Raw genomic sequence first — 57,671 nt, forward strand, 5'->3', positions numbered from 1 at the left:
CGGTATGCGGCTATGCACAGAAGTGCTGGTAGAAGCGGTTATCAAGGCACTGGCCGTACAAGCTATAGATAATCAGCCAAATCAGTTACAGATGCAGGTATTGTTTGATGGCAATCGCTGTCCTGAATTGAACCAATCGATATTTGATGCATTGGGTATAGAGACCAGTGCTATTGATTGCCAAGCGTGGGTAAAGGGCGATGCCCGTCATACCAGTATCGCTGCCGCCAGTATATTGGCAAAGGTGAGCCGTGATAAAGCCATGTATACACTCGATGCCGAGCATCCAGAGTATGGCATTGCCAAACATAAAGGCTATCCGACGCGTGCGCATATGGAGGCGATTGAAAAATATGGTGTCTTGTCTGAACATAGACGCAGTTTTGCACCAGTGAAAAGAGCACTCGAGCATGCATCAGCAAGTGAATAAATTAAATAGCCTAAGCAAAATGAAGCTATTATCTGGAATAAAAACCTGCTACTCATTGATAACGAGTAGCAGGTTTTTTATTTGTAAGTTAGAAAGCAAAAGCCTGTGGTTTATAATACAATAAAGATTGTATCGAAATAGCAAAAGGTGAACCGACTACCAATACTCACATAAAGGATTTCCATTTTCATCGCAATTTATATAGGTTGTTTTTTATAAGTTATTTTTTAAGGATAAGAGATAATGGCCAACACTTCCCAAAAAAATCTAGCGGCACTGCTGTTTTTGACAGTGTTCCTAACGGCTTGTGGTGGCAGCGGCGAAGACTCTGATAGTACGCCTGTATCTAATGACCCATCACCAGCTACTCAAGCAGAGAACACTCCTAAACCAACAACCTCAGAACCCATACTATCAGCACCAATCATCGAAACACCTGATAATGATGGAAATATCCCGAGCGTACCAGTTGATAAGGATAATAATCCCGTCAATAACGCACAGGCAGCGCTCAGTGCCAACAATCAATTCAGTATTGCCAGAACGAGCTGCGGCCTAAAAGGTCTGTCTGTTGATACGGATCTCGATGACATTGCTATTCAGCATGCCAACTATATCAAGCACGTGTTTGCAAACAGCACACCGACCAGCTTTAACTCTCACTTTGAAAATGAAATTGCCGATATCGCAAATGTGACAGGCTCAAACAATCCTTTTTTTAATGGATTAGACCTAGCAGATCGTTTAATAAACGCAAACTATCTCAATTCACAATATGGTGTCACCGAAAACATCGCGCAATCTGTCTATTATAGTTCAGCAGGCGATTTTTTAAGCTCAGAGATGGTGGCAGGCTCGATGGCAAAATCGTTGCTATCAGCGCCTTATCACTTGCGTTCGCTCATGATGCCAGCCTCTATTTTAGTGGGGACGGGGATGCTCACTTATAACCCCAATGGTAAGAACGCTGCTAACAATCGGGGCTACGTACTGGTGAGCAATGCGTCAGCGACAAAAGCGTCAGCAGACAATACGTTCTCAGGAGTGTTTACGTACCCATGTCAGAATGTGACAGGTACAGTGACTGCACTATATAATGAGACGCCAAATCCAGTGAGAGGTACTGGGCGCAATTTACGTACTGACCCTATCGGGCAGCCTATTTATATCAGTATGCCAACTGCCAAGAGCATTAAGGTCAGTAATGTCAAATTTCGAGATTTGCAACGGGCGACAGATGTACCGAGTCAGCTCATTGACGTCGACAATGATCCTTATCTCAATACCAACTATGCACTACCCGCGAACGAAGCGTTTATATTACCGATGACCGATGCCCTCAAAAGCTGTGAGGTAGGTAGTAAAAAAGGCGGGAATTGTGGACTCTATGGCAATACTCAATATCAAGTGAGTTTTGATGTCCTAGTTGACAATAAAACGTTAAAGCAGCAAGCATTTACCTTTACCACAGGTAATGTCAATTACTAGGGAAATTTGCTATTTAGATTGCATCGCTGAAATCACACAAAAAATGGCTGAATCAGATCACTGGTTCAGCCGTTTTTTTGAGTCATTTTAGAGAGTTTTTAATTGAACTGGGAATCTTTTAGAATGATGAGTTTGGTTGTCTGAGGAAGTTTTTCTCATCCTCTGTTGACTCGCGATGCAGTGTGTCATTACGATGCGGATAACGACCAAATTGATCAATAATTGCTTTGTGACGATGTTCAAAATCTAAGGTGTTGGCGTCGTCTAACTGCTCGAACAATGGCAAGTAACGTGTATGGATCAGCGCTGATTCAGAGTGCATAAATGGGATAAGAATGAATCTGCGCCACTGCATCGGTAATGTATTAAAATAGGGTTGCTGAATGGCTTCTTGGGCCAGTACCAATGCCATACTGTCTTGGGCAAAGGCACTGGCTTGTCCGCGGCATAGGTTACGTGAAAACTGATCCAATACGATAATCTCGGCCAGTCGTCCTGCCAAAGCGGTGATTGAGCTATTACCATCCAATGAGGACATCGCCGTACGCCACGTGACGCATTCTCCTTGTATCGCTGCCTGCCAAATACTGCCGAACTTATCCTTTATCTGCTGATCAAAGCGAGCATCTTGTACAAACCAATAAGGCTCACTGTCTTTATAGAACCAAAAATCCAAGACAGCACATGCGTCAGCGTTAAGATGCGTCAGATTTATACTTTTTGAATCGAGCTGCGGTGAATGAGATCGACTAGCAGGAGTAGAATAATCCGTTGATAGTGACATAAAATATTCTAATTATGATGAGTTTAGTCTACTATAGCGCAAATATTTATGTCTGTCTGTCAAGATACCAACAGCAGAGTTTCTATTAGGTAATCTATTATGAATGCAAAAAATTTAGAACAATTCGTCGGCGTATCATTGCCACCAACGCCTTACTATGTATTGGATGAAGCCGCGATCGTGGCCAACATGAAAATCATCGCGCGGCTCTGTGAGTTGTCTGGTGCCAAGGCATTATTGGCACTAAAATGCTTCGCTACGTGGGGCGTGTTTGATGTCATGCAGCCGTATCTGCATGGTACAACTTCATCATCACTCAATGAAGTCAGACTGGGGTATGAAACTTTTGGCAACAATGACGATGCTGATAGCCAAGGCAAAAAAGAGACTCATGCCTATAGCGTGGCCTATAGTGCAGATGAGATGCCTGAAGTATTAAAATACGCGGATAAAATCATCTTTAACTCTATCTCGCAGCTCAATGCTTTTGGGGCGCAAGCACGTTCGAAAAACATTCCTGTAGGACTACGACTTAACCCGAAAACCAGCAACTCGTCTTTTATCATTGCGGATCCTGCGCGCCCATTTAGTCGTTTGGGCGAGCATGATAAAGACAAAATTGCAGCGGTGCTTGGCGACATTACGGGCGTTATGATTCATAACAACTGTGAGAACGACAGTTTTGAGGATTTTAGCGAAAGTTTGGCTGATATCGAAGTACGATTCGGTGATATTTTGCAGCAGCTTGAGTGGGTCAGTTTGGGCGGCGGTATTCATTTCATCGCTCCTAACTATCCGCTAGAGAAGCTGGCTGAACGCTTAAAATCGTTTAGCGAAACCTATGGCGTTCAAGTCTACCTTGAGCCAGGTGAGGCGAGCATTCATGGCGCTGGCACATTGGTGACCACCGTTTTAGACACCATGCACAATGAAAAAAACCTTGCCGTGGTTGATTCCTCTATCGAGGCGCATATGCTTGATTTACTGATTTATCGTGAGTCAGCACCCATTGCCGCTATCAATCACACGGCGATGGATATCGCTCCTATTGGTCATTCAGTCATTGAGACGTCAGAACCGATGCTCGAAAACGATACAGACAGTACGCTTATTTATGGCCGTTCTTGCCTAGCAGGGGATATCTTTGGTGAGTATGACTTGCCAAGTGATTTACAGATAGGCGATCAGATTGCCTTTGGTAATGCCGCAGGCTATACGATGGTTAAGAAAAACTGGTTCAATGGTGTCAACATGCCTGCCATTGTGATTCGTCGCCTTGATGGATCGATTGATGTGCAGCGTGAGTTTGACTATCAGGATTACAAAGCCAGCCTATCTTAATGCTCAACACCAGTGCTTGATCTTTATTACCATGCTATTGTCGAGTTTTTATAATTTTAAGTAATAAAAAACAAAGGCTTAGCTTATATTGGTGAATATTTTAGTATCTGTGTTTTTTATACATTTTTTTTACCGATGATGTTATAAAAATTGTTATAATCGCGTCGGGCAAATACTAGAGTGGTATTTGCCCGACGGGTGCGTGGGTTTTCCTCGGTCTTCCTTTTTAATTCACGCATATCATTCACTCGTTTCTGTTTTGCATAGCCACAATCAATGGTATCGACAGGGACACAAAGGAGGATTGTTCATTGAACACAAACCAACCAGTTAAGCCCAACAAAAAAGACGTACTCATCATCGGAGCAGGCGGTGTCGCTCAAGTGGTCGCGCATAAATGTGCGATGCATAATGATGTGCTTGGTGAGATTCATATCGCCTCACGTACCAAAGACAAATGCGATGATATCGCGCAAAGCGTAAAAGAAAAAGACAGCTTTAAACAAGCTGCGGTTTTGCACACGCATCAAGTCGATGCGATGGACAGCCAAGCGCTGGTGCAATTGATCAAAGAAATAGAAATTCAAATCGTCATTAATGTCGGCTCGGCATTTATCAATATGACGGTATTAGAAGCCTGTATTGAGACAGGTGTTGCTTATATTGATACGGCGATACATGAAGATCCACGTAAGATTTGTGAGACGCCACCGTGGTACAACAACTACGAATGGCAACGTAAAGAGCGCTGTGCAGACAACAATGTCACTGCCATTTTAGGTGCAGGGTTCGATCCTGGTATGGTCAATGCTTATGCGCGTCTTGGCTATGACATGATGGATGCAGGTTCAGTTACCGATATCGATATCATTGATATCAATGCAGGTAGCCATGGCAAATACTTTGCGACCAACTTTGACCCAGAGATTAACTTCCGTGAGTTCACTGGTACCGTTTACTCTTGGCAGGATAGCAAGTGGCAGTCTAACAAAATGTTTGAAGTCAAACGTACTGATGACTTGCCAGTGGTTGGCGTACAGAATAGTTACCTGAGTGGTCATGATGAAGTTCATTCATTGTCAGCCAACTTAGATGTGCCAAACATTCGCTTTTGGATGGGCTTTGGTGAGCATTACATCAATGTCTTCACCGTCCTACAGAGCTTAGGATTGCTATCTGAGCAGCCAGTGATGACTGCTGAAGGTCAAGAAGTTGTGCCACTTAAAGTAGTCAAAGCAGTATTACCAGACCCAAGCTCGCTTGCACCGAACTATACAGGCAAGACCTGCATTGGTGATAAGGTCAAAGGCAAGATCAACGGTGTTGATAGCGAAGTGTTTATCTATAACGTCTCAGATCACAAAGATGCTTATAACGAAGTTGGTAGCCAAGGTATCTCTTATACCGCAGGCGTGCCACCCGTTGCTGCTGCCATACTGGTCGCGACTGGTGAATGGGATGCGGGCAAGATGGTCAATGTCGAAGAGCTAGATGCCAAGCCGTTTATCAATCTACTAAACAAGATTGGTTTGCCAACGCGTATCAAGGATAGCGAAGGTGATAGAGCACTTGAGTTTGATATTTAAATAACGAGTTTGATTTAGAAAAGCCTGTCTTCTATAGATAGGCTTTTTTTATGTCTGGGTTTCTACTTAAGTTTTATAATGAGACATGAGGACTGATACTGTCAGGACTAGCAGCGATATTGTGTTCTTGCTACTATCTATTGTAATTGAGGCTTCTTTGAATAAGCTTCAATTGGAATGCTTGAAAGTCAGCTTATCAACTCATACTTATATCTACTTTATCGGTGCATTGGACGCATCCTACGTCACTCATATTAAGGATGCTGATCTATTTAACTAGGAGGCATACAAATTGATCTCAGAATCTTACTACTGGAAAGAGTCTCTTCTAGAGTGTGCAAATCGTTTAGCAAGCTATTCAAAATTAAAAGATATAAACTTAAGAGATTTAGTTCAAATTGAAAAAGACATATTCATCAGTTTCTATTCTATTAGAAAACTAATGGACACCGCTAAAATAAGTGATTCTACTAGGGAGCTAGAAGTTAATCTTGGCTGGAGTCCTAATCTGAAAAACGTGACTATGCTCAACAGTCATAAGCTGAACGAACTATACGACTTAAATGATACAAGATGTGAAACAAAAAATCTCAGATTTTTATGCAACCAGTTTGTGCATAGCTATATATTTGAAGTTGTAATAGAAGATAGCAAAGGGCTTTCTTATTGTTACTTTACCTCTGATCGAGATAAAAATAAAAAATTATTTTTTATAACAGTAGAAGTACTTGTACATATACTCAATTTAGTTGGCAATGATTATCCATCTAAATTGAAAATCGCGAGAAATTCAAAGACTGGAGAACTTCTTACGGAAATATCATAATTCCTGTTATCGATACTATGGCGTAATTTATAGACCATTAAATCGACCTATAAATTACGCCCAGAACTCATCATAGAACAGCAACCCAAGTTAGTTTTGATTAGGATTATATTCTCTCAACGCCGCAATACGGTCATCAAGAGTGGGGTGTGAGCGGAATAGGTTTGCAATACTAAAACCTTGTGTTTGCCCTGATGAGATCGCAAAGGCTTTCATGCTCTCAGGCATCTGGTCTGGTCGCTGTGCAGAAGGACGTAACGCATCAAGCGCACTGATCATTTTTTCGCGGCTGGCAAGTTTTGCCCCCATTTGATCCGCACGGAATTCACGTAAGCGTGAAAACCACATCACGATGGCAGACGCCAAAAACCCAAGTAAGATATCCATCACAATACTGGTGATAAAGTAACCGATACCTGGGCGATCACTGGTGTTTTTGAACACAGTACGGTCAACGAAACTGCCGACAATGCGTGCAAAGAACATCACAAAAGCATTGACCACGCCTTGAATAAGGGCAAGGGTTACCATATCACCATTGGCCACATGACCAATCTCATGTGCCAATACCGCTTCGACTTCATCGGCTGTCATATTCTGTAGTAGACCAGACGATACCGCCACCAGCGCCTTGTTCTTATTCCAACCAGTCGCAAAAGCATTTGGCTGCGAATTATTGAATATACCAACCTCTGGCATACCGATGTTTACGGCTCGCGCTTGTTTGGCTACTGTATCAACTAGCCATTGCTCAGTCGAGTTACGAGGGGATTCTATCACCACTGTACCCGTTGATCTTTTAGCCATCCACTTTGATATAAATAGCGACACCATCGAGCCAACCATACCGTAGATGCCACACATAAAGGCAAGACTGACATAGTTAAGACCACCTGCACTGTGCACACCGCCAATCCCAAAAAATCTGGATAGTATGCCAAATACAATGCTAAACACCACAATCACGGCTAAGTTGGTCAACAAAAACAAGCCAATACGCATCATTATGTTAAATTCCTATTCAATAGATCGGTAGTGCCTCAACAGAGCGTTATCTCAGAGGGTTATTTGATATGATAGATTTTACTTTGGTTTTATATCAATAGTGTCAGTTTAATGAGGGCATATTGTATAGTCAGTTCAATATAATTTCGATACAAGGAAACCGAGTGCAAGTTATACATTAGTATGCTTAGCGAGGATGACGATGTAGCGGATTTATATAGACTTGACTATTAGTCAATAATGGCGTTAATGGCAATAGGAATGAGTATTATGGCAAACCGTAGCTATCTGTATTCGACCAACATTATCCCCGAACCTAATCAAAATGAGAGCAGCCGTGTGCTAACTGGTATCTCAGAATATAATTACGACATTCCGATCGTTTTTAAAGTGTTACTCTCTGGCAATCCGCAGGCCTGTATATCAGTGATTTGGGACAGCGCGGAAAAAATCGCATTGATTGGTGATTACCAAACCGGCGTGCAAAATCTTGAGGAATTCTTAGCCAAAATTGTCTTGCCTGAGGCACAAGTCCCTATTGCTGAGGCGCTTGAGTTCTTAAAAGACCCAAAAAATCAAAGCCAGTATTTTATTTTAGAATGTGGTGAGATCTTTGAGATGAGTGAAACGCCAGTAGAGGTACAAAATCTGTCACTTCTCAATCAAATAAAAAACCTTCAGCCAGAGATAGCTGCAGCCTACCAGTTACTGTTGCCACCTACACCAGTAGTAAGCAAGCAGCCTAAACCTATTGGCTTCTTGGCAAAACTGTTTGGTCGTCGTCCAACATCGCCAAAAGCACTGCCCGTGCATCACTCAGAACAAGCTATCTATGATTTGGGTCTTGGACTCTGGTCAAATATTCTGTATTTTGATTTCTCGGAATCAGACGATGACCAAAACTAACCTTTAAAAAATGTATAAAAACGAGAATATAAAATGCAAATAGAAATGAATGTCATCGATGCTTTTACTGATCACGTTTTTAAGGGCAATTCAGCCGCGGTTATTATCACAGACAGTTGGTTGTCCGATGCGCTGATGCAATCTATCGCGATGGAGAACAATCTATCCGAGACGGCATTTTTAGTTTTAGATAAGACTGATGAAGATAAAAACAAGTATCATATTCGCTGGTTTTCGCCTTTCACTGAGATTGCATTTTGCGGGCATGCTACCTTGGCTTCGGCCTTTGTGTTGTTTAAGAAAAATCCGACTTTCAAATCGATTAAACTCTCAGCCAAAGCGGTGGGGGTGCTAACCGTTGTGCAGATGGACTCTGGCAAAATACAAATGGATTTTCCAAACAGAAAGCCTGAAAAGGTGATTGATATTCCTGATGATTTATTGGCGGGTCTCTCTATTACGCCTGTTGAAGTTTATCGCAATGCTCAAGCGTATTTTGTGATTTATAATTCTGAAGCTGACGTCTTAACAGTAGAACGTGATAATGACGCCTTAAAGCAGCTAGCACCTTATGATGTGGCTGTGACTTGTCAGGCAAAGTCAGAAAACTATCATAATTACGATTTTATATCGAGGTACTTTTGGCCAGCAAATGGTGGTGATGAAGACCCAGTGACAGGGTCTGCGCATACAGGTTTAGCACCATTATGGGCTGAGCGTTTGGAGAAAAATGAATTGCTTGCTTACCAAGCCTCTAGTCGCGGTGGGATACTCGATTGTGTAGTAACAGGCGATAGGGTATATATCTCTGGCCATGCTATACAGTATCTGACTGGGTTTATCATGATTGAGGAGTCGTAAGTTTTGACAGAATTAAAGACGGTTGGCCTTTTTGCGCTGACAGCATTGGCTGAGATTGCAGGGTGTTATTTGCCTTATTTATGGCTGCGAGAAGGTAAGTCGATTTGGTTGCTGATTCCGGGTGCACTTAGCTTAGCAGCGTTTGTCTGGTTATTGTCACTACATCCGACTGCTGCAGGTAGAGTCTATGCAGCCTACGGCGGCGTCTATATTTGTATGGCGATTTTATGGTTGTGGACGGTCAATGGTATTCGCCCAACCGTCTGGGATATAGTAGGTTCAGTAGTTGCGCTACTAGGCATGGTGATTATCATGTTTGCACCGCGCAGTGGCTAAGGCGTGTCCTCAATTCAATCAATAGTCATCTAAATGGGTTAAAAATGGCTAAATCTTGCCAAATGGCGTCAAATAGCTGACTAATATCTCGATATTATCTGCGCTATTTTCCTTGTTTGACTGCAATTTATCTCATTTTTATCACCATTTTTAAAATGAGGACACGTCCTAGTCAAAAAAACGGCTCATCAAATCTAATGATGAGCCGTTCTATAAGATTAATATTTATTGACCTAATAGCTATTTACTTAATATTTATATACGTAAAATATTAGTGATTACCTAAAATACTGCTGTTGCCATCTTTCTTTGATTGTTTGGCGGCTTTTTTCTCTTTCGCAGTCAAAAGTGGCTTCTTTTTGACATTCTTTTTACTGTCTTGACCTTTACTCATGATGGTTTCCTCTTTAGACAACGCATATGATTCTCTAAGCCAAACTGAGCTGGCTTGAGGAGATATGGTTACGACTAACATAGTCGTTTACTGAATTGAGTATAGGCTTAAGCATTAATAATAGATAGCACTCGCACAATTTACCTACGATTTAATCGTCTAGGTTGTTGGTTAAGTCGTATGAATAAGTGATTCTGGTTAAGTGGTTTGGGCTAAGTGATTTTTTTATCAAAATAATGTGGCTTATATAAATGGACGTAGCGATGAAGGAGCAATAGATTCGTTCAATCAATCATTGTATTAATAAGTGCTTACTTACGGATACCTGACGATTTGCTATAATGAATGATAAACCGATTAATAAATGCGGCAAACTCTTACTTATTCACATCTAGCACTATGCTGCTCACTGTTTTGGTCAAATTATTATGCGTATTCGTAAACTATTTAAATTTGAAAATGCTCACATCGTTCGTAACTGTAGCTCTGAGCGCTGCAAGCACTCCATTCATGGTCACAGCTACCAGATTGAGCTGATTTTAGAGGCCAATCGTTTAGACCATGGACAAATGGTCTATGATTTTGGTTTGCTAAAATCCTCTATCAAAGACATCATTGATAGCTTCGATCACGCCATTTGTTTTTGGAACAAAGATGATCCAGAGTACGTTGCAGCTTGTAAGAAATTCAGTGCCCGCTGGATAAGTTTGCCAGTGTCACCATCAGCCGAGCAATTTTCGCGAGTGATATTCTTTTGGGCACAAGAGATACTGCGTCAGACACAAATGCAAAACGGTGAAGCTGATGTCAGTGTTTACTCAGTGATTGCCCATGAGACAGCAACAGGTTACGCGCAGTGTTTCGCTGAAGATGTCGCAAACGATCAAATGGGCAAGCTGGTTTTAGAAGACTTTGAATTTAGCGAACAAGTTAGTGCTGAATGGAGTGACTCGGATCTATACGCCAAGCTAATCCGCGGTGAGAGCTTTACCAACCCGACTGTAACCATGCAGGTACAGACAGAGCAAGTACAAGCAGGTTCAGTCTGATGTGTGATGATCAATCTATAGAAAATGGCAAATACCTAAAGACTCTGATATTAAACTCTGAGCAAGACACTCAATCATTGGCTGAGCAATTAGCGACATTGCCACTTACAGGCAGCGTCTGGCTAGCAGGTGACTTGGGTGCAGGAAAGACCACATTGACACGCTACTGGCTGCAAGCATTAGGTCACACAGGCGCGGTAAAAAGCCCGACGTATACTTTGGTCGAGCCCTATAGTATCGAGCAAAATGACGGTTTGATTAAACCAGTCTATCATGCAGATTTATATCGTCTCCAAGATCCAGAAGAGTTATCTTTCATCGGCTTTGATGAGTATCTAGACGAGCCTAATGCACTGGTCATCATCGAATGGGCCAGTCGCGCAGATGGCTATTTACCCTTGCCTACATTATTCATCGATATGACGCAAAATGAGCTCGATGATGCAGAGACCAGTGGTACAAGTAATGAATCTCGTCAAGTGGTGCTGCGACTATCGACAGCAGGACAAGCACAAGGTATAGATTTATCAAGCCTCACCCTCTGAATAGGGTCAACTACTAACTTCCAAACCAGCTAAAAATATGACAGTCATTCATGCCAGATAATCACGCCCATACCCGTATCAAAAAACTATCGCCGCTGCTTATTAATCAATTAGCAGCAGGTGAGGTCGTGACACGTCCAGCAGCCGTGGTCAAGGAGCTGCTCGAAAATGCGATCGATGCTGGCGCGACCAATATTGAAGTGCGCATCACCCAAGGCGGCATGGGCATGATCGAAGTGATCGATGATGGTATGGGAATTTATCCTGATGATATGGTCATGGCAATTACCCGTCATGCGACCAGTAAAGTCGCTGATGTTGCCAATTTACATGGCATCACGACGTTGGGTTTTCGCGGTGAAGCATTGGCCGCGATGGCAGCGGTCTCCCGTCTGACCCTGACCAGTAGTCATGATGATAGCGGTGTGGGTCGTCAGTTACAGGTTGCTGGCGTATTGGATGACACACCAAAACTGACACCAGTGGTGCATGGTCGTGGCACCACGATTATGGTGAAAGACCTATATTTCAATGTGCCAGCACGCCGTGGTAATTTGAAGTCTATCGCCACTGAGTTCGGTCATATCGAAGCCATCGTTCGTGATGTGGCGCTTGCACGAGCTGATGTTGCCCTTACGCTGTTTCATGATAATAAAAAACGCTTGTCATTATCTGCCAGCACTACAAGTAATAGTCATGATACTGTCAACCGTTTGCCATTGCCGCGTCTAGAACAAGCCACTGGAATACCATTAACGGACAGTGCATTGGAGATCTCCATAGATTTATCGAGTCTGATACAGCAGTCTATAGAGTATGATAATGACAGTGTTATTAGGCAAGCAGCGATTAGCGGTTGGTTATGGCCCATGCACGATGAGCAAACGGCACTACCAAGACTGATTTATGTCAATGGTAGGCTCGTGAAAGAGCTCTTAATTAGTAATCAACTGCGTCAACTGGCACAGGGTGCACAGCTAGCAGGGATGGGTTACGCCCTTTATTTCGATTTACCAACGCAGTGGTTGAACATCAATGTACATCCATCCAAACAGCGCATCAAGATCAGTCCGCTAAACAATGTCATGGCGCACTTAAATCATTCGATTCGTTCACAGTTAAAAATGCTCAATGCAAATACAGTAAAAGTGACTAGCTCCGACATTTTAGACACATCAAAAGAGGATGGTTCTGTAAGCACGCTGTCTGACACGCATCTATCAAAACCCTTGGCTATAGACCGTTCAAGACAAAATCAGCAAGTACAAGCGCCTAGTCAGTCCTATCAAACAGCTTCAAGTAAGCCATTTTCAGGAAAATCCTCATTCCAACAGTCAATAACCTCTGGTGTTGAAGAGATTTTGGATGATAAAAGCACGCTTCTAAATACTCTTGTTCTAAATAACGCGCCTAAAGCCACGACATCCTTACCTATATGCTTAGATGTTATCAGCAGTTTAAATGCTAATACAATGGGCGTTGTGATTGATCAAAATCTCAATGATAAAATGCTGCCTTGGCTACTGTTTTATCATCAGGGGCAGTGCATACTAATTGCTGAAAATGACTGGTATAAAAAGGTAGGCCAACTTTTTGAATCACAGGTTTTTGGTCGTGACGTGCTAGGTAAAGCCCAAGCCCCAAATAGTGCCAACGAAATTAATCAGCAACTTATCATGGTCAATACCCAGATGTCTGACCAAGACTCGGTGGTTTTTACTACAGATATGACAGCATTGCTGACAAAACATGCCATCAAAGTAATAGATAGTGAGCGTTTGGTGATGTCAATGCTCTCATCTACGTCCGAACCCTTTATAAACTAACCTATACTTTAAAGGTTATAATCAATCCTCTATAAAAGAGCTATGGCGTTAACCTCACTTGAAGTATCCCATATACATCTGCACTCGGTTGCCTTGTATCTCTTTTAAACTGAATCAACTATAGTCACTTTTTATAAACAATGATTAAAGGCAATCCTATGGGACAGTCGTCTGAGGGTTTATCTCATAAGCTAACAGATAATAGTGTGGTGTGCTTGATGGCACCCACGGCCAGCGGAAAAACAGCACTGGTATATGAGCTATATGATACAGGGCGCTATGAGCTGATTTCGGTAGATTCAGCACTGGTATATCGTGATATGAATATAGGTACCGCCAAACCAACAGCAGCAGAATTGTCACGTTATCCGCACCATCTGGTCGATATCATTGATCCCATGCAAAGCTATAGCGTGGCTGAGTTTGTCAATGATGTGGCGCGCCTGATTGATGAGTGTCATCAAAACGGGAAAATTCCATTGTTAGTCGGTGGGACCATGATGTATTACATGGCGCTGCTTGATGGACTATCGCCTGTGCCTGATAGTGATGATAGCGTACGCGCGCGCGTAGAGCAGTGGCGACAAGATAAAGGCATCAATGCCTTGTATGATTATTTGGGTAGCGTTGATCCAGTTAGCCATCAGCGTTTGAATGCGACAGATACTCAGCGTATCACGCGAGCCGTTGAAGTGTATCTGCAAACAGACATACCGATAAGTGACTGGCAGCGTCAGCCAAAGCAGGCGCTGGCACACAATCCAAATCAGCAATGGCATGCATTGGCAGTCATGCCGGATCGTCCGTGGCTGCATCAGCGTATCGAGCAACGTTTAGATATGATGTGGCATGAAGGGCTGGTTACTGAGGTAATTGAGCTGCTTGAGCAATATCCATTGACCCCTAACTTGGCGTCTATGCGCTGTGTCGGCTACCGTCAGGTATTAGAATATCTTGTGCATATTGCGCACCCCGTATTTGAGCTGTCGCATTTAGATAAAGCACAGTTTTACGATGCTTTTGCAGTGAGTCAAGATGCAAGTGATGAGCGAGAAAACCCAATCAGTGACTTTCAACGATCAGCGGTGCCTGATAATGAGACCAAGGCGCTTGCTTGTCAGCAAATGCAAAATAAGGCATTATATGCTACAAGACAGCTGGCAAAGCGCCAGTATACTTGGCTACGCAAAGTTGTGCAGCTTCCTAGCGTATCAACAGATAGCATTGCTGGATCTGAACATATTGATAATGACACGGCAAATCTGACGATTAAAACCTTTACCACGATGCAACAGGCCAGAGATTATCTGTCGTAAAGTGTCATAAAAATTTCTGTCATAAGTGCTTTGTAGATACCTATAGAAGGTCTGAAAACAGTAATCACAATTAGTTTCAAAATATCGCATAGATAACTGCTATAATTTAAAACTGCTGAAATAGTAGGCTTAATACTGCAAGAGAGTATCTATATAGAATAGATAGACATTGATATAGTGATTTTCTCAACAAGTATTGATTTATTTTGTTAAATAACAATCAATGAAACAAGTAGTTACTTAATTATTTACAATAATAATGTATTCGCGATAAAGTGGAATCACTTAACATCAGCGAATATCCGTTTAGATACGTTTTATAAATAAAACATATTATTGTATCTACCTTTTAGCCATTATAATTAAATTAACACGTAAAATAATTGGCACTTAAAACATAATTATATAATATTTAGGAGAGATTTCATGTCGAAAGGACAAACTTTACAAGATCCGTTCTTGAACTCGCTGCGCAAAGATCGCATTCCTGTCTCTATTTTCTTGGTCAATGGTATTAAACTACAAGGCCAAATTGAATCATTTGATCAGTATGTGGTACTTCTCAAAAATACCGTTAGTCAAATGGTTTACAAACATGCCATCTCAACTGTAGTGCCAGCTCGTAATCCACGTAGTAGCACAACAGCGACTGGCAGTACGCCTCAATCTCAAAGCACTCCGCCAACTGGTTACCAAGGTGGCGGTTTTGAACGTGGTGGCAACCCAGCAGCTGCTGGCGGGTTTGAAGAACGTGGTTTTGCCTCTAATCGTAGTGGCTTCAATCGCGGCGGCTTTAGCCAAGGTCAAGAGCGTCAAGATCGCGGGTTTGAACGTGGTAGCTTTGGCCAAGGTCAAGATCGTGGTTTTGAGCGTGGTGGTTTCGGTCAAGATCGCGGTTTTGATATGCCAGCAGATGGAGCAGGTTTCGAAGCTAAGCCGAATGATGGGTCTAATGACGGTGACAACTAGATAATGGCATGTGGCAACTGTATTGTCTAAGATGATAGCATTGATATATTTGATTAAGACCTACTGATACAGTGGGTTTTTTTTGTATAGATTCATATATATTGTCAGCAATAAGCGTATCGAACAGCGATCAAAATATGGCAGTAGAAAGCATGGCTGTAGATGGTTGTTTATATGAAACAATATAAAATAATATGAAGCATAGTATAGTAAAATACTGGATTCATTATAAAAATAGAGCACATTCATGAGTGATACTAAAAATAACCTAACCCATGAGCAATTTATTACCACCGCTATAGAGGCCATTAATACTGAAATATCTGCATTGGCATTGCTGACCGAGCAGATAGATGATCGGTTTGCGCAGGCCTGCGATATTATTTTGGCTTGTAAGGGTCGAGTGGTCGTCACTGGTATGGGTAAATCAGGATTAATCGGACGCAAGATAGCAGCGACTTTTGCATCGACTGGTACGCCAGCTTTCTTCATGCATCCAGGTGAGGCTGGGCATGGCGATTTGGGTATGCTAGTGAAAGGCGACGTACTACTTGCTATCTCAAACTCTGGTGAGTCGGATGAGATTAAGATGCTGTTACCAGTGGTCAAGCATCTGCAAATTCCACTGATCAGTATCAGTCGTGATAAGCGTGGCATGTTGCCACGGGCCGCAGATATCGTGTTGACGCTTGGTCAGTCACAAGAAGCTTGCCCGCTCAATCTTGCACCCACGTCAAGCACGACGGCGACTTTGGCACTTGGCGATGCGTTGGCAGTTGCGCTTGTGCATGCACGCAACTTCACCTCTGAAGACTTTGCACTCTCACATCCGGCCGGTGCATTAGGGCGTCAGCTACTTACTCGTGTCGAAGATCTCATGCACACCCAATCAGATGATCTGCCTTTAATTCATCAGCAAGCGCCCCTGCAACAAGCTTTGTTTACCATGTCTGCTGGGCGCCTAGGTATGACGGTAGTGACCGACGATACTGATAAAGTGGTTGGCGTGTTTACCGATGGTGATTTGCGCCGTGGCTTAGAAAAAGGGATCGATCTCCAGACAACGATGGGTGAGGTCATGGTCAGAAATCCACGCAGTATCAGTAAAACTATGCGCGCCTCAGATGCGCTAAGTGTGATGAATGAAAATGGTATCAGTCAGCTATTGATTATTGATAATGAAGATCGTCTAGAAGCCATTATTACGGTTCATGATTTGCTACAAGCTGGCGTAAAATAGCGTCTGCTTGAGATTGCTAAATGTTCAATACGCTCTAACCGTTAGAGTATTATTAATGATTGAATGATAGATTACGAGCAGATACCACTCAGACTACCAGCCTATAATAAGAGATAACTCATGCAAGATTTGATAAAAAAAGCAGGACAAGTAAAGCTATTGGTTATGGATGTCGATGGTATTTTATCCAATGGTCAAATTATTTATGATGCCAACGGTATTGAGACCAAAGCATTTTCCGTACATGATGGCGTGGGTGTCAAATCACTGGCTCGTTATGGTATTTTGACCGCGATTATTACTGGTCGTAGCAGTGCTATGGTAGATAAACGTGCCCTCGAGATGGGTGTTAACTATGTAGTACAAGGACGTGATGATAAGCTTGTCGCATTGAATGAGCTATTATCCTCTCTTGATCCGGCGCTCAATATTAGCGCTGCTGATTGTGCGTATATGGGTGACGATTTACCAGATATTAAAGCGATGCAAACAGTGGGATTTGCGGCCACAGTGCCTAATGCTCATGCAGAAGTGATCAAGCGTAGCCATATGGTGACCACTCGTGCAGGTGGCACTGGCGCGGTACGTGAGGTATGTGACCTTATCTTAAAAGGTCACGGAGAATATCAAGACTTTATCTCGCACTATACACTGGATGAGACCCCAAACTAGGATAAACTATCGTGAACACACGTGTTTTAATTGTACTCGCATTAATCATTGCAGGGCTTGCTGGTTGGTTCTTTCAGCAGCAAGGAGACGTGACACCGCCAGTCAACATTGAAAGCACTGATGTTGATTATGAGGCCACGGACATAAAAGCCGTTCAAACAAACGATCAAGGCGAAACTGAGTATGAGCTAACGGCGGATTCTTTGACGCACAATCCTGAGACCAATGAGGATGAAATGTCAGGCATTACTATGAATTGGGAGCCTTCACCAGAACAGCGCTACCGTATTCAGGCCGGTAGTGCTGCTATCAGTCAGGAGACAGGAGAGCTCAGTTTGTCGGGAGGTTTTACGCTCGTCAGTGAAGGCAATAAAGACAAGCCTGATGTGGAACCAATAAAAGTGACTGGTAGCGCTCTGAAAGGCAATACAAAGTCAGGTAAAGTATATAGTGAAGCACCTGTGAAGATTGAGCAAGGGATGAATCGGTTCGAAGCCTCTAGCATGACTGCCAATCTTGAGACAGGAGAGTATGAGTTTGGTCAAGTTGCCGTCGATTTTATGCCTGCTGATCGTCAAGACAAAGCATTGTTTTAACCAAAAACTAGGATTAACCAAGATCTCTTTTATCTGTTATATGACATAACCACCATTAGCATGAAGTTTGCAAATCCTATTACCAATTATGAAACGAGTCATTTATATGAAACCTAAATTTTTGCCTACTTTGCGCTCATTAGCAGTACGTTTGGGTCAAGCCGCACCGAGCTTATCTACATTACGTGCTTTGCCAGTGGGTCTGCTAATCGCATTGCCATTGTATAGTCATGCATTACCGTCAGATGCCAATCAGCAAATAAAATTGCTAGCGGACAAGGCCACTTACAGCGAGCGTACAGGTATCACAAGTTACTCAGGTGGTGTTGTTATTACTCAGGGTACCTTCAAAATGACGGCCGACAATATCACGGTCAATCTATCGCAGCAGCGTAGTATCAATTCTGCTGTAGCGACAGGTCGTCCAGCTACCATGCAGCAAATCGTGACTCAAGAAAAAGGCTTAGCAAAAGGCCAAGCCAATAAAATCGATTACAATGCAGTATCTGGCATCATTACTTTAACAGGAAATGCCAAGCTGGTTCAAAATGGTGCAAGCTTTGCAGGTAATGTGATTCGCTATAGCCTAAAAGCAGGTGATGTAGAAGCCACTGCTGGTGGTAACCAGCGAGTAGAGCTGGTATTCCCGCCTAGTAACAGCAACAGCCAGAGTGGTGTGCGCTAATCTAGCCATCAATCTATAGTAGAGGCGTGTGTTTTTTCAATAGCGCTTGAATTTTGTGAAAGTAAGAGTAAGTTATGAGCGATAATCAAAATATAGATCCATTGGTGTCAAGTGCTAACACAGCGCCTGTCGCTCGACTGACAATGCAAAATTTGGGCAAGCGCTATGGTAAGCGTTGGGTAGTCAAAGACGTTTCGTTCTCTGTTGACCAAGGGCAAGTCGTTGGATTGCTAGGCCCTAATGGTGCGGGTAAGACGACCAGTTTTTATATGGTAGTTGGTCTAGTCAATATGGACAAAGGCCGTGTCACGCTAGGAAAAATGGACTTGTCCAAATATGCCATGCATGAGCGCGCTCGTGCAGGTATCGGGTATTTACCGCAAGAAGCATCGATTTTTCGTAAGTTGTCTATCGAAGATAATATTTTAGCGATTTTGCAGACCCGTACAGAATTGAGCAAAGCTGAACAGCAGCAAGAGCTTGAAAAATTGATCGGTGAGTTCCATTTAGAACATGTACGCCGCTCACTTGGTATGAGTGTCTCGGGCGGTGAGCGTCGTCGCTGTGAAATCGCACGTGCGTTAGCAGCCGACCCTAAATTTATATTGTTAGATGAGCCTTTTGCTGGGGTTGATCCCATCTCTGTTGGCGATATCAAAGATGTTATCTTGACGCTAAAAAACCGCGGTATTGGGGTGTTAATCACTGACCATAATGTTCGTGACACTTTGGCTATCTGTGAAAAAGCCTATATCGTCTCAGAAGGCGCTATCATTGCTGAAGGCACCTCATCTGAAGTCTTGGAAAATGATTTGGTGAAATCCGTCTATTTGGGTAAAGATTTCCAAGTATAGTATTAAAAAATACTGTTAAATTTTTCTCATATATATACTGACTGGCTTTAGTCTTGCGATAAACGCATAAAGCCAGTCCGAATATACTCCTTTCTTTAAAAAATAGCCTGTCATACTAATGGCTGATTGATCGTAATCAGTACTCTTACATTCGCTCTCATAAAAATAATCATATTCTATTCATTATTCTCGACTGATCATCTGAATAAGGCTCATAAGTCATGGCAAAAAATAAAAGCAGTTATGTCTGTCAGCATTGCGGCGCGCATTTTGGTAAATGGGCAGGGCAGTGTACAGATTGCGGTGAATGGAACAGTTTGGTCGAAGCCCCCAACGTCAGTATGCCGCATCATAACAAAGCCGCTTCTAAGCCCGCCGCAAATCGAGCAGCACCTCGTGCATCAGGCGGCGCGCCAGCTGGCAACTATGCAGGTACACATAGTGCGGTTATGCCGCTCAATGCGGTCAGCATAGGATTGGATACGCGCTTGCCAACAGGGATTGGTGAATTTGACCGAGTGCTTGGCGGCGGTTTAGTGGCCGGGTCTGTGGTACTGATCGGTGGTGACCCGGGTATCGGTAAATCGACTATTCTATTGCAGACAGCGACTAACATGGCACGGGCAGACTCGCTGGCAGGGAGTGCTCTGTATGTAACTGGTGAGGAATCGCTTGCACAGGTGGCGATGCGAGCTAAGCGCTTAGATTTGCCTGCTGATAGGCTCAGGGTGCTGGCTGAGACCAATGTGGAAACCATCTGTGCGGCATTGACTCAAGAGCAGCCAGCCATTGCCATTATTGACTCTATTCAAACTATCTACACTGACGCTATCAATTCTGCACCGGGCGGTGTCAGCCAGATTAGAGAATCGGCAGCGATTTTGACACGTTACGCAAAGCAAACGGGAACCGCTCTGTTCTTGGTCGGTCATGTGACCAAAGAAGGTACCTTAGCAGGGCCCCGCGTGCTTGAGCATATGGTTGACACGGTACTGTATTTTGAAGGTCAGTCAGACTCTAAATTTCGAATGATTCGTGCAGTAAAAAACCGCTTTGGGGCAGTCAATGAGTTGGGTATTTTTGGCATGACCGATATGGGTCTAAAGGAAGTTGCCAATCCATCAGCGATATTTTTGAGTCGCTATGATAAGCCTGTTGCAGGATCTGTGGTGATGGTCAGCCGTGAAGGGACGCGTCCCTTATTGGTCGAAGTGCAGGCTTTGGTTGATGACTCTCAAGGCTCGCCCAGACGTATGGCATTGGGCCTCGACTTTCAGCGCTTGTCGATGCTATTGGCAGTCATGCACCGTCATGGCGGTATTCATACCAGTGGGCAGGACGTCTATGTCAATGTGGTGGGCGGTGTCAAAGTCATAGAAACTGGATCTGACTTGGCCGTGCTATTGGCGTGCGCGTCAAGTATTAAGGAGCGAGCATTGCCCTCATCATTGGCTGTGTTTGGTGAAGTGGGTTTATCTGGTGAAATTCGCCCAGTACCTAATGGTCAAGAGCGCCTAAAAGAAGCAATGAAGCATGGGTTTAAACATGCGATTATTCCAAAGGCCAATGCGCCTGCTAAGAATGCACCTCAGTTTAAGGGAATCAATGTAATCGCGGTCGAGCGTCTTGATGAGGCGATTGAAAGTGCGTTTGAGCTATAGTTGATTCAGTTTAAAAGAGGTACGTTAGAAATAGCGTTCTGCTAGGATAAATTTTACTCTCTTGCTGTGCGCTTCGCACTCCAGAGACTTCGTAAAATTCATCCCAGAAGCACTGTATTGTTTTTAAATTGAATGTTTGATTCTGTACTGATTCTTTAGCGCATAATAAATATGGTTCTACTGAGAAGCATAAAATTCAGCCACAAAAAAGCGCCTAACTACAAGTGAGTTAGGCGCTTTTTATGGTGTCATATTTGTTTTACTCTAGCGAGGTGGCGCTCTGAGTATTGATATCTTACTTAAGTGTAGGATTAAGGTCCTGAGACACGCTCAATCGCGACGTTGCCAACACCTTTGCTTGTGATGCCTAGACGTTTGGCAGCACCATAAGATAAGTCTAATACGCGGTTGCCATGGAATGGACCACGATCATTTACTTTTACCACGACACTCTTACCATTGGTCTTATTGGTTACTTTTACATAGCAGTTCAACGGTAGTGAGCGATGCGCTGCTGTCAAACCGTTCATATCAAATGTTTCACCACTGGCTGTTTTACGACCATGGAATTTACGACCATACCAAGAGGCAAGACCTGTCTGCTTAAACTTGCTCACTGAATTAGAAGCGACTGCTGTTAGGCGTTCTAATACATCTTCATCATTACTCACTTGTGAGGTATCACTAGCGAGCAAAGAGCTATTAAGTGCAAGAGATGTCGGTTGACGAGCTGATTTAACCAAGCTAGATGCACCGTCATGTTGACGGCTAAGCTCACCCAGTACACGGTCGATATGGGAAGCGTTGTCTTGCGACATGATCGCAAGGGAGGTTTTTGCTTCTACAGCGTTTGCATTTGTAACAACTGCAGAGCCAGCAAACAAAACTGCTGACATTGTAAGTAAACCAGATAAACGCTTATTCATAAATACCTCTATAACTTATACATCAAAACCTAATGCTAAAACTTCAGATAGAATGTGACAATATTGGATCAATCCAGTAGTGGCGCAGACTTTAGAGCATTTATATTAATCTTTTATTTTTTTGGGGATTAATACAAAGGTCTCTATAGGTTTCAATCTATGATAGTGTTCATTTTATTATCACAAGCAATAGGCATAACGGCCAAAATTACTGGTGATACCCTCAAATGATCGTTAGCGACATTCATCTAATATTTTGCTTTAGAATAAAAATCGAGTACCAGTGTCACTGTACGATTTACTGAATATGTTGTATTTATCAAGTATTCAATAAACCCGCTATCTACACTATGTAATTAATCGTCTAAAGTAATGCTTTGTTATTAAACCGTTAATTAAGTAGTGAATTTGAAAGCGTGAAATCTACAAGATGCTAACTATACGGCCAAGCTACAACCAAAATATAATTAAGTGCAAAGTTTATTAGTGACTGTGTACGGGTTGTGTATCAATGTACAGTTAAAAGAGGTTAACGCAATTTTTTGTAAAAAACAAGGAATAAAATATTTCAGCTAGGATTGACAATCACTAGAGGATAAGTAGTTTATCTTCGATAAAATTAAGACATAAGCAATTAAATAACAATTACTTATGTCAGCTTTGTGACTACAATGAGAGTGATGCGTAAGGCAGATTATGTAGTATTTGTTAAAAGTAACAAGATATGAATGAGATGAATGTGGTTCAAATTCTATTCTGACTCAGAATTTTCACAGGCTATTTTAGGGCACATAAGGAACAATATTGGAGCAAAGTTCTTGCTCAGGGTGGCTTTATAATGTGCCCTAATATAGGGTCAGCCCGATTTATGGGTGTGAATAGACATGAGCAAACCAAACCCTGCCATGAGCGTCACGATAGCAGTACCACCATAGCTAATGAACGGTAATGGAACACCAACCACAGGCAAAATACCACCAACCATCCCAACATTGACAAAGATGTAAACGAAGAAAGACATAGAAATTGCGCCTGCCAATAATCTGCTATAAATATCAGGATGCGTGATCGCAATATATAATGCACGTGTCAGCAGACAAGAATAAATAAACATGAGAAGCATCACGCCAAATAGACCGAACTCTTCGGAAAAAGCGGCAATGATAAAATCGGTATGACCTTCTGGTAAAAAATGAAGATGTGACTGTGTGCCTTCCAAATACCCTTTACCCGTTAATCCGCCTGATCCAATGGCCGTTTTTGACTGAATGATATTCCACCCAGCACCTTGTATATCAGCCTCGGGGTTGAGTAGGGTAAGAACACGTGTGCGCTGATAATCATGCAATAAAAAATTCCATGCAAAGGCGACAAAAGGTATTGCTAAAATGACAGCAGCAGAAATCAAACGCCAAGACAGTCCTGCCAAAAATAAGACGAACATGCCGCTCGCAGCAACCAGTAATGAAGTACCAAGATCTGGTTCTTTGGCAATCAATAATACGGGTACGACAATCAATGCCAAAGTGATCGCGATACTAGAGGCTGATGGCGGCAAATCACGTTTTGACAAAAACCAAGCACACATCATTGGCATACCAAGCTTCATAAATTCTGAAGGCTGGACGCTACCGAATCCAGGTAAGTTGATCCAGCGCTGAGCGCCCATACGCACTTCACCAATGATGTCGACCAATATTAACAGGATAAGTCCTAGCACATAAAATATGGGCGTAAAGCTACGATAAAGGCTTGGCGGTATCTGTGCCATGATAAACATAACAACAAATGCCACACCATAGCTGACCATCTGACGTATGACCATGCCAATATCTTGACTAGCGGCACTGTATAAAATGGTCAAACCAATGCAACAAACGGTCAGCAGGAGTAGGGTCAACCATGGATCAATATGGATACGTTGCCAAAGTGTTGGCGCATGACCTTGGCCTAAGTGATGGCTTTGGCGTGAAAAACGGTATTGCGGGTTAGATGACATAGGCAGAGTTTGGCTGGCAGTTGGTGTAAGAGAAGCGCGCGATCTGAAAATGCGGTATCAATGAGCGTTGTCATGCAAATACCATCAGAAATTAGAAGGCTACAATGAGTCAAATAAAAGTGCATAGACAATAAAATAAGCAGATGGTTCACGCTCAGGTAATAAAGTCACATGATTATAACCATAATGAGGATAAGTGTTAATTACGAATATTAGGCCTCTGATTATAGGCGATAGTTTAGCCTGCTTGATAAAAATTTGATAGTATCGATAAAACGTTTTTAGCGGTAGTCTCTTGCAATGATAAAGTCAAAAATCCATGCCCGTAGGTACATCACTCAGCCTATTATCACATTCGTTGTGTGCGCGAGCAGTATCTCTGCTCATGCTGATCTCGTCAGTGACCATACTGAACGCCGTATTCAAATACGTCAAGGCAGTAATGCTTATATTAGCTCACCCAGTAACTCCTCAAATCTACGCTCTGCGGCTACTACACTGAGCGACACAAATGCTAGTAGTGGCGACAGTATGCAAAGCTTAATTGTACAAAAACAGCGCGATTTTGAGATCGATGCTCGTTTGTCTATCGAAGAGAATAAGCGTGTTAACGTCGTGAGACGAGCACCTACTTATAATACGGTCTATAGTAATAATCGCAGCTACAGTACGCCAAATAATACCTATAACTATACTCAGAACGATGCTATGGATATGAACTTTACCGCATGGTTGAACAGTAATAGCTACCGTGCTCAGCAAGTAGCGGAATATCAGCGTTATCTCGGATCACGAATTGGGGCACAGAACGTACCACCGCTGGAGCAATTATTGAGCACGGCTCGCAGTTGGGATAAGTGTGGTTACGAGCCCTATCAGTTACCACCGCAAGAGCTGTGGCAGAATGTTGTACCCACTTTACGCTTGTATAGCGAACTCAAAAACCAAGGAATTTTGCCACTGAGCAGTGAGATACGCTCAGTATATCGCAGTCCTGGACTCAATCAGTGTGCAGGCGGCGCTGATAGTAGTAAACATATGAATGCAAGTGCGATAGATATTTGGGTGCCAGAGTACGAAGACAACTCATGGCGTCTGAGCACGATGCAAGACGGTCTATGTCAATTTTGGCAATATCAAGGACAGCCTTATAATTTTGGCCTAGGTCTATATGCGACGGGTGCCATTCATCTAGACACGGACGGCTATCGTAAATGGGGTTTTAATCATGCCAGTAGCAGCTCTTCTTGCCGCTACTAAACCGAATATCGTCAATCCTCTATGAATTAGATATGGTGTCAGTCTTGCTTAGTCTACTATCTATAGTACTTTCACCCGGCTTCCTTGTATTTAAATTATATTGAACCGACTATCGTCAATCAATCGGAGTAGCAAGTAGGCAGTGGCTTAGCAAGCGAGTAGATACTTGGTAAATGAAAATGATCTGATGAAAATTAAGCTGATAACATTTAACTAGTAGGCATGCATCTAAATAACATATTATGAATATAATGTGTCTAACTACTTGATAATGGTTAAAAAAGAGGTAAAATACAGAGTTGAACACATAAGTTCACTGAAAATTTGTTTAGAGTTATAAAAAGTGTGCTTTAATAGTCTAAGATCATTATTTACCTTTGTATCCTTGACGTACGTAAAGGAATATGTCCACGTTTATGGTAAGCGAAATCTATGAAAAATTATCATTTGGTTCGATACAGCAAGCGAGATAAAATCCCCCGACATCTGCCGCGTTCACATGCCATAAACAGTGCGTTGTTAGGAGCGGCGTTTTTGTCTATGCTATCTATGAGTGGCTGTAGCTCAGAGGCATCTACTGATAACAGCGTGCTAGCCACAGATCCTTCTATGCAACATTTAGAGGCAAACACACAGAGCTCTGCCAATATAGAAGAAAGCATCAAAAACTCTTATGCTCGTTTGGCCTCAAAACGCTCTGATGTCTGTCCAAAATTGCTACAAGATGAGCAAAGAAGTCAAACGATTGAGCGTATCTCTGAAGTCATGGTAAACGATTACTGTGATTATTTTTTATATCCAGAAGAGGGTCAAGAGCTTTCTGTCAAAGTTGATAATAATCAAATAGAAACATTGCTCATCGTACCGACGCTGCATAATTTTGCCAATGGCAATTATCAGGTAACGTCATATGATAAGCATGTCGTTCGACTGAGCTACAACGGTGCAACGCATAAGCCTGAATCACTTACCTATAATGTTGCTATCAAGTTATCTGATAAACAGTATTTATAATATAGTCGATTCAACTTAACAGTAGTACAAAGCAACCGAGTGTAGAGGTCTATTTAATACTTAACTGACAGACAATGAGTTGGAAACACCTGACAGACTATCAATGACAAATCATCATAACCTATCAAGTGTCCCAATGACGATCAGCGTCAGCATCAATATTGTGAACAGTATGACTTACTGACACTTACTGTACATCGAGTTGGTTTGTGATACCTATTATTGATTTATTGTTTGTTTGAATTTTTTGCCAATGTCTTCTTAACCGATGCCTTCTTTGTCCAAGGGTCTTCTTGACCCACAGTCACAATCAAAAAATTATCAGGCTGTAGCGTACTGCGCAGGGTATTATTAACCCCTGTAAGCGTCACTTGATCGATACGATTGGTATAATCTGCCAGATAGCTGCTGGGCAGCTGATAAAAATTCATCATTGCCAGTAGCCCATTGATTCCTGCATTACTCGAAAATCCCATCGGAAAGCTATTTTTAAGATTGTCTGTCGTCAGGCGCATCTCATCTTTGGTGATACCAGTTGCTAACGTTTTATCGATGACGTCTAAGCTGGCATCGATGGCCGCGCGCGCTTTATCATTGCGTGTCGAGAACCCAATTTGATAAGGGCCTCGCGCCAACATCGGGCTCATTGAACCTGAAATCCCATAGGTATATCCCAAGTTCTGTCTAATTTCAGTCATTAATCGAGCATTGAAGTCACCACCCGCCATCACTTCATTACCCACCGCAAAGTTGGTCTGCTGCTGCTGAGCGACTGGATCAGTCGCTCGCTGACTGCCCAATTGCCCCATCAGTACAGTAGTCTGAGTGCTTGGAAATGGGATATGGATGTGCTTTGCTTGGGTTAATGGTGCAGGCTCAGGTAATTTGGCAGCTATTTGACCCGCAGGCAGTTGATCAGTGATGTCTTCAGCCATTTTTTTCGCTTGCTGCAATGTCAGATTACCAGTCATAGAGAGTGAAGCATTGGCTGCAACCAAATAGCGATTCTTAAAATCTATCAGGTGTTGCTGCTCAATAGTAGGGATGCTCTCTAGTGTGCCGACGGATGGATGCGCATAAGGATGGCTACCATATAAAGCATTGTCAAAAGCAATGCTGGCAAGGCTGTTAGGGTCTTGTTTTTGCTGCTGTAAGCCGACCAGTAACCTTGCTTTGTTGCGGGCTAGCACCTCATTGTTGAATGCAGGCTCATTCACCATTTGGGTCATTAAATCAATAGCAGGTAATAGATGTTTGTCATCAGACAGACTGCGTAGGGAGACGATAAACATGTCTTTGTACGCGCTACTGCTTAGGTTGATGCCTAATGTTTCAACGGCACGAGTGAATGCATTTTCATCTAGGCTCTTTGAGCCTTGTTCAAGCATGGTCGCGGTCATATTGGCAATACCAAAACCGTCTTTTCTAATGCTGTCGTCGCGCGCGCTACCAGCATTAAAGCGCAGGTCAATATCAACGATTGGCAGCGCCGTGGTCTGTACAAAAAGTACAGTGACGCCAGCTTTGGTTTTAAAGGATTGAATGGTTGGTACCGTGACTTTTAGAGGCTTACTATCATCAATGCTGGTCAGTGTAGCTAGGGCAGCAATGGGCGCACTCGTATCGACGATGGAAGGCGCACGAGCATCTTCAGCGCTAGCAATGTCTGCTTGAGCCGTATTCATAGATAAACTCAAGGCAAAAAAGACACCAGTACTAAGGACAGATAACTTTTTAAATGAGATGGTGCTGTTTTTTTGGGTCAGTCGGGCAACATTTGAAGCGGCTGATCTTGTTTGCACACCATATTGATTCTGAGTCATGATTTTCTTCTTATTGAGAATGCGGTTTTATCGTCATTTTTATTAGACGTCTGATAATAGATGACAGCTATTTTACTTTTGCTGTGTTTTCTTTGGGCGGCACGATATGCATCACCGTCAAGTTATCCTTAACCAAGTATTTTTTGCTAGCCGATTGAATATCAACCACACTGATATCATCGAGTTTGGTCGGTAGCGTCGCAAGTAGCCTATCATCTAGACCGATAGACTGTAATGAACCAATCATGCGGGCTTGTCCTTCCATACTGTCCTGCGCATAGACCAGACCAGTGACCGCGTTGGTTTTCGCACGGCTGATTTCGTCTGCGGCAATAGGATCTGTTTTAAGTTTTTCTATCTCTAATGTGATGGCTTGTTGTGCTTGTTCTAAGCTGACACCTTCGCGCGGTGTTGCTTGAATCAAAAACAGCCCATCGCCACGATCAAGCAAGTCGTAAGAAGTACCAACGGTCGTTAGTAGGCCTTGCTCACGTATCAGGCGACTCTCTAAGCGTGCAGATAGACCGCCATCGAGTACGTCTTGCGCCAACGACAGGGCATACGCTTGTTTCGTATTATTGGCTCCCGCCGTGATAAGGCTCGGTACGTTGTAACCCATAAGTAGAACAGGCACCTGTACCGCTTGCTCAGAGTCTACTTTTCGATAACCTCGAAAGCCTTTTTGACTGACAGCGGCACGTTTGGGTAGGTTACTTGGCGCAAGCTCACCAAAGTATCGTTTGACTTGAGTCAACACTTCTTCAGGTTGTACATCACCCACGATCACCAGGGTGGCATTGTTTGGTGCATACCATGTTTTGTACCAGTCCTTTAAGTCTGGCAACGTGATAGATTGCAGCTCGTTCATGGGTCCGATGACAGACTCGCCTTTTGGACTGTTAGGCAGTGCCAGTAATCGAAATGACTCATAGGCTTTGGCGAGAGGGTTATCGTCTGTACGTTGACGACGCTCCTCCATAACGACTTGGTGTTCTTTGGCAAATTCTTTATCATTAAAGGTCAGGTTTTTCATGCGATCCGCCTCAAGCTCTAGTGCTAGAGGCATGCGATTGGCTGGGAATAGCTCGTAGTAACCAGTATAGTCATAACTGGTAAAGGCATTGTTGACGCCGCCAAATTTAGCAATGAGCCGCTCATAATCATCACTTGATACATTCGTCGTACCCTTGAACATCATATGCTCGAGCAAGTGAGATATGCCCCCTTTATCAAGTGGCTCATCTGCTGAACCTACCCGGTACCAGATCTGGGTCATGGCGACTGGGGCACGGTGATCTTCTTTTATGACGATTTTTAGACCATTTTCTAACTGATATTCATGTCGACCCGACATGTCCATTGCCAACGCTGATGGCTGAGCCTCTACGCTTGTGCTACTGTCATCCAAAATACTTTTAGCCGATGCCTCTGCTACTGTGCTTTTAGCTGCCTTAGCAGAATGAGACTGCGTTGTTGTGGTCTGACAGGCGGTAAGAGTGGTGGCTAATGCTAAGGCATAGGCAATGCGTAAGGGAATAGCATAGAGTGGTAAGGACAATGACATGGTATGGTCTGCTTATATGAACAGTGACTGAAAATATTGACGATAGCAATAAAAGGTACTACAAAGAGGTTTGCGCGCCAACTAAGACACTAGCGGTCGGTCTAAACTCTTGCGTGGTACTGCAACCTGTTGTAAACAGAACAATCGCTGTTAGTAGCATAGGCATGCTAATCGCGGTAAGTCTTTTGCTATGGCTTGATAATATTTTCATGAGTGATTCCTAATAATTTTTATAAATATAGCTTCATAGATTAAGTTAAGTTCAGTCTATTGCGGGTCAGATTTTTGTGTCCAAACCTTAAGCAAGACTTTCTCAAATCATTTAGCAATTTTTTGAGCGGACAAATTTTGATGCTAGGGCATGTCCTCAATTCAACCGATGGTCATCTAAATGGATCAAAAATGGCTAAATCTTGCCAAGCGGCGTCAAATAGCTGACTAATATCTCGATATTATCTGCGCTATTTTCCTTGTTTGACTGCAATTTATCTCATTTTTATCACCATTTTTAAAATGAGGACGCGCCCTAGTCTATAATGGTAGGGGCTGAGCACGACTTGAATTATGCTAAAATGGGCTAAAACGAATTGTCATGTCACCGGCAAGCTCATGACAATCTACGAATCCATTGATAATAAACAAATAATTGATAGTGATAATTTTTAGGGCAAACTTATGAATAACCAAAACAATAGCAATCGTGTGGTCATCAACTTGGATGATAGTCTTGACGACTTAGATGACGACGATATTACCTTACCCAGTCTACCGGTGCAATCTGTGCCCATCATTGATGATGCTGAGAATGTCGCGCCGCAAAAGGACAGTACGGTAAATCAAGACGTCTCAAGCAATGATGCAGCAGAAAATATTGCTTTGGCGACGCCGATTGTCATGACAGAAGAACATAACGTACCTAAAGGTAACTCTGAAAGTTTCTCAAACGCCAAAGAAGCAGACGCTACGAGTAAAGCCAATACTGCGCCGACCATGCCATTGCAAGCGCAATTAGGGGATACACCAAGCGTGAGTCCAGTTGCGAGCAATGATGCGCAAACGGCTATTCCAAAAGAGCCAGCAGTAGAGTCACAAGAGACTCAAGAAAATAAAAAGAAGGGCAGCTGGTTTAATCGCATGAAGACGGGGCTGAGTAAGTCACGTAAGAACTTAGCCGAAGGTATGGTCAGCATTCTTATCGGTGGTAAAGAGATCGATGACGAGCTATTAGAAGAAGTCGAAGATCAGCTATTGGTGGCTGATATTGGTGTCAACGCGACCAATCGTATTATCAAGAGCCTCACCGAGCAGACCGCCCGTGGTGATTTGATTTATGCACACTCACTATATAAAGCATTGCAAAGTGAGCTGGTTGATATCCTCACACCAAAAGTTGCGCCTCTGGTGATTGACACCAGCAAAAAACCGTTTGTTATATTAGTTGTAGGCGTCAATGGTGTGGGCAAAACGACAACGATTGGTAAGCTTGCCAAACGCTTACAAGGTGAGGGGAAATCAGTCATGTTGGCAGCAGGCGATACGTTCCGTGCGGCAGCTACCGAGCAGCTACAGATCTGGGGTGAGCGTAATCATATTCCAGTAGTGGCGCAAGGTCATGGCTCTGACAGTGCTTCTGTCATTTTTGATGCCATGCAGTCTGCCAAAGCAAAAAACATCGATGTACTCATCGCCGATACCGCTGGACGTCTGCAAAACAAAACACATCTGATGGCAGAGTTAGAGAAGGTCGTCCGTGTGATGCGAAAAGCCGATCCGAGCGCGCCGCATGAAGGTATGATTGTACTGGATGCTGGCACGGGTCAAAACGCCATCAATCAAGTTGAGCTGTTTAATAAGGTTGTGCCGCTGACAGGTATTACTATTACAAAGCTAGACGGTACGGCTAAAGGTGGTGTGGTATTTAATATCGCTGAAACGACTGACGTGCCTATTCGCTATATTGGTGTGGGTGAATCGATTGATGACTTACGATCTTTCAGTCCGAAGCAGTTTGTCGCCGCCTTATTTGAGACCGATGATAAAGAATAAGATAGCCAGTTTCAGCTGGTAAATCATTTTTAAGATAATTTGGAAGTAGAAGCCATGATAGTTACCACAGCAGCCTTTGGATCACATCGATTAACGCTAATCGCCCGTGTCGATGAGCATGGTCACCCTATGCTCGTTGAAGCCAATTGGCTGCTGGCAGGTAACTCATGGCACAGCTCAAAATCTGTGCCTAAACTTAAAAAGTATTATGGTCTAGTAGATCAAGACTTTACGTTTATAGACAGTAATAGCCTAGGCATGAATGATGCTGCTCAAGCATTATTAATAGAAGCCATTTTCCAGCTCAAAGATTATGCTGATGGTAAACGTAAGACGTTGGATTTGCCTCTAGATTTTTCTATGGGAACTGATTTCCAGCAAAGGGTATGGCAAGCATTGCAAGACATCGACTATGGTGAAACGATTAGCTATGCCACATTAGCAAAGCGTGTGGACAGTCCAAAAGGGTTTCGCGCGGTTGCGCAGGCCAATGGCAAGAATCCTTTTAGTATCATCGTTCCGTGTCACCGAGTCATTGCGAGCGATGGCACGCTTGGTGGTTATACCGGCGGATTGGATAAAAAGAGATTCTTATTAGGCCTAGAAGGGGTAGACTGTTAAAGCATGTCAACGCTGTCAATTTATAGATCTTTGAAAATATAAAAAAACGCCAAACCCGGATATGGGTTTGGCGTTTTTTTATGAGGATATGCCCTAGTATTATAGGTTGATCCTATATCTAACGGTTTTGTCTATTGCTGGCTGGCTACTTACATTTCTTACAGCCCGAGCACCCTGCTGACTTCTTGAATATAATCTTTGTCCATACGTAGTAAAAACAGGCCGCTACGATCATAAAAACGATGAGGTACTCTACCGCTGTATTCATTGTTGACTCCTTTGTGAGTTTCTTAAAATCCAAAAATACTTCCAGTGATTCGGTAAACAACCCAAGCCATTAAATAAGCCAAGACAAATAGATAGGCCGTAATGGCAAAGGTCTGCTTAAAAGACTTGGTCTCACGGCGAATCACAGCGAGAGTGGCCAAACACATGGGGGCATACACATAAAACGCCAAGAATGAGAATGCAGTGGCCAAACCCCATTGAGCGTGAATGATAGGAATCAAGGTTTGGTTGATAGCTTCATCACCAACGCTACCCACCGCGTAGACTGTACCCAGCGCTGCTACGACGACTTCTCTAGCGGCGAGTCCTGGAATCAAAGAAATACACATCTGCCACGTAAAACCAATAGGGGCAAACATAGGCTCAATCAAATGCCCAAGCATGCCAGCAAAGCTATAATCAATAGCAGGGCCAGTCCCATTAGCAGGTGCAGATGGAAAGGAAACCAAGGCCCATAGCACCACGGACAAAGTGAAAATAACCGTACCTGCTCTTCTTAAGAAGGTATTTACCTTATCCCAAAGCTCACCAGCGATATGCTTAACATTGGGCATGCGATAAGTAGGCAGCTCCATCAACAAGGGAAAAGCAGATGATTCTGACTTGGCATTATGAAAGCACTTAAATAACCATGAGACAAATGCCGCTGAGCAAGTGCCAACCACGTATAAGGTAAATAAAGTGATGCCCTGTAAATTGAATATACCGAGCACCGTTTGGCTAGGTATCACTGCTGCAATGATGAGTGCATAAATCGGTAGACGAGCTGAGCAAGTCAACATAGGTAGGACCGCAATCGCCATTAAGCGCTCTTTATGGCTAGGAATCGTACGAGTCGACATAACAGCTGGTACAGCGCAAGCAAACCCTGAAAGCAGCGGAATAAATGAGCGTCCAGAAAGTCCCACTTTTGCGAGTAAGTTATCTAACAAAAACGCTGCGCGCGGTAGATATCCTGAGTCTTCTAATATTAATAAGAATAAAAACAGTAGCGTGATTTGAGGTATGAATACAATGACGCTACCTACACCAGCCACGATGCCATCTACGATGAGACTCTGTAAGATACCATCTGGTAGCCATTGCATCAGCAGTATGCCTACGCTACCAACCAGCCACTCAATACCATCCATCAAAGGTGCAGCCCACGCATAGACTGCCTGAAAGATGACAAAAAGAATCGTCAACAAAATAACAACCCCTATGACAGGGTGTAATGTCAGCTGATCTAAACGTTCATGCCACTTTGGTAAACGTTGTGCACTCGTGACCGCTCGGCTCAAAATATCATCCGCTTGTTGATACATGATATGCGTGTCGCTATTACCACCAAAGAAATGAATGGGTTTATCACTATTACCAATATAATCAATCAGATCGCTAGCCAAGGCTAGTAGCTGATCACAGCCCTTACGCTTGATAGCAACAGTCTTGGCAAAGGGTACACCGAGCTCCTCTGACAATACTGATGCTTCTACTACTAGCCCGCGACTATGCGCCACATCACTTAAATTGAGTGCGACAATGATGGGTAGGCCTAAGTTTTTTAGCTCAAGTAGCATTCTTAAGGACATGCGTAGGTTGGTCGCATCTGCCACAAAGATGATTCCATCAGGGATAGATTCACCAGGCATTTGACCAAATAGGACTTTGCGAGTGACTTCCTCATCTAAGCTGGCGGTCTTTAAGCTATAGGTGCCGGGCAAGTCTAAAATATTGACATTAGAATGTCCAAGCAGCGCAGCACTGCGCTTATCAACGGTGACGCCAGAATAGTTAGCGACTTTGGCTTTAGAACCTGTCAGCACGTTAAAGGTCGCCGTTTTACCGCAGTTGGGTGCGCCGACTAGGGCCAATATTATAGGGGCCGTACGCTCTGTTACTTGATCGATTGGTACTGAAAAGGATAATGAAGAGGACATAGGCTTATGCATCACTTCTGGAGATTTATATGGGAAGGTTGGATAAAGCAGGTCAGTATCGAGCAATCAGTGCAAAACTATCGCTTATCTTTATACTGACGATATCACTCGGCATCTAATTTTAATCAGCTCATCAGCGCGTAAGCTAAACTGAGCACCTGTACTCAGCTGTACAGCATAAGGCGGCTTACCAAAGAGTCCTTTGGCAACAATATGAATCAACGTATTGGGCAAAAATCCTAAGTCCTTTAGTCTTTGGCTGATAGCACCATCTATCTCGCCAAACCGTTTATTGGCAACAATATCTTCAATCATGGCAGGTTGACGTTTATTGAGGTCTAATAATGAGCACAAAGGTAATAGGTTTTTGTCTGAAAGAGTAGGAGAGTGAGTTGAGGTAGGATAAGAAGATGTAATTGTCACACTCATAGAGAGTCCTTAGTTATTTGCATTCGTGCAAATGATAACTATTACGATTTTTGTGTGATTATATGCCTCGTCTATAAGAAAAACAATCGGTATAAAGTGTTATTTATATGATAAAAAAACCAGACAGTATGGAACGGTCTGGTTTTATCGTACGGATATCTAGAGCACTTGATATGGAAGGCTGTTTTAGCTAACCCTCAAGCTGAGCCATGACTTCAGCAGAGAAGTTAACGTTAGTATAAACCTCTTGCACATCATCAGCATCTTCTAACATATCAATCATCTTTAGGACTTTTTCGGCATCATCGACATTGTCGATCTCAGCTGTGGTAGATGGTGACATCGTGACTTCAGCATTGTCAGAGATGAGGCCTGCAGCATTGAGAGCATCTTGGACTTGACCAAAACTTTCCCATTCAGTGATAACGAGCAAGCTTTCGCCGTCATTTTCAATATCAACGGCGCCCGCATCTAGTGCAACTAGCATGACCTCATCTTCTAAGCTGATATCATTAAAGGTAATCTCACCGCGCTTAGTAAATAAATAAGCAACCGAGCCTGACGTACCCAGATTGCCATCGCATTTGGTAAAAGCGTGACGCACTTCACTGACCGTACGATTGAGGTTGTCAGTCATGGTTTCGACCAGTACCGCCACACCGCCAACTCCATAGCCTTCGTAGCTGACTTCTTCCATATTTTCATTATCACCGCCGCCTGTACCACGGTCGACAGCACGATTGATCGTGTCGCGCGTCATATTGACTGATAGGGCTTTTTCAATGACAGCACGTAAGCGTGGGTTTTTGTCGGGATCAGGATCACCTTGCTTGGCAGCAGAAACGATTTCACGGATAATTTTGGTAAATACCTTACCTTTTACTGCATCCTGACGGGCTTTGCGGTGTTTGATATTTGCCCATTTTGAATGGCCTGCCATATAACATCCTTAAGTTCTAGGTATCAATTATTATGTATAAAAAGGGGTGATCAAGAACACCCTTAGGTCTGTGAATACTTGTCTTTATAGTATCATTACTTTGTCATTTTGAGGTAATAGCGCTACTCATGCGTTGACGATTTGTATGTTGTTGAGAGTGCTTTTTTGTTACACTGTGGCAACTTATAGATTGTATTCGCTACGACAAGTGAGCAATATTATAAACCAGTTTTGACTGTTTTCACCAACTTGCCCTTATTCATCCTATTTTAAGTCATTGACTGTCATCAAGTCATTGAATTTATAAAGTTACTGATCCTATGAAGCAATCAACTGCTGAAGCCATTACACATCTGCGTAACCGCACGCATATCATCATTGAAGGTACTGATACCCGATTGGGTAAGCTGTTTGATATCGTGCTGCTGATTGCGATTGCAGCCAGTGTGGCTGTTGTTATGCTAGACAGTGTGCTCTATATGCGTTTGCAATATGGCGTGCTGTTTTTTTATGCAGAATGGTTTTTTACCATCTTATTTACGATTGAATATGCGCTCAGATTGTTTTCAGCACCCAACCGTTTACGCTATATCTTTAGCTTTTTTGGCGTCGTAGATTTATTGTCCGTGCTGCCAAGCTATCTGAGTCTGATGTTTGTGGGTGTACAGTATCTACTCGTGATACGTGTCTTACGTATTTTGCGCGTGTTCCGAGTGCTCAAGCTCAAAGCTTACATGCAACAAGCAGGGTTTTTGGCTTCAGCGCTTAAGACCAGTCAGCAAAAAATCACCGTATTTTTCTTATCCTTGGTTTTATTGGTCACCATCTTTGGTTCAATTATCTACGTGGTAGAAGGCCCCGAAAACGGTTTTACCAGTATTCCATTGTCTATCTATTGGGCAGTTGTCACGATGACCACGGTCGGTTATGGTGATATGTCACCTAAAACGCCACTGGGACAAGCCATTGCAACCATGGTCATGATCACCGGTTATTCGATTATCGCAGTTCCGACGGGTATCTTTACCTCTGAGCTGGCTCGTAATATGCGTCCTCAGCTCAATCCGGTTACCTGTCCAAATTGCGGCAAATTCGGTCACGCACTAGGCGCAGATTTTTGTGATCGTTGTGGACATGCGCTGCATATCTAAGGTGTGTCCTCATTTGAAACGTGTTTTTTATGATGCCTCAGTGTACTCATGAACCAGTGTAGACAAATCAATCTCGACACCCAAATTGACCAGATTCCAGTACTGACCTGATACAGTACGGTCCAGCATCATTGTCATGGCAGAGGGTTGAAACTGTCCAAAGTATTTCAATGAGGTACGCATTTGGGTAATGGCTTCATGATGTACCTGACTGCTGCCAAAATCAAATGCCCCTTCCTGATACGGACTGATAGACAAAGGTTTTAGACCAATGGATAGCCACTTCTCATAAAACTCACCTGGGATATTTTTGTCATCCTGACGTCGAACCTCTAATGCCACAAGGTCTTGCTCGAGTGCCGTGACATCACCTTTGATAGCATGCTTGGCAAAGCGGCGAAACAGCTGTACTTCGCTATGGCTATAACTTCGAATACCACCAAAATCGTAAGCCACGACGCTACCGTCATGGCGAAAAGCAAAGTTACCTGGATGTGGATCACAGTGCATACGGTACAAGCCAAATAATTGCCCTGCGGTAAAGTGAAACAAACGCTCAGCTATCTTTTGCTTGGTGTAATTGTCCCATGTCGCAGCCACTGTCAACGTATCGCCCATCTCTTCGGTCAAGGTCAAAATACGTCTAGAGGAATGACTGCTGATTACTTTGGGAATGATGAGACCTTCGTCTTCTGCATGAAAGGCGCCAAATACGCGCAAATTATGCGCTTCTTTAACATAGTCCAGCTCGTCATGCAGGCTCTGACGAATCTCATTAAACAACTGCTCTTGCAGCTGCTTACTCATATTGAGCACGCCCGCGATTTTCAGTGCCATACGTACTTGTTTGAGGTCACTGTCACAGTTTTCATCGACATCGGGATACTGGACTTTGACCACCACTTTCTGTCCAGAGGGTAGCGTCGCTTTATGCACTTGCCCGATTGAGGCGGCAGCAAATGGGGTCTGTTCAAACTCAAGGAACAGTTCTGCTATAGGGGCTTTGAGCTCCCGTTCGACTTGTGCGCGTATCTGCGCATAGGGCATCGGCGGGGCATCTTTTTGCAGTTTCTCCAAAGCAGTGGCCACTTCAGGAGGGAACACATCTTTATACTGTGAGGCAATTTGTCCCACTTTCATCACCGCGCCTTTCATCTCACCTAAGGTCTCAGCAATCTGAATACCCACATCTTGCATCAAGTCTGAACGGGCTTGTATCCGTTTTTCTTCATCACTTGAGAGATGCTTAAAGGAGTTTTTAGCGGCTTTTCCGGCAATGCTCGCTGTCATGCCAGCAAGTTTCATAAAGCGCTTTCCAGAAGATTTTGCCATTCATGTCACCATATAGTGGTTTGTTTTTCAGTCACAATTCTATTATTTTCAGTACAAAATTACTGTTTGACTACTGTGTGATAGCAGCGTGATTTTTCTGAACCATGACGTTGCTGTGTTTTACCTAAAGTCTATGAGCTGTCAAAACCTATAACCAGATTCTTATTAATGATCCAAATCGATCGAGTAGGTGTTGCTCAACCAGTAGTCTAGTGCCATCTGATACCCCATATGCCCCAAACCGCAAATAACACCAACGGCAATATCACTTAGATAAGAGTGCTGACGAAAAGACTCACGTGCATGGACATTGGATAAATGTACTTCTATAAAAGGTTTTTGCGTGGCCAATAGGGCATCACGTAAGGCGACAGAAGTATGCGTAAATGCGGCAGGATTAATAATAATCGCATCGACTTGGGCAGGCTTTTCTGCCAATAAGCCATTATACTGTATCTCATCCACCAGATTACCCTCGTGATTAGACTGTATACACATCAGCTCAATACCGTGTTTGGCTGCACGCTGGATCAATCTGTTTTCGATGTCTGCGAGCGTCATATAACCATAAATTTCAGGCTCACGCTTACCCAATAAGTTTAGATTAACCCCATTTACCAATAGTAATTTATGAGTGAGCGCCTGCTCAGTACGTTGGTCAGTTGGGTTTTCTACTTCGTTAGCAGGGGCAGATGGCGTCATAATGGTCTCGGTCATGATAGTTGGTTAAGAGGGCGTGCATGGTGGCTTCAAAATGAAGTCGATACTTTAGTGACTATATACTAGGTACTCTATTTTAGAAAATACAGGCATATTAAAAAATACAGGTGACTAAGATAAAGGTCTCTTAATTGATAACACGCCCTAGTATCACAAAGCCTTCGTCTACGAATCTATCATTTCAGCTGACTTTTCTCTTTTTAATCAGATTAGGTATGTCTTTGCTAAATAGCAGCAAGCAATTTGTCTCAGCGCTTTATCATAACAGCTCGCAGGCTGCGGTATAAAAAAATTACACGAAAACTTCACCTAGGCGGCAAAAAGCATGTTAAAAGTCTTTATGTTGCTAAAAACCCGTGCTATGATATTTTTTATGCAATATATATTGCAAGTTTGTTACTGATATTTAATATAAGCATGAGTAATAAACGTCAGACTGTTAAGTTTTTGATTTCACAATCTTAGATCCCGTTTATATGCAATGTTGCAAAGGAATTTGGGACTAAGCGAACTTTTTTAGGAAGTAATATTATGTCAGCTCGTGAACAAGGTACCGTTAAGTGGTTTAATGATTCAAAAGGCTTTGGTTTCATTCAACGTGACAGCGGAGAAGATATTTTTGTCCATTTCCGTGCGATTCAGGGTGATGGCTATCGCTCTCTAAAAGATGGTGAAAAGGTTGAATTCAGTGTGGTAGAAGGCGATAAAGGCCTGCAAGCTGAAGAAGTCAGAAAGACAGAAGAGTAATCTATTCAGGCATTAGAGCGGTTTAGTGATAATGTCTGTACGAACTACTGATATACTACTAAGTCAAGCCCATCTTGTCTTACCTATGCTGAGAAAAAGGCAGCATATTTGGTAGGGTTAGATTTGGGCTTGGCTTTTTTTATGCTTGTCTGTCTGATGTCTCTCCTCCATTAGAAAGACGATAGTCGGCTGACAATAAAGTCGAGAGACCAATAGAGATATGCTCTGGTTATAAATTTTATAGCATGTTTGCCTTAAGCATATCAAAATCGGAGCATATCAAAGCTGGGATATATCAGAGACGGCAACACATCGATATCAATAGCATCGTATCGCTTTTAAAGTGACGCCGCGATATTTGTAGATTTGATACAATGACCGTTACGGTTCAACAGACCTTAATATGCATGAGAATATAAAGCGTGTTTAGAATGAATAAAATACAAGCAATTAATTTAAAAGGATATTTTTTTGAGTAATTTTACGACGTTTACGGATCTGCCGCTTACGGATGCGACCTTACGCGCAGTGAGTGATTTAGGCTTTACTGCATTGACGCCTATTCAAGCGAAAATACTACCCCATACATTGGCCCATCAAGATGCGATTGGACAAGCGCAAACTGGCACCGGTAAGACCGCAACGTTCTTGATAACCATCATGGAAGCGTTGCTCAAGCGTCCTTTTGCTCATGATGAAGAGCGTTATTTGGGTGAGCCGCGTGCCGTGATCATGGCACCAACTCGCGAGCTGGCGCAACAGATATTTGATGACTGTATTACGTTGACCAAATATACCTCACTTCATAGTGTCTGTATCATGGGTGGTACCAACTATGAGACTCAGCAGCATGAGCTTGAACGTCAATATGTCGATATTTTGGTGGCGACACCTGGTCGTCTGATTGATCTTGCCAACAAAGGCATGGTCTATTTAGACCGAGTAGAAGTGTTGGTATTAGATGAAGCAGATCGCATGCTTGATATGGGTTTTATTCCTGATATAAAACGCTTGGTTGGACGAATGCCAGCCAATACAGATCGTCAAAGCCTCCTGTTCTCTGCCACCTTTAATCAAGATGTGATGAACTTGGCTTATCGCTGGTTACATGAACCACAGTTCGTCGAAATCGAGCCAGAACATAAAACCAGTGAGTTGGTCGATCAACATTTTTACTTACTGACAGAAGATCAAAAGTTAGAAGCTTTAGAGCGTATTATCAGTGATAAAGCAGTCGAAAAAGTGATTGTATTTGCCAACCGCAAAGATCAAGTAAAGCGCTTGTATCATAAGCTGCGCCAAGCGCATAACATTGTCATGCTATCAGGTGATGTGATCCAGCAAAAACGTGAGAAATACTTACAGCGTTTCAAGGACGGTCATGCTTCTATCTTGGTCGCGACAGATGTCGCAGGACGCGGTATTCATGTGGATGATATCAGCCATGTGGTCAATTATACGCTGCCTGATCAGCCAGATGATTATGTACATCGTATCGGGCGTACGGGACGCGCAGGCCAGACAGGGATTAGCATCAGTTTTGTGAGTGAGGATGATGCCTTTAATGTACCCGCATTAGAAAAGCACTTGGACACTAAGTTTTCATTAGAGCAGTGGCAGCCATAGTAGTGCAGTGACCCTTACAATAAAAAGAGCCTGTAAAACAATTATGTTTTACAGGCTCTTCTTTTATGGCTTTTATACACCTTGGCAGCCAAGTACTGATCTGGCTTACTTCGTCATCATTCAATGTGCCTGCGCTGTTGGTTCTTGTCCATCTTCTGTATGAGCGGGCATGGTACTCATGTCATGCATGCTATGATCCATATCCTCATCCATCATCATCTCTGACCCCATGTCATGACCTTCATGATGCATGGCGCTCATATCATGATTCTCTGCCATATCAGCCTCCGACATCATCGCAGTATGACCACTATGATCCATGGCAGCCATATCATGCCCGCCATGCATACCCGCCATCACGATGGGCACGATAGCAACTGCCAACCCAGATATCACCATCACAGCGCCATTGAGCTGTCTTAAGCGAAAACGGCCAATCTTGTCACGCAACCAACCAACTGTCTCATGTGTGGCGACCAGCATCGGTACAGTTCCTAAACCGAAAACGAGCATCAATGCGGCACCGCTCAGCGGATTGTGAGCGACCACGGCAATCAGCAGGGCACCATAAACCAGCCCACAAGGTAAAAACCCCCACAGCAGGCCAGCGGTCAATGCTCTTGGAAACGTATTGAGCGGAAATACCTTTTGACGTAGTGGACTAAGATACTGCCAAAAGCGCATCCCAAAACGCTCAAGCTTGGTCAAAAACGGCGCTCCAAGCATGGTAACACCCACAAATACTAGTACCAGCCCCAATAAGATGCGCGGCATACTATTGCCGCGCATCAATGGCTCCAATACAGTAATACCAATCAATCCTGCAACCAAACCCAACGTGGCATAACTCGTTAAGCGTCCAATGTGATAGGTGGCAACCAGTGCGCGGCGTTTAGTGGGGCTGACCTCTTTCATAGACAGTCCAAACGCTGTCACCAGCCCGCCACACATACCTAAGCAATGCGGTGACCCAAAAAATCCCATTAATAATGCCGCAACGAGTAAAGCTGTGGTCATGAATGCATCTCCTACAAATGGTGAAAAGCGAAACTATCAATATCATTATTAAAAAATGTTAGTCAATGTGCCTGTATTTATAGCACCATCTTTTTGGCTATCGCTAGTCTTTAGCGCTTCAAGCCCAATAAGAACGGCTTAGCGTTTGGCATTTTTATCTATATCAGAATGGCTGATAGTGTCTGCATCCTTCACGGTATTGGTATGCTCACTATCATTAGCACTGTCATCATCAAGCAGGACGTCATGAGGTGATACACTTGATACGGGACGCTCATGCGCTTGCATGGTTTGACGACGCTCTTGACGATCCTCTAAGATAATACGCTGTGAGGCATTATCCAGGTCTTCAAACTGGTTGGATTTGACGGCGTAGCGTACTGCCCAAATCGCAACCACAAACAACATCAGACTCAATGGGATTAATAAAAATATACTAAGCATAGCGATCTCTTTAGTAGCAATCTCTTATTATACACCCATCATTACGTCAAATGACTTAGTTCGGGTCAATCGTTATTCACTTGGTGTTTTTGTCGCATTACCTCTAGGAGTGAGCAGCTGCTGCGCCGTTACGTCATTGGCATGGCGACAGTTCATTTGCGGACGTATCACGTCCCGTAGATACGCGGCAATCTCATAAACAGCACGGCGTGAATGGCTCAGGTTTTGTGCAGGTTTCATCCAGTCGCGTCGTACAGGCAAGGGCGCACTAAGAGGCGTACTGTTGATACCATTTAACGCAAACTGTCTGCGAGCACGTGCCATATGGTAGCTGTCAGTAATGAGGTAGACATGATGTAGTGGGATGCGTTTGGCAGTAAAACGGGCATTTTCACAGGTGTTCATGCTGGCGTTTTCACTGATCAGTCCATCAATACCATGCTCGATCAGCCATTGTCCAAGCCAAGGGGCTTCAGCGCCACTCAAGACAATGGGCAGAGGGAGGTCGTGATAAGCACCCGCTGCGGTACGGGCACGGTTGAGACTATAGCGATTGAGAATGATCTGATTGTTATTGTCATTGGTCAGTCCGCCACCTAACACGACGTAAGCGGTAGGCGGTGAGCTTGTGGCGACAGAAGGCATGGCTGGCAGTGGTAATAGCATCAATACATAAACAACCGCTTGTGAGAACAGCGGTGTGAATAGGCTTATCAGCATTAAAATAACAGACGTCGAGCCTAATATAAAGGTGACGTTGATGATACGAAATAGCTTTATTAAGCGTTCAGCTGAACGCAAATAGCTTCGCCACAAACGTTTAGACCATGATGGTTTAAACCACATGCTCAGCAGACCCAGTCGAGCCATCAGCGTTTACCCATACTGGCTCACGCGATAACTGAATCGCAAATTTTTCATATACTGTGTCAGAGATGTAATGCTGTGCTATCGCAACATCTTCTTGAGTGGCTTGATAAGGAGTGTGGTTGGTTAACACTAGGGCTTGCTGCTGGTGAGTGACAATAGGGGCCACGCCGCCACCTTTTAATCCTGCCTGCTCAATGAGCCAGCCTGCAGCCACTTTCGTCATCGCATCAGGCATTGGATAGCCAACGATCGTAGGATAATTGGCTTGCAGCGCCATGAACTGCTCCTGAGCAATGATAGGGTTTTGAAAAAAACTGCCACAATTGGGCAATTGCTTAGGGTCAGGCAGTTTCTGTTGACGAATATCTATAATCGCTTGCATCACATCGTGCGGGGTGGGCAGCTTGCGTCCTTGCTGATCAGCGTAGCGCTGCGCTCTGCTTTGAACATCACCATAACTGGCTAAAATATTGGTAGGATCAGTATGCAGTCTGAACCCCACACGGCTTATTAGCCATGTGTTTGGCGTACGCTTAAAGATACTATCACGATAGCCAAATGCACAGTCGCTCGCTGATAAGTGATTCCAAGTCTGGGTTGGTAGATGATAGGCACGTACGTATTGTAGGCAATCCTCTAACTGTACTCCATAAGCACCGATGTTTTGTACCGGTGCAGCACCAGTGAGACCCGGTATCAGCGCAAGGTTTTCTAACCCGTACCACCCCTGATTGACGGTATGTACCACCAAATTATGCCAGTTTTCACCTGCCATGACCTCGATATCGACGTAATCATCCGTTTGATCAATAACATCAATACCGCGCATTTTTGGCTGCAATACTATGGCATTTAGTTCTGCTGGCAAGAGAACATTGCTACCACCAGATAACACAAATAGTGGAATCTTATGCGCTGTACCCTCAGCATACGCTGTCATAAAATCATCAAGCTGTGCCTCATCTGTCAATGTGACAACTGTGTCAGCGAGACAGGCTAATGCCATGGTATTGGCCTGTGACAGATCACTTGAACTGCTGGCTAGTAGGTCTATCGAAGAACCAGTTGCAGTCAATGGTTGAGTACTCAGATCAAGAGGTGAAGCTTGGGTCATAATATAGCCTATGTGGCAAATAGATAACAAATTACATCACATTTATTATAAAGGATACAGCGCGTAGAAGTCTTAAAAATATAGCCCTGATCGCTAATGCGTGTCTCAATTCTTAAAAGGCGTATTCTCATCCTTAAAATTAGGGCATGTTTATGGCCTATCTTAGCAGTATTTCCAACTTTCTATCCAAGCTTGTGCACTGGATTCGATGCGCTCAATCACTTCTTCAAAATCATCACCATCGCCTTTATAAGGATCTGGCACATCATTACCGCCATAGGTAGGGTCTTCTTCGCTGAATAAGGCGATCTTTGCCAAAGTGTTTTCTGTATCTGTGATGCCATCTTTGATGGCTTGCAGATCAGCCAAATTTTGCGCATCCATGGCCAAAATCAAATCAAATTTTTGAAAGTCACTGGCATTTATTTGGCGGGCGATGAGCTTATTAATCTTATAACCGTGTGACTTTGCATGGCGCTGTGAACGCTTATCAGGTGCATCACCGACGTGCATATCACTGGTGCCCGCTGAGTCTATCTTGATTGACAATCCGGCAATCGCCGCTTGCTGGCGAAAAACCTCTTCAGCCGTTGGAGAACGACAAATATTACCTAAACAAACCAACAGTACAGAAGAGGGCGTACAGGATTTCATCAACATAGTGTGACCTTCTATAACAAAAAAAACATGCCATAAGAAGCTCACAGTGTTAGCGCGGCTTTTATCAGCATGCAATCGATTGAATCAGCTGCTAGCGTAACGCCTAATGTCTTGAATGGCAAGGATAGAGATTAAACAATAGCGTCACTCGTCATGATTTTGACGCAATATTATGCATGGCAATATCATGTAATGAAACAGCATACAAGGACGGGGCTATATTATTCTTGGTTGCTTTTAAAGCGATGCAAATCACGGCGCTCTTTCTTATTGGGTTTATTATCTGGACGAGCGAGGTTAGCAAGTTTGCGCTGTTCAGCATAATAAGCACGTCGTGTCTCACTTTCTTTGGTCTCTGAATACAAGACCTCGGCGGCAGCAGCATTGCCGCGCTGTGCGGTTAGGGCCTCAACGGTGACGGTTTTTTCCGTCATGGCAGTGGCTGAACCTTGACGAATGGTAAGCTCATCTCCGACTGAGATCTCCTTACTGGTCTTTACGCGGCTACCGGCATAGTGTACTCGGCCACTTTCGATCGCTTGCTTGGCAAGGGTACGTGTACGATAAAAACGTGCGGCCCATAGCCATTTATCGAGACGAATTTTGGCCAATCCTTGAGAGTTGTCAGTATTGTTCTTCATAAGTGCCACTCTGTATTTGTTTTTATACTAACTAATATTAGGGCAACTTTGATATTTGCAAATAGATTTTATGACTATGACATGAGGGACAGTGCTGACGTGAATGAATGAGCAACAGCGTTAGCAATGGCTTTCGTTTGTAATACCTAATCTGTCTTTTAAGGGGGTTGTATCAGTGACACCACTGCTGCTCACAAGGTATACCATCGTTATTGCCATCCATTTTTGTACTCGGGCAATTATTGATGAAATAAGTGGCCTCTGCACAGGATGTCATTTGAGAGCAGTGTTGTCTACCGTCACATGAAAACGCTGCTACCGCTGGCTGGGTATTCAGAACAGGCGGCATAGTGGACTCTGAAGTGGGGTCTGCATCCACGTAGGTAAGCGGTATGTCGTCAATATCAGTAGCGGTAAGAGCAGGTTGGGTGACAATATTTGCCGCTGCACTGGGTGCAGGTTGCTTGATCGTATGTTTGGGTTGAAGCAGTCTATAACCTATCAGCACGAAAATCAGTAAGGTTATTATCACTAATATTTTGTTTATCACTGTGCCATACCTACCAGCTCATAATCATGATTAATATGGCACTGGCAGTTTCAATCAATCGAGAAACTGCCAGCGCGTACGATACTTTAAGTGCGTTTTTATTCACATGCTCTGACTTACTAGCGCACTTTTGCTATTTTAAAAACAACTGATAGCCAATATTGTCATTGAGCATCGTACAGTCATAACCAATATCAAGCAGCGCATCTTGTAGCTGACGAGAATTGCCTTCTGAGGCTTGTAATCCAACCAACACCCGACCTTCAGCGGCACCATGATTACGATAATGGAATAAGGTGATGTTAAAATCATCGCCCAATTTTTCTAAGAAGGTCAGTAGTGCGCCTGGACGCTCTGGGAATACAATACTCAGCAGCTGCTCATTTTCGACATGAGCATGCCCACCGATTAGATGGCGAATGTGCGATTTGGCGATATCGTCATCGGTTAAGTCGTGCGCCGTATAGCCATCGGCCGCCAACTGATTACTGATGGTTTGACGCTCTTTATCGCCTTCTTTTAAGGCAATACCAACAAAGATTGAGGCAGGCTCCCTTGAGTCTGGTGATTTTTTGCTGTCCGCACGATAGTTAAATTCAGTGATATTACGACCATGTAGACTGCGACAGAAGTTTAAAAATGCGCCAGTCTGCTCTGGGATAGTCACTGCAAAGATGGCTTCTTTTTTCTCACCAATCTCAGTACGTTCAGCGATATAACGCAGACGATCAAAGTTCATATTGGCACCGCAAATGATACCAACGCAGTTCTTGTTTTGTATGTTATTGGCTGTCAGATATTTTTTCATGCCAGCGACTGACAATGCGCCAGCAGGTTCAACGATGCTGCGGTTTTCTTCAAAGATGTCTTTAATCGCTGCACAGACTTCGTCATTGGTACAAGTGATGACTTCAGGCTCAACCACAGGGCCAGAGTTGTCGCTTTTTTGGGTGCGTATCACATCAAAAGGCAGCTCGCCAATTTGAGCCACTGCCACACCATCGACGAACAAGCCAACTTGCTCAAGTTTGACGCGCTCGCCAGTTTCTAGTGCGGCTTTGAGACAGGCGGATTGCTCAGCCTCTACCGCGATGACTTTGACATGCGGCGCCACTTCACCTAAGAATGCGGCAACACCTGAAATCAAACCACCACCACCAACCGCCACAAATACGTAGTCCATATTACGCCACTGCTGGGTCAGCTCAAGTCCGATCGTGCCTTGTCCTGCAATGACCAGCTCATCATCATAAGGCGGTATGAAAGTGAGACCTTCACGCTCAGCACGATCAATCGCATAGCGGTTTGCTTGGTCGAAACTGTCCCCATGCAGATCAACATGACCACCGAGGGCCCTGACAGCATCGACTTTGATGTCGGGCGTGGTGGTTGGCATCACGATGATGTTGTTCAGTGATAGTCTGCGTGCAGAGTAAGCCACGCCTTGTGCATGATTGCCTGCTGACGCACAAATGACGCCGCGCGCTTTTTGCTCATCACTTAACTGGCTGATACGGTTGTAAGCACCGCGCAATTTAAAGGATTTAACTGGCTGTAAGTCTTCGCGTTTGAATCGAATATCATTGGCAAAACGTTGGGTCAGCTTGGGCGCCGTTTCAAGTGGTGTTTGAATAGCAACATCATAGACGGTGGCTTGTAAGATGGCTCGTACCCAGTGTGACAGCATAGTAATTCCTAAACAAAATGTAGATGAATATAAAAGTATAAATGAATACAAAAACGAAATAGATTAGCCTATGCTGATTTTGAGTGTCTTGCAACACTCAATTGCAGTTTTCTTAGGATTTCAGGTCTGAATGTACACAAAGTAGCGGTATGTGCGAAAGATAGACGCTAGATAACAGGAAAATTAGAGTCATGATTGCGCTAACATCCATCAAAATCATCGGTTATAATAGCCGCGCATTTTACCTCTTTTATAATGATATCGTCGGTTCAAGATAATTTGGATACAAGGTGGGCGAGCGGACGTGCTACCAGTGGTAGGCTAAGCGAGCCCAACGAACGCCATATCCAGTTTATATAGAACTGACTGTCCGTTTATTTTCCAAGGATTTATGATGAGTGATCAGCAAGCACAAAAGCAAGCCGCAGCCAAAGCTGCTCTAAGCTATATCGAAGATGGCATGATACTTGGGGTAGGGACGGGCAGTACGGTTAATTGTCTGATTGAGCTATTGCCACAGTTAAAGCTTGCTGGCGCGGTTGCTAGCTCACAGGTGACAGAAGACAAACTTCGTGCGCTTGGTATCGAGATAGTCGATTTGAACTTTGCTGGTACGCTCGATGTTTATATCGATGGCGCTGATGAAGTCAATGAGCACTTGCAACTGATCAAAGGTGGCGGCGGTGCATTGACTCGTGAAAAGATTGTAGCAGCTGCCTCGAACAAGTTCGTTTGTATGGTTGATGAGAGTAAAAGCGTTGAGATACTAGGTCGCGCGTTTCCTGTACCGATTGAAGTATTGCCACAAGCACGCTCTTATGTGGCTCGCCAGTTGGCCAAATTGGGCGGTGAGCCTGTCTACCGTGAAGACTTTGTTACCGATTACGGTAATGTCATCTTAGATACATATGACTTGGATGTGAGCAATCCAATAGCATTGGAAAAAGAGCTAAACAATATCGTGGGCGTGGTGTGTAATGGTATCTTTGCAGCCAATCAAGCAGATATTTTGCTAAAAGCAGGTGCAAATGGGGTGACGACGCTCACGCGTTAATCTACTTCAAACCGCTGTGACTGTTATTGATACTGATACATACAAAAAAGCCGTCCAGATTTGGACGGCTTTTTTATTTGGGAACTTGTTAATGCGTTATACCACTCTCTTTTTATAAAGTAGGTTATGCAGGCAACTTGATTTTGTCTTTGAGCAAGAATTCCATCAAGGCTTTTTGCGCATGCAAGCGGTTTTCGGCTTCATCCCAAACGACAGAGCGTGGGTCATTGAGCATGTCATGGGAGATTTCCTCGCCGCGATGGGCTGGCAAGCAGTGCATAAACACCACTTCAGGATCAGCCTTGTCTAATAGAGACGGCGTCACTTGATAAGGCGCAAAACGACGTGCGCGCGTATTTTGCTCTGACTCTTGACCCATACTGGCCCATACATCGGTGACAATTAAGTTAGAGTCTTTTGCCGCGTCTTGCACATTTTCTACCAAACTGACACAGTGTGAAAATCGTTCCATAAGCTTTGGATCAGGCTCAAACCCATAAGGCGCTGCAACACGTAGCTCAAAACCAAACTGATTGGCAGCCTGCATAAAGGATGAGCACATGTTGTTGCCATCACCAACCCAAGTCACGATTTTATTTTCAATGCTACCGCGATGCTCATAATAGGTCTGCATATCAGCAAGCAACTGGCAAGGGTGGTACTCATCAGTCAAGGCATTGATAATAGGCACACTTGAGTATTCAGCAAAGGTCTCAACTTTTTCGTGCCCAAAGGTACGAATCATGATGATATCGACCATGCTAGAGATGACACGTGCTGAGTCTTCTAATGGCTCACCGCGACCGAGCTGCGTGTCGTTCGGTGATAAAAATATGGCGTTGCCACCAAATTGACCCATGCCCGTCTCGAACGAGATACGGGTACGAGTCGATGACTTTTCAAATATCATGCCAAGCGTACGACCCACAAAAGGCTGGTATATCTCGCCTGCATGTTGCATCTTACGCAATTCGCTTGCACGTTTGATTAGGTTTTCTAGTTCTTGTTTGGTTAAATCAGATAAGGTTAAAAAATGGCGCAAACTCATAGTAATCCTAGCAGTCGATCGCAGTCAGTGAAACGTCATCAGTGTTCAATAGCATCGCGTCAGGGCGTATACTGGGTTGACAACAAACTTTTAGTATAGCGTATTTACTTTCAATGTAAACGGGCAATTTTATCAAGATTCAATGGCTCACCAAATACGTTAAAACAGAGTGGTCAGCCATCAAATCTTGATAGGTTTCGATGACTACGCCAGTACACGCTTTGGACGTATGCTGAGGCGACACAGTAGCTCGTAGCTAATCGTGCCCGCATGTCCTGCGATTTCATCGACGCGTGGCGCATCGCCCCAGAGTATCACTTTACTGTCCAAAGCAAGGCTCTCAGGTGCATCACTGATATCAATGACAATCATATCCATAGCCACGCGCCCAATCACAGGGCAGCGGTAGTGTTGGGTGCTGTCGGCATCGATGACAGTGACATAAGCGTCACCTGTGACCACACGCGGATAGCCATCCCCATAGCCGACACTCACCAATGCCGTTCTAGTGTCTGTCTGAGCTTGCCAGTGACTGCCGTAACCAACGGCATCATTGGCACCGACAGTCTGTAGCGCAATAATCTGAGCACTAAAATCCATCGCTGGCTGCAAGTCTAATGCCTGCGCGCTTTGGTCAGTCACAGGTGAGCTACCATATAAAATGATACCTGGGCGTACCCAGTTATAATGATGCTCTGGGAAATTAACGACACCCGCCGAATTGCAAAATGAGCCTTGAATGTCTGGGCTAATAGTTGCTTGTAAAGTAGCCAACACACTTGAGAAACGCTGAATTTGCATCGCATTCAATGGGTGTTCACGCTCGTCAGCATTGGCAAAATGCGTGGCCAGTATCAGCTGATATCCAGCTTCATGTAGACGTTTTGCTACTGACAACACTTCCTCAGCATTAAAACCCAAACGGTTCATACCGGTATTGTATTTGAGCCAAGCCACTCTCGTTGCACTGCCGGCAGGCGGGATATTTTGTAGTGCCCACTCTAGCTGTGGTCGGTGGTGAATGACGCAGCTAATATCATGGTCAATCGCTTGTTGCCATTCATCAGCGCTAAACGCACCCTCTACGAGACCGATGGTTTTGTTCCAACCCAGTTGTCTGGCTTCTAATGCTTCCGTCAAGGTAGCAACGCCAATACCATCTGCTTGCTGCAGGGCTGGCAACACTGCCGCCACGCCATGTCCGTAGGCATTGGATTTTACCATGGCAAGCACTTTAGAGTGCGGTGCGCGTTGTTTTACCTGATTAAGGTTATGGGTAATGGCTTTTGGTTTTATGGTAATAGTGCGCATAATTGCCTTCTTTATAAGTAACATTATGAAGTTATAAAGCCAGTGCAACATTCATTGAGCTAATGTTGCACTGGCTAGTTTATTAAAAATCGTTCGCTATCTTACGAATATTGTCTCTTTAAAAAGCTTTTATTCATCATTTTCATAGCTGGCATTTTGATAGTACTCTGGTGTTAGATTGATAAAGCGGGTGAATTGACCCTCAAAGCCTAAGCGTAGCGTACCAATAGGGCCGTTACGCTGTTTGCCGATGATGATTTCAGCCACACCTTTATGATCTGAGTTTTCATTATAAACCTCATCGCGATAGATGAACATAATCAAATCGGCATCCTGCTCAATCGCACCAGATTCACGCAAATCTGACATGATAGGCCGCTTGTTAGGGCGGTTTTCTAGACTGCGGTTAAGCTGTGATAGTGCAATCACAGGGCATTCAAGCTCACGTGCTAGCGCTTTTAGACTACGAGAGATCTCAGAAATCTCTCCGACACGGTTGCCATCTAAGCCAGGCACTTTCATCAACTGTAGGTAATCGACCACGATCGCGCCCAGCTTGCCATCATGGTTTTTGGCGATACGGCGGCAGCGCGAGCGCATCTCAGACGGTGGCAGAGCAGTACTGTCATCGATATATAAGTGTTTGGATTGTAAGTGCTGAATGGCATTCATCATTTTTGCCCATTCATCTTCATTCATTTGTCCAGAGCGTAGATGCGTTTGGTTAATCGCACCCCATGAGGAGAGCAGACGCATCACGATAGACTCAGCAGGCATCTCCATCGAAAACACCACCACTGGTAAGTCTTCATTGAATAAAATCCCTTCTGCCAAGTTCATCGCAAAGGTGGTTTTACCCATAGAAGGACGGGCTGCGACAATGATTAAATCACCTGCCTGTAAACCTTGGGTTTTATTATTGAGCTCAGCAAATGGGGTCTGCAAACCAATCATGCCGTCTGGGTTTGACTTTAGTTCTTGAATCTTATCGATGACATTGGTCAACACAGAGGTAATGCCGACAGGGCCGCGCTGCTCAGCACGTTTGTTATGCTGCTCATTGATACTAAATATCTTGCCTTCAACATTGTCCAAGATATCACTGACGCTTTGATCTTTTGGATTATAGGCAAGCGTTAGCATGTCGTTACCCGTAGTAATCAGCTGACGTAGTGTGGATAGCTCACGTACACGCTGGGCATAAGCGGTCAGGTTAAACAATGTTGCAGGACTTTGGCTCAAAATATCGGCCAAATAACCGTCACCACCTGCGCCTTTGAGCAGTTTCTGAGCCTCTAGCCAGTCGTGTACCATGACCGTATCATAAGGCTCATTCACTGCTGCCAAATGGGCAATGGCATCAAAAATATACTGATGTCGCCCAGCATAAAAGTCGTCTTTGGTGACAATATCTGCAATTTTGTCGTATGCCTCTTCTATACTCATCAAAGACGCGAGCAATGCTTTTTCAATATCAATATTGTGCGGCGGTGTCTGATTGAGTAAGTCGTCGGTTTTTTCGTTGTCTGCCATGAGTGCCTAATGTGTCAAAAGTCGATATAGTCAAGTCTATATAAATCCGATACATCTTCATCCTCGCTAAGCATACCAATGTATAACTTGCACTCGGTTTCCTTGTATCGAAATTATATGGAACTGACTATATAAAAGAAGGTATAAAAAAAGAAGATAAACGGATATTCAGTATCCGTATTTATTTTAATAATATCGCAAAGTAACTGTGGCGTCTCTCTACGAGAGACGTACCAAAACGTGGTCTTACATCTGCCTGTAAATGCTACAATCAAAGGCGAAAGTTTAACACATAATGTGCTTTTTTTAGACCTCATGAGTAACTAAATCAAAAACTATCAAGCCTTATGAATTGAAAAAAGCATGCCACACCCAAGCATATAAATTAGTAAAATCCACTATAAATACAATAAAATCAATGATTTAATATAAAAAGGCCATTGTTATGACACAAGAAAAAAAACCACTATTGATTACCACAGGTGAGCCTGCGGGCATTGGAATGGATGTGGTATTAGGACTGGCGGCCGAGGGTAAATTGCAAGACTTCGCTCGTCCGATGTGGGTGACTGCTGACGCTAAAGCCATGCAAACTCGCGCAGATGAATTGGTCGCAGCAGGCATGCTCAAAAGTATACCTAGTTGGCATACTATCAATACAGATATAAATGCCGATAACTTCGATGTTAACTTGGTAACGCAGGTATCACAGCAGGATATAAACGCTGATAGTGCTTTTATTTTACTGAATATTCCTTGTACCGCACCAGTCGTCTGCGGACAAATCAATATCGCTAACTCGGCGATGGTGGCTAAGCAGTTAGAGATTGCCCATAATCTCGCAACCAGTGGCACAGTTGCTGCGATCGTCACAGGTCCACTACAAAAATCAGCACTGATAGATGCCGATATCAAGCTGTTAGATGGCACGATGTTCAGTGGTCATACCGAGTTTTTTATGCAGCAAAGCGATCGTGAAAAAGTCGTCATGATGCTCGCCAATCAAGCGATGAAAGTAGCGCTTGTTACCACGCATTTGCCATTAAAAGACATAGCCGCCGCTATCACAGCAGAAAATGTACGCCAAACCGTACAAATCGTGATTGATGACATGAGAGAGAAATTTGGTCTCACGCAGCCTCGCATCTTAGTCTGTGGCCTCAATCCGCATGCAGGCGAGGGCGGACATCTGGGTATGGAGGAGATTGATATTATCAATCCAGTGTTACGAGAGTTCATCCATGCGGGCGTGGATATATCAGAGGCAATGCCAGCCGATACATTGTTTACTACTAGACATTTAGCAAATTGTGATGCCGTTATCGCCATGTATCATGACCAAGGTTTACCAGTGCTAAAATCGCACGGATTTGGTGATACGGTTAACCTGACTTTAGGTTTGCCTTATATTCGTACTTCGGTCGATCATGGCACAGCGCTAGACTTGGCAGGAAACGGCGGTGCAAGTGCGACCAGCTTATATCAAGCACTGTGTATGGCAAATGAGATGGCTGACAAATCCCTTATTGATAGACCTCTTGCATAAGTCAATGTCTTAGAGATATTTGTCACGCAGTATTGGGTCACTTTAATATCAGCAATGGCTATCTGTTTATGAATCATCGCATCATCAAACATACTCTAATATAAGTGGTTTAATTATATCGGTCTTTTTTGAGTGGTCTGTTAATAGGTTCGAAGGGTAAGTTGACTGGTTCCGTTGAAGTACACCTAGGGCAAACTGTCGAATTATTTTCCCTTGAGGAAAATAATTCGACAGTTTGCCCAGCTTTAATAAGCTTTGGCTAAATATTCAAAGCAAAACTCAATAACACGCGTTTACCAGACTGAATTCGTGAAACACTGTGCTCATACTTATCGGGACGAAATAAATAAACTCTGTCAAACAGGTTTATAATGCAGTTTGAACACTCGAACACACCACCAACTTTAGGTTGAATTAAGACAAAGTTCAATTTGTAATAACGGCCTTTTTGTACGGGGTCACAGTGTTTCATAACGCTGTGGTTAGTAGGGTAGGTGACATAATTAATTGAAAAAATTCTACTACTGAAAATTGCTTTATTGGTTACTCTTTCGGTCATATCTAATCCATTATTTTACGTGTATTAAACGTCTCTTAACGCATCTCAAGCTAGCTGTATTGGTTGTAACTTAGTTAAATACTAGCGTGAATAATGTAATGAAATGTTCTACTTAATCTGAATTTTCGACAATGAGTACTTGATAGGCAAGCGAATCAGTAACCTATGAATAATTACATTAGTTGTGCCAAAGAATTACATCAGAACTGCCAGTCATTACTATCTCACACTGCCATCGGATGACATTTACGATGACCATTGAATAATATTAGGTTTACCACAAAGAGATTATGAAACGCTCTAGATATATCGGAGAGCAGATGTTTTAAAAGGTAATAGCAATTTAGGTATAGCTATTACAGACTGATCAACCAGTAACCAAGTTTCCAATAAACCACTCCCATACCGCATCGACAGCAGGTCGTGATACTGATGTCTGTTTACGAATAAGATAGTAATCAGGCTCAACGGCTAAATCTAAGTCACTGACTTGTAGCAAACGACCCGCAGACAAATCTGCTTGCACGAACGCCTGACAAGCAATCGCAATCCCTTGTCCTGCTAAAGCCGCATCTAAAGCCAGCGCAGTTTGGTTGAATACTGCACCTGGCAGCTTATCTTTCGTGTTAAGAAAATGGGGCCAATGGTTGTGTGAATCATGTAGCAGTGGCATCCCTTTTAATTGCTTGAGTGACATAGGAAGCGTGATGTTAGCGACAAAATAAGGATTAGCAATGGCTACCAGTTTTTGTTTGAACAATAACTGCGTATCAAAAGAGGATGGAAATGGTGGACGCGTGAGCCGTACCGCTATATCTACCTGATCACGGTCGAAATCTGCAATAGATTCAGTAGCGACAGTACGTAAGTCGACGTCAGGAACCGCAGTAGCTAGCGCCGAAAGATTGGGTAGTAAAATTTTAGTGGCAAATGTTGGTGTCACACTAATGGTCACCGTCTTAGGTTCTTTGAGTATCTGAGTGTTGGCCTTTTTTAAAATCTCAAACGCTCGTGTGACTTCTACAAAGTAGATTGCGCCTTGACCAGTAAGAGCCACCCCCTTTGGTAGCCTTTGAAACAGCGCAAATCCCATGTGTTCTTCTAATATACGCACCTGCTGAGCGACAGCCCCTTGTGTCACAAAAAGCTCATCGGCAGCCGCGCGAAAATTCAAGTGACGCCCCGCCGCTTCAAATGCACGTAATGCATTTAAAGAGGGTAAAGCGCGATAAACTTTTGACACAGCCACCTCTTAGACAATAGATTTTCTACAGTCTAGCATCTTTTAATATCATGCGAGATATTTACCCCTATTAGTTATGATAGGTAAACCAATCACTAATGGAGAAAATCATGACTATAGAAAAAGTTGCTCTGATTATGGCAGGTGGCTCAGGAATGGGTGCAGCGGCCGCGCGTAAGCTCGCTCAGGATGGTTATCAAGTGGCTATCTTATCATCCTCAGGTAAAGGGGAAGCATTAGCGAAAGAGCTTGGCGGTGTTGGTGTCACTGGTTCTAACTTGGTAGATGCTGATGTACAGCGCTTAGTTGATTTGGCAATGGATAAATGGGGCCGTATTGATGCGCTGGTAAACTCTGCCGGTCACGGTCCACGTGCGCCTGTTTTAGAAATTACCGATGAAGACTGGCATCAAGGTATGGAGGTTTATTTTCTCAGTGCGGTGCGGCCGATTCGCTTAGTTACGCCGATCATGGTGGCACAAGGCGGCGGTGCTATTGTCAATATTTCCACAACTTGGGTCACAGAGCCGACAGCAACCTTTCCAACCTCGACAGCGTTTCGAGCCAGTCTGGGAGTGTTTACTAAGATTTTCTCTAATGACTATGCGTCACAAGG

52 protein-coding genes and 2 pseudogenes (2 of these 54 running past the window's edge) are annotated in these 57,671 nt (G+C 43.6%); 29 read left to right on the forward strand and 25 right to left on the reverse strand.

Annotated features, from left to right (window positions below):
* On the forward strand, positions 1-430 hold the end of the coding sequence (locus IP485_RS06785; RefSeq protein WP_198326593.1) for a ribonuclease HII. 455 nt of this gene lie to the left of the window's left edge; only the last 430 of its 885 coding nucleotides appear in the window; its start codon lies off the left edge, out of view; it ends in the stop codon at positions 428-430.
* Between the two features lie 243 nt (positions 431-673).
* A complete protein-coding gene (locus IP485_RS06790) occupies positions 674-1,918 on the forward strand; it encodes a CAP domain-containing protein (RefSeq protein WP_198326594.1) in 1,245 nt (414 codons plus the stop codon).
* 118 nt (positions 1,919-2,036) lie between these two features.
* On the opposite strand, the gene IP485_RS06795 is transcribed toward IP485_RS06790, so the two are convergent.
* Complete coding sequence (locus tag IP485_RS06795) at positions 2,037-2,702, reverse strand: DUF924 family protein (RefSeq protein WP_198326595.1); 666 nt, start codon at positions 2,700-2,702, stop codon at positions 2,037-2,039.
* Between the two features lie 99 nt (positions 2,703-2,801).
* Between IP485_RS06795 and IP485_RS06800 the strand changes: the two genes are divergently transcribed.
* From IP485_RS06800 to IP485_RS06810, 3 genes are all read left to right on the forward strand, one after another.
* Entirely contained in the window at positions 2,802-4,043 is a 1,242-nt protein-coding gene (locus tag IP485_RS06800; RefSeq protein WP_198326596.1) for a carboxynorspermidine decarboxylase, read from the forward strand.
* 311 nt (positions 4,044-4,354) lie between these two features.
* Positions 4,355-5,629, forward strand: coding sequence for a saccharopine dehydrogenase family protein (locus tag IP485_RS06805; RefSeq protein ID WP_194364245.1), 1,275 nt, complete (start codon positions 4,355-4,357; stop codon positions 5,627-5,629).
* A 292-nt stretch (positions 5,630-5,921) separates the two neighbouring features.
* Positions 5,922-6,455: a hypothetical protein gene (locus IP485_RS06810; RefSeq protein WP_198326597.1), complete on the forward strand. Its 534-nt coding sequence runs from the start codon at positions 5,922-5,924 to the stop codon at positions 6,453-6,455.
* A gap of 90 nt (positions 6,456-6,545) precedes the next feature.
* On the opposite strand, the gene htpX is transcribed toward IP485_RS06810, so the two are convergent.
* A complete protein-coding gene (gene htpX / locus IP485_RS06815) occupies positions 6,546-7,460 on the reverse strand; it encodes a protease HtpX (RefSeq protein ID WP_198326598.1) in 915 nt (304 codons plus the stop codon).
* A 270-nt stretch (positions 7,461-7,730) separates the two neighbouring features.
* Between htpX and IP485_RS06820 the strand changes: the two genes are divergently transcribed.
* The 3 genes from IP485_RS06820 to IP485_RS06830 are packed head-to-tail and all read left to right on the forward strand — an operon-like array spanning position 7,731 to position 9,563.
* A complete protein-coding gene (locus tag IP485_RS06820; protein ID WP_198326599.1) occupies positions 7,731-8,366 on the forward strand; it encodes a hypothetical protein in 636 nt (211 codons plus the stop codon).
* A gap of 33 nt (positions 8,367-8,399) precedes the next feature.
* Positions 8,400-9,227, forward strand: a complete 828-nt coding sequence (locus IP485_RS06825; RefSeq protein ID WP_198326600.1) for a PhzF family phenazine biosynthesis protein — start codon at positions 8,400-8,402, stop codon at positions 9,225-9,227.
* 3 nt (positions 9,228-9,230) lie between these two features.
* Positions 9,231-9,563: a YnfA family protein gene (locus tag IP485_RS06830; RefSeq protein ID WP_198326601.1), complete on the forward strand. Its 333-nt coding sequence runs from the start codon at positions 9,231-9,233 to the stop codon at positions 9,561-9,563.
* A gap of 271 nt (positions 9,564-9,834) precedes the next feature.
* Here the strand turns inward: IP485_RS06830 and IP485_RS13870 are convergent, their stop codons facing one another.
* Positions 9,835-9,957, reverse strand: a complete 123-nt coding sequence (locus IP485_RS13870) for a hypothetical protein (protein WP_265087577.1) — start codon at positions 9,955-9,957, stop codon at positions 9,835-9,837.
* A 428-nt stretch (positions 9,958-10,385) separates the two neighbouring features.
* On the opposite strand from IP485_RS13870, the gene IP485_RS06835 reads away from it, so the two are divergent.
* The 11 genes from IP485_RS06835 (at position 10,386) to radA (ending at position 21,370) form a co-directional block, all read left to right on the forward strand.
* Positions 10,386-11,006, forward strand: coding sequence for a 6-pyruvoyl trahydropterin synthase family protein (locus IP485_RS06835; RefSeq protein ID WP_198326602.1), 621 nt, complete (start codon positions 10,386-10,388; stop codon positions 11,004-11,006).
* Positions 11,006-11,551, forward strand: coding sequence for a tRNA (adenosine(37)-N6)-threonylcarbamoyltransferase complex ATPase subunit type 1 TsaE (gene tsaE / locus IP485_RS06840; RefSeq protein ID WP_198326603.1), 546 nt, complete (start codon positions 11,006-11,008; stop codon positions 11,549-11,551). The genes IP485_RS06835 and tsaE overlap by 1 nt, the downstream gene beginning before the upstream one ends.
* Positions 11,552-11,601: 50 nt before the next feature.
* A complete protein-coding gene (mutL, locus tag IP485_RS06845) occupies positions 11,602-13,377 on the forward strand; it encodes a DNA mismatch repair endonuclease MutL (RefSeq protein ID WP_198326604.1) in 1,776 nt (591 codons plus the stop codon).
* A 158-nt stretch (positions 13,378-13,535) separates the two neighbouring features.
* On the forward strand, positions 13,536-14,693 hold the full coding sequence (miaA, locus tag IP485_RS06850; RefSeq protein WP_198326605.1) for a tRNA (adenosine(37)-N6)-dimethylallyltransferase MiaA: 1,158 nt from the start codon (positions 13,536-13,538) through the stop codon (positions 14,691-14,693).
* Positions 14,694-15,119: 426 nt separating this feature from the next.
* On the forward strand, positions 15,120-15,662 hold the full coding sequence (gene hfq / locus IP485_RS06855; RefSeq protein WP_198326606.1) for an RNA chaperone Hfq: 543 nt from the start codon (positions 15,120-15,122) through the stop codon (positions 15,660-15,662).
* 247 nt (positions 15,663-15,909) lie between these two features.
* Entirely contained in the window at positions 15,910-16,902 is a 993-nt protein-coding gene (locus IP485_RS06860; RefSeq protein WP_194364255.1) for a KpsF/GutQ family sugar-phosphate isomerase, read from the forward strand.
* 120 nt (positions 16,903-17,022) lie between these two features.
* A complete protein-coding gene (locus IP485_RS06865; RefSeq protein WP_194364256.1) occupies positions 17,023-17,574 on the forward strand; it encodes a KdsC family phosphatase in 552 nt (183 codons plus the stop codon).
* 11 nt (positions 17,575-17,585) lie between these two features.
* On the forward strand, positions 17,586-18,170 hold the full coding sequence (gene lptC / locus IP485_RS06870) for an LPS export ABC transporter periplasmic protein LptC (protein ID WP_198326607.1): 585 nt from the start codon (positions 17,586-17,588) through the stop codon (positions 18,168-18,170).
* Positions 18,171-18,276: 106 nt separating this feature from the next.
* A complete protein-coding gene (gene lptA, locus IP485_RS06875) occupies positions 18,277-18,855 on the forward strand; it encodes a lipopolysaccharide transport periplasmic protein LptA (protein ID WP_198326608.1) in 579 nt (192 codons plus the stop codon).
* Positions 18,856-18,929: 74 nt separating this feature from the next.
* On the forward strand, positions 18,930-19,709 hold the full coding sequence (gene lptB, locus IP485_RS06880) for an LPS export ABC transporter ATP-binding protein (RefSeq protein ID WP_197177765.1): 780 nt from the start codon (positions 18,930-18,932) through the stop codon (positions 19,707-19,709).
* 221 nt (positions 19,710-19,930) lie between these two features.
* Positions 19,931-21,370: a DNA repair protein RadA gene (gene radA / locus IP485_RS06885; protein WP_198326609.1), complete on the forward strand. Its 1,440-nt coding sequence runs from the start codon at positions 19,931-19,933 to the stop codon at positions 21,368-21,370.
* Positions 21,371-21,681: 311 nt separating this feature from the next.
* Here the strand turns inward: radA and IP485_RS13975 are convergent.
* Positions 21,682-22,023, reverse strand: a pseudogene (locus IP485_RS13975) (septal ring lytic transglycosylase RlpA family protein); the annotation flags it as partial.
* A gap of 1,129 nt (positions 22,024-23,152) precedes the next feature.
* Positions 23,153-24,295 (reverse strand): rod shape-determining protein RodA, encoded by a 1,143-nt coding sequence (gene rodA / locus IP485_RS06895; protein WP_194364262.1) that lies wholly within the window; start codon positions 24,293-24,295, stop codon positions 23,153-23,155.
* A 300-nt stretch (positions 24,296-24,595) separates the two neighbouring features.
* Between rodA and IP485_RS06900 the strand changes: the two genes are divergently transcribed.
* Positions 24,596-25,555 (forward strand): D-Ala-D-Ala carboxypeptidase family metallohydrolase, encoded by a 960-nt coding sequence (locus tag IP485_RS06900; protein WP_198326610.1) that lies wholly within the window; start codon positions 24,596-24,598, stop codon positions 25,553-25,555.
* A 432-nt stretch (positions 25,556-25,987) separates the two neighbouring features.
* Complete coding sequence (locus tag IP485_RS06905; RefSeq protein ID WP_198326611.1) at positions 25,988-26,569, forward strand: hypothetical protein; 582 nt, start codon at positions 25,988-25,990, stop codon at positions 26,567-26,569.
* 227 nt (positions 26,570-26,796) lie between these two features.
* Here IP485_RS06905 and IP485_RS06910 read toward each other — a convergent pair whose 3' ends face one another.
* From IP485_RS06910 to IP485_RS06920, 3 genes are all read right to left on the reverse strand, one after another.
* The gene (locus IP485_RS06910; RefSeq protein WP_198326612.1) at positions 26,797-28,392 is read right to left on the reverse strand and encodes a M16 family metallopeptidase; all 1,596 of its coding nucleotides are present in this window, start codon (positions 28,390-28,392) and stop codon (positions 26,797-26,799) included.
* Between the two features lie 67 nt (positions 28,393-28,459).
* On the reverse strand, positions 28,460-29,956 hold the full coding sequence (locus IP485_RS06915) for a M16 family metallopeptidase (protein ID WP_198326613.1): 1,497 nt from the start codon (positions 29,954-29,956) through the stop codon (positions 28,460-28,462).
* 58 nt (positions 29,957-30,014) lie between these two features.
* Positions 30,015-30,167 (reverse strand): hypothetical protein, encoded by a 153-nt coding sequence (locus IP485_RS06920; protein WP_198326614.1) that lies wholly within the window; start codon positions 30,165-30,167, stop codon positions 30,015-30,017.
* 923 nt (positions 30,168-31,090) lie between these two features.
* On the opposite strand from IP485_RS06920, the gene ftsY reads away from it, so the two are divergent.
* Together ftsY and IP485_RS06930 are read left to right on the forward strand one after the other, a co-directional pair.
* Complete coding sequence (gene ftsY, locus IP485_RS06925; RefSeq protein WP_320159125.1) at positions 31,091-32,002, forward strand: signal recognition particle-docking protein FtsY; 912 nt, start codon at positions 31,091-31,093, stop codon at positions 32,000-32,002.
* 54 nt (positions 32,003-32,056) lie between these two features.
* On the forward strand, positions 32,057-32,623 hold the full coding sequence (locus tag IP485_RS06930) for a methylated-DNA--[protein]-cysteine S-methyltransferase (RefSeq protein ID WP_198326615.1): 567 nt from the start codon (positions 32,057-32,059) through the stop codon (positions 32,621-32,623).
* 290 nt (positions 32,624-32,913) lie between these two features.
* Here IP485_RS06930 and feoB read toward each other — a convergent pair whose 3' ends face one another.
* The 3 genes from feoB to IP485_RS06945 form a co-directional block, all read right to left on the reverse strand.
* Positions 32,914-34,833, reverse strand: a complete 1,920-nt coding sequence (gene feoB, locus IP485_RS06935) for a ferrous iron transport protein B (RefSeq protein ID WP_198326616.1) — start codon at positions 34,831-34,833, stop codon at positions 32,914-32,916.
* 90 nt (positions 34,834-34,923) lie between these two features.
* Positions 34,924-35,262, reverse strand: coding sequence for a FeoA family protein (locus IP485_RS06940; RefSeq protein WP_198326617.1), 339 nt, complete (start codon positions 35,260-35,262; stop codon positions 34,924-34,926).
* Positions 35,263-35,452: 190 nt separating this feature from the next.
* The gene (locus tag IP485_RS06945) at positions 35,453-36,202 is read right to left on the reverse strand and encodes a YebC/PmpR family DNA-binding transcriptional regulator (protein ID WP_197177775.1); all 750 of its coding nucleotides are present in this window, start codon (positions 36,200-36,202) and stop codon (positions 35,453-35,455) included.
* Between the two features lie 320 nt (positions 36,203-36,522).
* Between IP485_RS06945 and IP485_RS06950 the strand changes: the two genes are divergently transcribed.
* Entirely contained in the window at positions 36,523-37,353 is an 831-nt protein-coding gene (locus IP485_RS06950; protein ID WP_194364271.1) for an ion transporter, read from the forward strand.
* Between the two features lie 27 nt (positions 37,354-37,380).
* Here IP485_RS06950 and IP485_RS06955 read toward each other — a convergent pair whose 3' ends face one another.
* Both IP485_RS06955 and aroQ read right to left on the reverse strand, forming a co-directional pair.
* A complete protein-coding gene (locus IP485_RS06955) occupies positions 37,381-38,685 on the reverse strand; it encodes an ABC1 kinase family protein (protein WP_198326618.1) in 1,305 nt (434 codons plus the stop codon).
* 165 nt (positions 38,686-38,850) lie between these two features.
* Positions 38,851-39,387 carry a type II 3-dehydroquinate dehydratase gene (aroQ, locus tag IP485_RS06960; RefSeq protein ID WP_198326619.1) on the reverse strand — a complete coding sequence of 179 codons (537 nt, stop codon included), beginning with the start codon at positions 39,385-39,387 and terminating at the stop codon, positions 38,851-38,853.
* A 549-nt stretch (positions 39,388-39,936) separates the two neighbouring features.
* Between aroQ and IP485_RS06965 the strand changes: the two genes are divergently transcribed.
* Together IP485_RS06965 and IP485_RS06970 are read left to right on the forward strand one after the other, a co-directional pair.
* Positions 39,937-40,152: a cold-shock protein gene (locus IP485_RS06965; RefSeq protein WP_194364274.1), complete on the forward strand. Its 216-nt coding sequence runs from the start codon at positions 39,937-39,939 to the stop codon at positions 40,150-40,152.
* 471 nt (positions 40,153-40,623) lie between these two features.
* Entirely contained in the window at positions 40,624-41,778 is a 1,155-nt protein-coding gene (locus tag IP485_RS06970; RefSeq protein ID WP_198326620.1) for a DEAD/DEAH box helicase, read from the forward strand.
* 120 nt (positions 41,779-41,898) lie between these two features.
* Here the strand turns inward: IP485_RS06970 and IP485_RS06975 are convergent, their stop codons facing one another.
* From IP485_RS06975 to ilvA, 8 genes and pseudogenes are all read right to left on the reverse strand, one after another.
* Positions 41,899-42,795: a sulfite exporter TauE/SafE family protein gene (locus tag IP485_RS06975; RefSeq protein WP_198326621.1), complete on the reverse strand. Its 897-nt coding sequence runs from the start codon at positions 42,793-42,795 to the stop codon at positions 41,899-41,901.
* A 138-nt stretch (positions 42,796-42,933) separates the two neighbouring features.
* On the reverse strand, positions 42,934-43,239 hold the full coding sequence (gene ccoS, locus IP485_RS06980) for a cbb3-type cytochrome oxidase assembly protein CcoS (RefSeq protein ID WP_198326622.1): 306 nt from the start codon (positions 43,237-43,239) through the stop codon (positions 42,934-42,936).
* 72 nt (positions 43,240-43,311) lie between these two features.
* The gene (locus IP485_RS06985; protein ID WP_194364278.1) at positions 43,312-44,085 is read right to left on the reverse strand and encodes a YdcF family protein; all 774 of its coding nucleotides are present in this window, start codon (positions 44,083-44,085) and stop codon (positions 43,312-43,314) included.
* Entirely contained in the window at positions 44,075-45,223 is a 1,149-nt protein-coding gene (gene murB, locus IP485_RS06990; RefSeq protein ID WP_198326623.1) for a UDP-N-acetylmuramate dehydrogenase, read from the reverse strand. Before murB ends, IP485_RS06985 begins: the two co-directional genes overlap by 11 nt.
* 162 nt (positions 45,224-45,385) lie before the next feature.
* The gene (locus IP485_RS06995; protein ID WP_413787020.1) at positions 45,386-45,883 is read right to left on the reverse strand and encodes a low molecular weight protein-tyrosine-phosphatase; all 498 of its coding nucleotides are present in this window, start codon (positions 45,881-45,883) and stop codon (positions 45,386-45,388) included.
* Between the two features lie 221 nt (positions 45,884-46,104).
* Positions 46,105-46,524 carry an RNA-binding S4 domain-containing protein gene (locus IP485_RS07000; RefSeq protein ID WP_198326624.1) on the reverse strand — a complete coding sequence of 140 codons (420 nt, stop codon included), beginning with the start codon at positions 46,522-46,524 and terminating at the stop codon, positions 46,105-46,107.
* Positions 46,525-46,696: 172 nt separating this feature from the next.
* Positions 46,697-46,852, reverse strand: a pseudogene (locus IP485_RS07005) (excalibur calcium-binding domain-containing protein); the annotation flags it as partial.
* A gap of 355 nt (positions 46,853-47,207) precedes the next feature.
* Positions 47,208-48,761, reverse strand: a complete 1,554-nt coding sequence (gene ilvA, locus IP485_RS07010; RefSeq protein ID WP_198326625.1) for a threonine ammonia-lyase, biosynthetic — start codon at positions 48,759-48,761, stop codon at positions 47,208-47,210.
* Between the two features lie 394 nt (positions 48,762-49,155).
* On the opposite strand from ilvA, the gene rpiA reads away from it, so the two are divergent.
* Positions 49,156-49,815, forward strand: coding sequence for a ribose-5-phosphate isomerase RpiA (gene rpiA, locus IP485_RS07015; protein WP_198326626.1), 660 nt, complete (start codon positions 49,156-49,158; stop codon positions 49,813-49,815).
* A gap of 124 nt (positions 49,816-49,939) precedes the next feature.
* Here rpiA and argF read toward each other — a convergent pair whose 3' ends face one another.
* The 3 genes from argF to dnaB all read right to left on the reverse strand — a co-directional run bounded on the left by argF (position 49,940) and on the right by dnaB (position 53,707).
* A complete protein-coding gene (argF, locus tag IP485_RS07020; protein WP_071001655.1) occupies positions 49,940-50,863 on the reverse strand; it encodes an ornithine carbamoyltransferase in 924 nt (307 codons plus the stop codon).
* Positions 50,864-51,067: 204 nt separating this feature from the next.
* On the reverse strand, positions 51,068-52,174 hold the full coding sequence (gene alr, locus IP485_RS07025; protein ID WP_198326627.1) for an alanine racemase: 1,107 nt from the start codon (positions 52,172-52,174) through the stop codon (positions 51,068-51,070).
* Positions 52,175-52,303: 129 nt separating this feature from the next.
* Positions 52,304-53,707 (reverse strand): replicative DNA helicase, encoded by a 1,404-nt coding sequence (dnaB, locus tag IP485_RS07030; RefSeq protein WP_194364285.1) that lies wholly within the window; start codon positions 53,705-53,707, stop codon positions 52,304-52,306.
* Between the two features lie 445 nt (positions 53,708-54,152).
* Between dnaB and pdxA the strand changes: the two genes are divergently transcribed.
* Positions 54,153-55,253 (forward strand): 4-hydroxythreonine-4-phosphate dehydrogenase PdxA, encoded by a 1,101-nt coding sequence (gene pdxA / locus IP485_RS07035; protein ID WP_198326628.1) that lies wholly within the window; start codon positions 54,153-54,155, stop codon positions 55,251-55,253.
* Positions 55,254-56,179: 926 nt separating this feature from the next.
* Here pdxA and IP485_RS07040 read toward each other — a convergent pair.
* Positions 56,180-57,055, reverse strand: a complete 876-nt coding sequence (locus tag IP485_RS07040) for a LysR substrate-binding domain-containing protein (RefSeq protein ID WP_198326629.1) — start codon at positions 57,053-57,055, stop codon at positions 56,180-56,182.
* A 110-nt stretch (positions 57,056-57,165) separates the two neighbouring features.
* Between IP485_RS07040 and IP485_RS07045 the strand changes: the two genes are divergently transcribed.
* Positions 57,166-57,671: the 5' portion of an SDR family oxidoreductase gene (locus tag IP485_RS07045; RefSeq protein ID WP_198326630.1), read on the forward strand. It continues 202 nt past the right edge of the window; 506 of the gene's 708 nt are visible here — the first part of the coding sequence; it begins with the start codon at positions 57,166-57,168; the stop codon falls past the right edge of the window.

The organism is Psychrobacter sp. NG27 (genome assembly GCF_016106655.1).
Lineage (GTDB): Bacteria > Pseudomonadota > Gammaproteobacteria > Pseudomonadales > Moraxellaceae > Psychrobacter.

Excerpts from the sequence above, each read along its gene's own strand:
- IP485_RS07000 (WP_198326624.1), bottom strand. The coding sequence starts at position 46,524 with ATGAAGAACAATACTGACAACTCTCAAGGATTGGCCAAAATTCGTCTC.
- IP485_RS06835 (WP_198326602.1), top strand. The coding sequence starts at position 10,386 with ATGCGTATTCGTAAACTATTTAAATTTGAAAATGCTCACATCGTTCGT.
- IP485_RS06945 (WP_197177775.1), bottom strand. The coding sequence starts at position 36,202 with ATGGCAGGCCATTCAAAATGGGCAAATATCAAACACCGCAAAGCCCGT.
- IP485_RS06900 (WP_198326610.1), top strand. The coding sequence starts at position 24,596 with ATGATAAAGTCAAAAATCCATGCCCGTAGGTACATCACTCAGCCTATT.
- dnaB (WP_194364285.1), bottom strand. The coding sequence starts at position 53,707 with ATGGCAGACAACGAAAAAACCGACGACTTACTCAATCAGACACCGCCG.
- pdxA (WP_198326628.1), top strand. The coding sequence starts at position 54,153 with ATGACACAAGAAAAAAAACCACTATTGATTACCACAGGTGAGCCTGCG.
- IP485_RS06800 (WP_198326596.1), top strand. The coding sequence starts at position 2,802 with ATGAATGCAAAAAATTTAGAACAATTCGTCGGCGTATCATTGCCACCA.
- IP485_RS06915 (WP_198326613.1), bottom strand. The coding sequence starts at position 29,956 with ATGTCATTGTCCTTACCACTCTATGCTATTCCCTTACGCATTGCCTAT.
- IP485_RS06790 (WP_198326594.1), top strand. The coding sequence starts at position 674 with ATGGCCAACACTTCCCAAAAAAATCTAGCGGCACTGCTGTTTTTGACA.
- htpX (WP_198326598.1), bottom strand. The coding sequence starts at position 7,460 with ATGATGCGTATTGGCTTGTTTTTGTTGACCAACTTAGCCGTGATTGTG.
- IP485_RS06865 (WP_194364256.1), top strand. The coding sequence starts at position 17,023 with ATGCAAGATTTGATAAAAAAAGCAGGACAAGTAAAGCTATTGGTTATG.
- aroQ (WP_198326619.1), bottom strand. The coding sequence starts at position 39,387 with ATGACGCCATCTGCCCCTGCTAACGAAGTAGAAAACCCAACTGACCAA.
- hfq (WP_198326606.1), top strand. The coding sequence starts at position 15,120 with ATGTCGAAAGGACAAACTTTACAAGATCCGTTCTTGAACTCGCTGCGC.
- IP485_RS06975 (WP_198326621.1), bottom strand. The coding sequence starts at position 42,795 with ATGACCACAGCTTTACTCGTTGCGGCATTATTAATGGGATTTTTTGGG.
- IP485_RS06905 (WP_198326611.1), top strand. The coding sequence starts at position 25,988 with ATGAAAAATTATCATTTGGTTCGATACAGCAAGCGAGATAAAATCCCC.
- rodA (WP_194364262.1), bottom strand. The coding sequence starts at position 24,295 with ATGTCATCTAACCCGCAATACCGTTTTTCACGCCAAAGCCATCACTTA.
- IP485_RS06995 (WP_413787020.1), bottom strand. The coding sequence starts at position 45,883 with ATGTTGATGAAATCCTGTACGCCCTCTTCTGTACTGTTGGTTTGTTTA.
- murB (WP_198326623.1), bottom strand. The coding sequence starts at position 45,223 with ATGACCCAAGCTTCACCTCTTGATCTGAGTACTCAACCATTGACTGCA.
- IP485_RS06965 (WP_194364274.1), top strand. The coding sequence starts at position 39,937 with ATGTCAGCTCGTGAACAAGGTACCGTTAAGTGGTTTAATGATTCAAAA.
- lptB (WP_197177765.1), top strand. The coding sequence starts at position 18,930 with ATGAGCGATAATCAAAATATAGATCCATTGGTGTCAAGTGCTAACACA.
- IP485_RS06795 (WP_198326595.1), bottom strand. The coding sequence starts at position 2,702 with ATGTCACTATCAACGGATTATTCTACTCCTGCTAGTCGATCTCATTCA.
- IP485_RS06860 (WP_194364255.1), top strand. The coding sequence starts at position 15,910 with ATGAGTGATACTAAAAATAACCTAACCCATGAGCAATTTATTACCACC.
- lptA (WP_198326608.1), top strand. The coding sequence starts at position 18,277 with ATGAAACCTAAATTTTTGCCTACTTTGCGCTCATTAGCAGTACGTTTG.
- feoB (WP_198326616.1), bottom strand. The coding sequence starts at position 34,833 with ATGTCCTCTTCATTATCCTTTTCAGTACCAATCGATCAAGTAACAGAG.
- ftsY (WP_320159125.1), top strand. The coding sequence starts at position 31,091 with ATGAAGACGGGGCTGAGTAAGTCACGTAAGAACTTAGCCGAAGGTATG.
- IP485_RS06985 (WP_194364278.1), bottom strand. The coding sequence starts at position 44,085 with ATGTGGTTTAAACCATCATGGTCTAAACGTTTGTGGCGAAGCTATTTG.
- ccoS (WP_198326622.1), bottom strand. The coding sequence starts at position 43,239 with ATGCTTAGTATATTTTTATTAATCCCATTGAGTCTGATGTTGTTTGTG.
- argF (WP_071001655.1), bottom strand. The coding sequence starts at position 50,863 with ATGAGTTTGCGCCATTTTTTAACCTTATCTGATTTAACCAAACAAGAA.
- IP485_RS06820 (WP_198326599.1), top strand. The coding sequence starts at position 7,731 with ATGGCAAACCGTAGCTATCTGTATTCGACCAACATTATCCCCGAACCT.
- IP485_RS06950 (WP_194364271.1), top strand. The coding sequence starts at position 36,523 with ATGAAGCAATCAACTGCTGAAGCCATTACACATCTGCGTAACCGCACG.
- IP485_RS06940 (WP_198326617.1), bottom strand. The coding sequence starts at position 35,262 with ATGAGTGTGACAATTACATCTTCTTATCCTACCTCAACTCACTCTCCT.
- rpiA (WP_198326626.1), top strand. The coding sequence starts at position 49,156 with ATGAGTGATCAGCAAGCACAAAAGCAAGCCGCAGCCAAAGCTGCTCTA.
- IP485_RS06910 (WP_198326612.1), bottom strand. The coding sequence starts at position 28,392 with ATGACTCAGAATCAATATGGTGTGCAAACAAGATCAGCCGCTTCAAAT.
- IP485_RS06920 (WP_198326614.1), bottom strand. The coding sequence starts at position 30,167 with ATGAAAATATTATCAAGCCATAGCAAAAGACTTACCGCGATTAGCATG.
- IP485_RS13870 (WP_265087577.1), bottom strand. The coding sequence starts at position 9,957 with ATGAGTAAAGGTCAAGACAGTAAAAAGAATGTCAAAAAGAAGCCACTT.
- ilvA (WP_198326625.1), bottom strand. The coding sequence starts at position 48,761 with ATGCTGTCACACTGGGTACGAGCCATCTTACAAGCCACCGTCTATGAT.
- IP485_RS06955 (WP_198326618.1), bottom strand. The coding sequence starts at position 38,685 with ATGGCAAAATCTTCTGGAAAGCGCTTTATGAAACTTGCTGGCATGACA.
- IP485_RS06930 (WP_198326615.1), top strand. The coding sequence starts at position 32,057 with ATGATAGTTACCACAGCAGCCTTTGGATCACATCGATTAACGCTAATC.
- IP485_RS06825 (WP_198326600.1), top strand. The coding sequence starts at position 8,400 with ATGCAAATAGAAATGAATGTCATCGATGCTTTTACTGATCACGTTTTT.
- alr (WP_198326627.1), bottom strand. The coding sequence starts at position 52,174 with ATGCGCACTATTACCATAAAACCAAAAGCCATTACCCATAACCTTAAT.
- radA (WP_198326609.1), top strand. The coding sequence starts at position 19,931 with ATGGCAAAAAATAAAAGCAGTTATGTCTGTCAGCATTGCGGCGCGCAT.
- miaA (WP_198326605.1), top strand. The coding sequence starts at position 13,536 with ATGGGACAGTCGTCTGAGGGTTTATCTCATAAGCTAACAGATAATAGT.
- tsaE (WP_198326603.1), top strand. The coding sequence starts at position 11,006 with ATGTGTGATGATCAATCTATAGAAAATGGCAAATACCTAAAGACTCTG.
- mutL (WP_198326604.1), top strand. The coding sequence starts at position 11,602 with ATGCCAGATAATCACGCCCATACCCGTATCAAAAAACTATCGCCGCTG.